Origin of the sequence: Streptomyces griseomycini, from assembly GCF_014203535.1 — a bacterium.
In the GTDB taxonomy this organism is placed as follows: domain Bacteria; phylum Actinomycetota; class Actinomycetes; order Streptomycetales; family Streptomycetaceae; genus Streptomyces; species Streptomyces griseomycini.
In genome coordinates, this window is sequence record NZ_JACHJI010000003.1 from 446,952 (window position 1) to 503,640 (window position 56,689).

51 protein-coding genes (2 of these 51 only partly in view) are annotated in these 56,689 nt (G+C 73.5%); 39 read left to right on the forward strand and 12 right to left on the reverse strand.

Annotation, left to right across the window (positions count from 1 at the left end; all coding sequences use genetic code 11):
• Positions 1 to 245 carry the 3' portion of a PIN-like domain-containing protein gene (locus FHS37_RS10900; RefSeq protein WP_184819527.1) on the forward strand. It extends 79 nt beyond the left edge of the window, so the window shows 245 of its 324 coding nt (coding positions 80-324); its start codon lies off the left edge, out of view; the stop codon is at positions 243 to 245.
• 104 nt (positions 246 to 349) lie between these two features.
• Here the strand turns inward: FHS37_RS10900 and FHS37_RS10905 are convergent, their stop codons facing one another.
• Positions 350 to 1,543: a pyridoxal phosphate-dependent aminotransferase gene (locus FHS37_RS10905; RefSeq protein WP_184819529.1), complete on the reverse strand. Its 1,194-nt coding sequence runs from the start codon at positions 1,541 to 1,543 to the stop codon at positions 350 to 352.
• Positions 1,544 to 2,331: 788 nt separating this feature from the next.
• Between FHS37_RS10905 and FHS37_RS10910 the strand changes: the two genes are divergently transcribed.
• The 6 genes from FHS37_RS10910 to fbaA all read left to right on the forward strand — a co-directional run bounded on the left by FHS37_RS10910 (position 2,332) and on the right by fbaA (position 8,352).
• On the forward strand, positions 2,332 to 2,850 hold the full coding sequence (locus FHS37_RS10910) for a DUF2617 family protein (RefSeq protein WP_184819531.1): 519 nt from the start codon (positions 2,332 to 2,334) through the stop codon (positions 2,848 to 2,850).
• A gap of 132 nt (positions 2,851 to 2,982) precedes the next feature.
• Positions 2,983 to 4,659 (forward strand): polyamine aminopropyltransferase, encoded by a 1,677-nt coding sequence (locus tag FHS37_RS10915; RefSeq protein ID WP_184819533.1) that lies wholly within the window; start codon positions 2,983 to 2,985, stop codon positions 4,657 to 4,659.
• A gap of 86 nt (positions 4,660 to 4,745) precedes the next feature.
• Positions 4,746 to 5,747 (forward strand): SRPBCC family protein, encoded by a 1,002-nt coding sequence (locus FHS37_RS10920; RefSeq protein ID WP_184819535.1) that lies wholly within the window; start codon positions 4,746 to 4,748, stop codon positions 5,745 to 5,747.
• 63 nt (positions 5,748 to 5,810) lie between these two features.
• The gene (locus FHS37_RS10925) at positions 5,811 to 6,602 is read left to right on the forward strand and encodes an aldose epimerase family protein (RefSeq protein WP_184819536.1); all 792 of its coding nucleotides are present in this window, start codon (positions 5,811 to 5,813) and stop codon (positions 6,600 to 6,602) included.
• 9 nt (positions 6,603 to 6,611) lie between these two features.
• A complete protein-coding gene (gene pyrE, locus FHS37_RS10930) occupies positions 6,612 to 7,160 on the forward strand; it encodes an orotate phosphoribosyltransferase (RefSeq protein ID WP_184819538.1) in 549 nt (182 codons plus the stop codon).
• A gap of 169 nt (positions 7,161 to 7,329) precedes the next feature.
• Positions 7,330 to 8,352 carry a class II fructose-bisphosphate aldolase gene (fbaA, locus tag FHS37_RS10935; RefSeq protein ID WP_184819540.1) on the forward strand — a complete coding sequence of 341 codons (1,023 nt, stop codon included), beginning with the start codon at positions 7,330 to 7,332 and terminating at the stop codon, positions 8,350 to 8,352.
• A gap of 139 nt (positions 8,353 to 8,491) precedes the next feature.
• Here fbaA and FHS37_RS10940 read toward each other — a convergent pair whose 3' ends face one another.
• Positions 8,492 to 8,911, reverse strand: a complete 420-nt coding sequence (locus tag FHS37_RS10940; protein WP_184819542.1) for a DUF3151 domain-containing protein — start codon at positions 8,909 to 8,911, stop codon at positions 8,492 to 8,494.
• Between the two features lie 105 nt (positions 8,912 to 9,016).
• Here FHS37_RS10940 and FHS37_RS10945 point away from each other — a divergent pair, with 105 nt between their 5' ends.
• From FHS37_RS10945 to FHS37_RS11015, 15 genes are all read left to right on the forward strand, one after another.
• A complete protein-coding gene (locus tag FHS37_RS10945; RefSeq protein ID WP_184819544.1) occupies positions 9,017 to 11,641 on the forward strand; it encodes a Pls/PosA family non-ribosomal peptide synthetase in 2,625 nt (874 codons plus the stop codon).
• A 46-nt stretch (positions 11,642 to 11,687) separates the two neighbouring features.
• Positions 11,688 to 14,972: a non-ribosomal peptide synthetase gene (locus tag FHS37_RS10950; RefSeq protein WP_184819546.1), complete on the forward strand. Its 3,285-nt coding sequence runs from the start codon at positions 11,688 to 11,690 to the stop codon at positions 14,970 to 14,972.
• Between the two features lie 35 nt (positions 14,973 to 15,007).
• The gene (locus tag FHS37_RS10955) at positions 15,008 to 16,015 is read left to right on the forward strand and encodes a TauD/TfdA family dioxygenase (RefSeq protein ID WP_184819548.1); all 1,008 of its coding nucleotides are present in this window, start codon (positions 15,008 to 15,010) and stop codon (positions 16,013 to 16,015) included.
• Entirely contained in the window at positions 16,012 to 17,079 is a 1,068-nt protein-coding gene (gene sbnB, locus FHS37_RS10960; protein ID WP_184819550.1) for a 2,3-diaminopropionate biosynthesis protein SbnB, read from the forward strand. The genes FHS37_RS10955 and sbnB overlap by 4 nt, the downstream gene beginning before the upstream one ends.
• A gap of 42 nt (positions 17,080 to 17,121) precedes the next feature.
• Complete coding sequence (gene sbnA, locus FHS37_RS10965; RefSeq protein WP_184819552.1) at positions 17,122 to 18,162, forward strand: 2,3-diaminopropionate biosynthesis protein SbnA; 1,041 nt, start codon at positions 17,122 to 17,124, stop codon at positions 18,160 to 18,162.
• A 236-nt stretch (positions 18,163 to 18,398) separates the two neighbouring features.
• Positions 18,399 to 19,229 (forward strand): tryptophan 2,3-dioxygenase family protein, encoded by an 831-nt coding sequence (locus FHS37_RS10970; RefSeq protein WP_184819554.1) that lies wholly within the window; start codon positions 18,399 to 18,401, stop codon positions 19,227 to 19,229.
• Positions 19,222 to 20,430, forward strand: a complete 1,209-nt coding sequence (kynU, locus tag FHS37_RS10975; protein ID WP_184819556.1) for a kynureninase — start codon at positions 19,222 to 19,224, stop codon at positions 20,428 to 20,430. Before FHS37_RS10970 ends, kynU begins: the two co-directional genes overlap by 8 nt.
• A 200-nt stretch (positions 20,431 to 20,630) precedes the next feature.
• Positions 20,631 to 21,509 carry an alpha/beta hydrolase gene (locus FHS37_RS10980; protein ID WP_184819558.1) on the forward strand — a complete coding sequence of 293 codons (879 nt, stop codon included), beginning with the start codon at positions 20,631 to 20,633 and terminating at the stop codon, positions 21,507 to 21,509.
• Between the two features lie 162 nt (positions 21,510 to 21,671).
• Positions 21,672 to 22,898 carry an alpha/beta hydrolase gene (locus FHS37_RS10985; RefSeq protein ID WP_184819560.1) on the forward strand — a complete coding sequence of 409 codons (1,227 nt, stop codon included), beginning with the start codon at positions 21,672 to 21,674 and terminating at the stop codon, positions 22,896 to 22,898.
• Positions 22,899 to 22,902: 4 nt separating this feature from the next.
• Positions 22,903 to 24,126 (forward strand): acyltransferase family protein, encoded by a 1,224-nt coding sequence (locus FHS37_RS10990; RefSeq protein WP_375372300.1) that lies wholly within the window; start codon positions 22,903 to 22,905, stop codon positions 24,124 to 24,126.
• Complete coding sequence (locus FHS37_RS10995; RefSeq protein ID WP_184819562.1) at positions 24,119 to 25,486, forward strand: sensor histidine kinase; 1,368 nt, start codon at positions 24,119 to 24,121, stop codon at positions 25,484 to 25,486. The genes FHS37_RS10990 and FHS37_RS10995 overlap by 8 nt, the downstream gene beginning before the upstream one ends.
• Positions 25,483 to 26,145, forward strand: coding sequence for a response regulator (locus tag FHS37_RS11000; RefSeq protein WP_184819564.1), 663 nt, complete (start codon positions 25,483 to 25,485; stop codon positions 26,143 to 26,145). The genes FHS37_RS10995 and FHS37_RS11000 overlap by 4 nt, the downstream gene beginning before the upstream one ends.
• A 158-nt stretch (positions 26,146 to 26,303) precedes the next feature.
• Positions 26,304 to 27,695, forward strand: coding sequence for a sensor histidine kinase (locus tag FHS37_RS11005; RefSeq protein WP_375372297.1), 1,392 nt, complete (start codon positions 26,304 to 26,306; stop codon positions 27,693 to 27,695).
• Positions 27,692 to 28,357, forward strand: a complete 666-nt coding sequence (locus FHS37_RS11010) for a response regulator (protein WP_184819568.1) — start codon at positions 27,692 to 27,694, stop codon at positions 28,355 to 28,357. Before FHS37_RS11005 ends, FHS37_RS11010 begins: the two co-directional genes overlap by 4 nt.
• Positions 28,358 to 28,396: 39 nt before the next feature.
• Positions 28,397 to 29,620, forward strand: a complete 1,224-nt coding sequence (locus tag FHS37_RS11015; protein ID WP_184819570.1) for a cytochrome P450 — start codon at positions 28,397 to 28,399, stop codon at positions 29,618 to 29,620.
• 194 nt (positions 29,621 to 29,814) lie between these two features.
• Here FHS37_RS11015 and FHS37_RS11020 read toward each other — a convergent pair whose 3' ends face one another.
• Together FHS37_RS11020 and FHS37_RS11025 are read right to left on the reverse strand one after the other, a co-directional pair.
• The gene (locus tag FHS37_RS11020) at positions 29,815 to 31,419 is read right to left on the reverse strand and encodes an ABC transporter permease (protein WP_184819572.1); all 1,605 of its coding nucleotides are present in this window, start codon (positions 31,417 to 31,419) and stop codon (positions 29,815 to 29,817) included.
• Positions 31,416 to 32,327: an ABC transporter ATP-binding protein gene (locus FHS37_RS11025; protein ID WP_184819575.1), complete on the reverse strand. Its 912-nt coding sequence runs from the start codon at positions 32,325 to 32,327 to the stop codon at positions 31,416 to 31,418. Before FHS37_RS11025 ends, FHS37_RS11020 begins: the two co-directional genes overlap by 4 nt.
• Before the next feature lie 104 nt (positions 32,328 to 32,431).
• Between FHS37_RS11025 and FHS37_RS11030 the strand changes: the two genes are divergently transcribed.
• Positions 32,432 to 32,929 (forward strand): GbsR/MarR family transcriptional regulator, encoded by a 498-nt coding sequence (locus tag FHS37_RS11030; RefSeq protein ID WP_184819577.1) that lies wholly within the window; start codon positions 32,432 to 32,434, stop codon positions 32,927 to 32,929.
• A 193-nt stretch (positions 32,930 to 33,122) separates the two neighbouring features.
• Here the strand turns inward: FHS37_RS11030 and FHS37_RS11035 are convergent, their stop codons facing one another.
• Positions 33,123 to 33,971, reverse strand: coding sequence for a diacylglycerol kinase (locus FHS37_RS11035; protein ID WP_184819579.1), 849 nt, complete (start codon positions 33,969 to 33,971; stop codon positions 33,123 to 33,125).
• Positions 33,972 to 34,156: 185 nt separating this feature from the next.
• On the opposite strand from FHS37_RS11035, the gene FHS37_RS11040 reads away from it, so the two are divergent.
• A complete protein-coding gene (locus FHS37_RS11040; protein WP_184819580.1) occupies positions 34,157 to 35,440 on the forward strand; it encodes an adenylosuccinate synthase in 1,284 nt (427 codons plus the stop codon).
• Between the two features lie 242 nt (positions 35,441 to 35,682).
• On the opposite strand, the gene FHS37_RS11045 is transcribed toward FHS37_RS11040, so the two are convergent.
• Positions 35,683 to 36,639 carry a DMT family transporter gene (locus FHS37_RS11045; RefSeq protein ID WP_184819582.1) on the reverse strand — a complete coding sequence of 319 codons (957 nt, stop codon included), beginning with the start codon at positions 36,637 to 36,639 and terminating at the stop codon, positions 35,683 to 35,685.
• Positions 36,640 to 36,721: 82 nt separating this feature from the next.
• Between FHS37_RS11045 and FHS37_RS11050 the strand changes: the two genes are divergently transcribed.
• Positions 36,722 to 37,330, forward strand: coding sequence for a TetR/AcrR family transcriptional regulator (locus tag FHS37_RS11050; RefSeq protein ID WP_184819584.1), 609 nt, complete (start codon positions 36,722 to 36,724; stop codon positions 37,328 to 37,330).
• Between the two features lie 15 nt (positions 37,331 to 37,345).
• Here the strand turns inward: FHS37_RS11050 and FHS37_RS11055 are convergent, their stop codons facing one another.
• The 3 genes from FHS37_RS11055 to FHS37_RS11065 form a co-directional block, all read right to left on the reverse strand.
• A complete protein-coding gene (locus FHS37_RS11055) occupies positions 37,346 to 37,996 on the reverse strand; it encodes a putative DNA-mimic protein (protein ID WP_184819586.1) in 651 nt (216 codons plus the stop codon).
• Positions 37,997 to 38,109: 113 nt separating this feature from the next.
• The gene (locus FHS37_RS11060) at positions 38,110 to 38,826 is read right to left on the reverse strand and encodes a GntR family transcriptional regulator (RefSeq protein WP_184819588.1); all 717 of its coding nucleotides are present in this window, start codon (positions 38,824 to 38,826) and stop codon (positions 38,110 to 38,112) included.
• A 160-nt stretch (positions 38,827 to 38,986) separates the two neighbouring features.
• Positions 38,987 to 40,342: an aspartate aminotransferase family protein gene (locus FHS37_RS11065; RefSeq protein WP_184819590.1), complete on the reverse strand. Its 1,356-nt coding sequence runs from the start codon at positions 40,340 to 40,342 to the stop codon at positions 38,987 to 38,989.
• Positions 40,343 to 40,509: 167 nt separating this feature from the next.
• Here FHS37_RS11065 and FHS37_RS11070 point away from each other — a divergent pair, with 167 nt between their 5' ends.
• The 4 genes from FHS37_RS11070 (at position 40,510) to FHS37_RS11085 (ending at position 45,268) form a co-directional block, all read left to right on the forward strand.
• The gene (locus FHS37_RS11070) at positions 40,510 to 41,124 is read left to right on the forward strand and encodes a type 1 glutamine amidotransferase family protein (RefSeq protein ID WP_184819592.1); all 615 of its coding nucleotides are present in this window, start codon (positions 40,510 to 40,512) and stop codon (positions 41,122 to 41,124) included.
• On the forward strand, positions 41,121 to 41,579 hold the full coding sequence (locus tag FHS37_RS11075; protein WP_184819594.1) for a MarR family winged helix-turn-helix transcriptional regulator: 459 nt from the start codon (positions 41,121 to 41,123) through the stop codon (positions 41,577 to 41,579). The genes FHS37_RS11070 and FHS37_RS11075 overlap by 4 nt, the downstream gene beginning before the upstream one ends.
• Before the next feature lie 78 nt (positions 41,580 to 41,657).
• Positions 41,658 to 43,568 (forward strand): serine/threonine-protein kinase, encoded by a 1,911-nt coding sequence (locus tag FHS37_RS11080; RefSeq protein WP_184819596.1) that lies wholly within the window; start codon positions 41,658 to 41,660, stop codon positions 43,566 to 43,568.
• 155 nt (positions 43,569 to 43,723) lie between these two features.
• Positions 43,724 to 45,268 (forward strand): substrate-binding domain-containing protein, encoded by a 1,545-nt coding sequence (locus tag FHS37_RS11085; RefSeq protein ID WP_184819598.1) that lies wholly within the window; start codon positions 43,724 to 43,726, stop codon positions 45,266 to 45,268.
• Positions 45,269 to 45,281: 13 nt separating this feature from the next.
• On the opposite strand, the gene FHS37_RS11090 is transcribed toward FHS37_RS11085, so the two are convergent.
• Positions 45,282 to 46,028 (reverse strand): SLATT domain-containing protein, encoded by a 747-nt coding sequence (locus tag FHS37_RS11090; protein WP_184819600.1) that lies wholly within the window; start codon positions 46,026 to 46,028, stop codon positions 45,282 to 45,284.
• Positions 46,029 to 46,336: 308 nt separating this feature from the next.
• Here FHS37_RS11090 and FHS37_RS11095 point away from each other — a divergent pair, with 308 nt between their 5' ends.
• The 3 genes from FHS37_RS11095 (at position 46,337) to FHS37_RS11105 (ending at position 48,001) form a co-directional block, all read left to right on the forward strand.
• A complete protein-coding gene (locus FHS37_RS11095) occupies positions 46,337 to 46,678 on the forward strand; it encodes a YbaB/EbfC family nucleoid-associated protein (protein ID WP_184819602.1) in 342 nt (113 codons plus the stop codon).
• Positions 46,679 to 46,746: 68 nt separating this feature from the next.
• Positions 46,747 to 47,346, forward strand: coding sequence for a recombination mediator RecR (gene recR, locus FHS37_RS11100; RefSeq protein ID WP_184819604.1), 600 nt, complete (start codon positions 46,747 to 46,749; stop codon positions 47,344 to 47,346).
• Positions 47,339 to 48,001, forward strand: a complete 663-nt coding sequence (locus FHS37_RS11105; protein WP_184819606.1) for a DUF5063 domain-containing protein — start codon at positions 47,339 to 47,341, stop codon at positions 47,999 to 48,001. The genes recR and FHS37_RS11105 overlap by 8 nt, the downstream gene beginning before the upstream one ends.
• Positions 48,002 to 48,061: 60 nt before the next feature.
• Here the strand turns inward: FHS37_RS11105 and FHS37_RS11110 are convergent, their stop codons facing one another.
• Positions 48,062 to 48,490, reverse strand: a complete 429-nt coding sequence (locus FHS37_RS11110) for a hypothetical protein (RefSeq protein WP_184819608.1) — start codon at positions 48,488 to 48,490, stop codon at positions 48,062 to 48,064.
• Positions 48,491 to 48,569: 79 nt separating this feature from the next.
• Here FHS37_RS11110 and FHS37_RS11115 point away from each other — a divergent pair, with 79 nt between their 5' ends.
• From FHS37_RS11115 to FHS37_RS11145, 7 genes are all read left to right on the forward strand, one after another.
• Positions 48,570 to 49,379 carry a helix-turn-helix domain-containing protein gene (locus FHS37_RS11115; protein ID WP_311136963.1) on the forward strand — a complete coding sequence of 270 codons (810 nt, stop codon included), beginning with the start codon at positions 48,570 to 48,572 and terminating at the stop codon, positions 49,377 to 49,379.
• Entirely contained in the window at positions 49,376 to 49,561 is a 186-nt protein-coding gene (locus FHS37_RS11120) for a DUF397 domain-containing protein (RefSeq protein WP_184819610.1), read from the forward strand. Before FHS37_RS11115 ends, FHS37_RS11120 begins: the two co-directional genes overlap by 4 nt.
• Positions 49,562 to 49,844: 283 nt before the next feature.
• The gene (locus FHS37_RS11125; protein WP_184820028.1) at positions 49,845 to 50,873 is read left to right on the forward strand and encodes a hypothetical protein; all 1,029 of its coding nucleotides are present in this window, start codon (positions 49,845 to 49,847) and stop codon (positions 50,871 to 50,873) included.
• Between the two features lie 313 nt (positions 50,874 to 51,186).
• Positions 51,187 to 52,464, forward strand: coding sequence for an aspartate kinase (locus FHS37_RS11130; protein WP_184819613.1), 1,278 nt, complete (start codon positions 51,187 to 51,189; stop codon positions 52,462 to 52,464).
• Positions 52,464 to 53,537 carry an aspartate-semialdehyde dehydrogenase gene (locus FHS37_RS11135; RefSeq protein WP_184819615.1) on the forward strand — a complete coding sequence of 358 codons (1,074 nt, stop codon included), beginning with the start codon at positions 52,464 to 52,466 and terminating at the stop codon, positions 53,535 to 53,537. The genes FHS37_RS11130 and FHS37_RS11135 overlap by 1 nt, the downstream gene beginning before the upstream one ends.
• A 387-nt stretch (positions 53,538 to 53,924) precedes the next feature.
• Positions 53,925 to 54,596 carry a SigE family RNA polymerase sigma factor gene (locus tag FHS37_RS11140; RefSeq protein ID WP_184819617.1) on the forward strand — a complete coding sequence of 224 codons (672 nt, stop codon included), beginning with the start codon at positions 53,925 to 53,927 and terminating at the stop codon, positions 54,594 to 54,596.
• Positions 54,593 to 55,933, forward strand: a complete 1,341-nt coding sequence (locus tag FHS37_RS11145; protein ID WP_184819619.1) for a hypothetical protein — start codon at positions 54,593 to 54,595, stop codon at positions 55,931 to 55,933. Before FHS37_RS11140 ends, FHS37_RS11145 begins: the two co-directional genes overlap by 4 nt.
• 58 nt (positions 55,934 to 55,991) lie before the next feature.
• On the opposite strand, the gene FHS37_RS11150 is transcribed toward FHS37_RS11145, so the two are convergent.
• Positions 55,992 to 56,689, reverse strand: the 3' portion of a protein-coding gene (locus tag FHS37_RS11150) for an SURF1 family protein (protein ID WP_184819621.1). The gene runs 127 nt beyond the window's last position; only the last 698 of its 825 coding nucleotides appear in the window; its start codon lies beyond the right edge, outside the window; it ends in the stop codon at positions 55,992 to 55,994.

The following is a 56,689-nucleotide window of genomic DNA, read 5'->3' on the forward strand; positions in this document are numbered from 1 at the left end:
ACGGTCTCGGCCAGTCATGGGTACCGGTCTCGAAGGACGGCCGGATCAGGAGCAGGGACCTGGAGATCCAGCCGGTGCTGGAGCGGGAAGCAGTGCTCTTCCACCTCGACGACCAGCAGCTGCGCAGTGCCGAGGTGGCCGGACGGCTCGACGCGCACCGTGAGGTGATCCACCGGGCCGTGAGCCGGGGCGGTCCTGCGGCCTACGCGGTGCGACGCGACCGCATCGAGCGGTCCTGGCCGTGACGTGCGTGACGGCCAGGACCGTCACGCACGCGGCTCGGCACACAGGGGCTCGCGACCGGTCGGCAAAGGGGTTCTTCCGGATGCCCTCCACCAGGGCCCCGCGTTCAATGGCCCCCCGCGCCCTTGAGCCGCCGCGCCGCCTCCTCCAGTACCGGCCGCTGCTTGCAGAACGCGAACCGCACGAAGGGGGCGCCCGCCTCCCGGTGGTCGTAGAAGACCGCGGCGGGGATGGCGACGACGCCCGCGCGTTCCGGCAGGGCGCGGCAGAAGGCGACGCCGTCGCTCTCGCCGAGGGGGCGGATGTCGGCGGTGACGAAGTAGGTGCCCGCCGGGCGGAAGACCGCCAGGCCCGCCTGCTCCAGGCCCGCCGCCAGCAGGTCCCGCTTGGCCCGCAGGTCGTCCCGGAGCCCGGTGTAGTACGACTCGGGCAGCGCGAGGGCCTCGGCGACCGCGTACTGGAACGGGCCCGCGGAGACGTACGTCAGGTACTGCTTGGCCGAGCGGACCGCCGTCACCAGCTCCGGCGCGGCCGTCACCCAGCCGACCTTCCAGCCGGTGAAGGAGTACGTCTTGCCGGCGCTGGAGATGGTCACCGTGCGCTCCCGCATCCCCGGGAAGGTCGCCAGCGGCACGTGCTCGGCGTCGTCGTAGACCAGGTGCTCGTACACCTCGTCCGTCACCACCAGCAGGTCGCGCTCCACGGCCAGCTCGGCGACCGCCGCCAGCTCCTCGCGGGTCAGGACGGTGCCGGTCGGGTTGTGCGGGGTGTTGATCAGCAGCAGGCGGGTGCGGTCGGTGACGGCGTCGCGCAGCTCGTCCAGGTCGAGCCGGAAGCGGCCCTCCCGGGGGCGGAGCGTGACGGGGACGCGCCGGCCGCCCGCCATGGCGACGCAGGCCGCGTAGGAGTCGTAGTACGGCTCGAGGGCGACCACCTCGTCGCCGGGCTCCACCAGGGCGAGCAGGGCGGCGGCGATCGCCTCGGTGGCGCCCGCGGTGACCAGGACCTCGGTGTCGGGGTCGTACGACAGGCCGTAGCGGCGCCGCTGGTGCGCGGCGACGGCGGTGCGCAGCTCGGGGACGCCCGGGCCCGGCGGGTACTGGTTGCCGCGGCCGTCGCGCAGGGCCCGTACGGCCGCCTCCCTGACCTCCTCGGGGCCGTCGGTGTCGGGGAAGCCCTGGCCGAGATTGATGGAGCCGGTCCGCAGGGCGAGGGCGGACATCTCGGCGAAGATCGTCGTCCCGAACTCGGCGAGCCGGCGGTTCAGCAGGGGGCGCGGGCTGGAGGTCATGGCGGCCATCCTGCGCCGAAGCTCTGGACTTCCTCAACTCTGCTTTGGGCCGCGCGGGCGGTGGGCATCTCCCGGTCACGCACGTGAGCGAGGCACCCACGGGGGGCTGCTTCGGGGGATCACGGGGGCGGAAAGGGGGACGACGCCATGGTCGTCGGCATCGTCGTGGTTCTGGTCTTCGCACTGTTCGCCGTACTGGCCGTGGCCGCCGCGCGCCGGGCGGCGGGCCGTACCCGGGTGACGGGTGTCCGTTCCGGATCGTCCAGGAGCCGCCGCAACAACGACGGCGGCTGGTGGGCGGGCGGCGGTGGCGGCGGGGGGTCCTGCGGAGGTGGCTCGTCCTGCGGAGGCGGGTCGTCCTGCGGGGGCGGCGGATGCGGCGGAGGCGGCTGACACGGGGCAGCCCGCCTCCCCTTCGGGGGATGACGCATCCGCGACAGCGGGGTCCGCGCCTGGGGCGGGCCCCGCTGTGCCGTCGAGCGGTGGGCGGCGGTCCGGTTCCGGTCCGAGCGTGCGCCGACGCGGTGCACGGGCGCACGCCGTCATCGGGGAGCGCACGTCGGCGTTGAACAGATGAGCTGAGGAGCCCTCTAGGGGATGGAAAGCGCACGAAGTTGGGTAAAAACGCTGTGACGGCACCACAGTTCATGATTCCCTCTCATCACCGACGCAGCCCTCGGACTCCCTGCGGACACTTCTTCCGGCCGGCCGACCGGGCTGACGGGCCTGATTCCCCGGTGCGGCCGGGGTGTGCGGACCCACATCTCCCTCTCCTTGTGTGCTTGCGGAGCCGATCCATGCTCACGACCCTGAACACCGCCTACACCGACTCGCGCGCGGCCGACCTCGCCTGGGCCCTGGGACGCGAGCCGCTTCCCGCGCTGGCCACCCTCGACCTCGACATGCCCGGGGCGAAGCTCCAGTTGAGGCTCCTCGGCGCGTCCCACCAAGTGCTGCTGGAAGAGGAGCGCGGTCTGTGCTCGGAGACGGTGGCGTGCATTCCGGGCAGCAGCACACCCCTTCCGCTGGGCGTGGCCAAGCGGGTGGACGACTGGGAGTACGAGTTCGCCGCCCGGGTGGAGGTCCTCTCCCCGGGCTCCTTCGCGGGCCGTGCCCAGGAGTTGCTCGCGCTGGTCTCCGACCATCCGCAGGGCCTCGCCGGGGTCTTCCCCGGCAGCCCGCACGCGTTCACCGCGATGCTCGCCCAGCGCCACGGGGGCCAGGTCCACTGGCGGACCTGGCACGCCTATCCGCAGGACGGGCAGCTGGTGACGACCCGGACGAAGGTGGGGGCGCGGGCGGCGGCGGTGCTGTGAGGGGCCGGCGCGCGGAGCCCGGAGGCTCGTGCCCCTGTGGATCCCCCGCCCGTACCGGTGCGGGGCGGGCGTAAACAAAAACCACACGTGTGGGTGACGATCCGCGCCCGATGCGTGACGTAACGTCACAGGGTGATCGAACCGCAGGCCCCCGCCCCGCCCGGATCCCCGCAGCCCGGGAACGGGCCGGGCGGCCCCGGCGGCGGCCCCGGAAGCGGCTCCGGCGGCGGTCCCGGCGGCCTCGTGCGGCTGCCCGTGCGGCAGGGCACCGGACGGTTCCTGGTCCTCGCGGGCGTGTTCGTCTGTGCGGCCTGCGGACTCGTGTACGAGCTCGAACTCGTCGCGCTGGCCACGTACTTGATGGGGGACTCGGTCACCCAGGCGTCCGTCGTGCTGTCCGTGATGGTCTTCGCGATGGGCATCGGATCCCTGGCCGCGAAACGGCTGCGCCGCCACGCGGCGGCCGGTTTCGGCGCCGTCGAGGCCGCGCTCGCCCTCGTCGGCGGGTGCAGCGCGATGGCCCTGTACGCCGTCTTCGCCTGGACCGGCGACTGGGGCGGCCCCTGGGCGAGCGGACCGCGCGTCCTCCTGGTCGTCTTCTCCCTCGCCACCGGGCTGCTGATCGGCGCCGAGGTCCCGCTGCTGATGGAGCTGATCCAGCGGATCCGCCGGCAGGACGCGGGCGGCGCGGTGGCCGACCTGTTCGCCGCGGACTACGTCGGCGCGCTCGTCGGCGGCCTCGCCTTCCCCTTCCTCCTCCTGCCGTTCCTCGGCCAGCTGACCGGCGCGCTGATCACCGGCGCCGTCAACGCGGTCGTCGGCGGCGCGCTGGTGCTCGGCCTCTTCCGGCAGGACCTCACCCGTCGCGCCCGCCTGCTGCTGGTGGTCGCCAACGCCTGCGTGCTCGCGGTCCTCGCCTCGGCCGCCGTCCTCGTCGACGACTTCGAGCACGCCGCCCGGCACGCCCTGTACGGCCCGGACGTGCGCGTGGCCCTGCGGACCGAGGTCCAGGAGGTCGTGCTCACCGGCGGCCGGGACGGCCGGCCGCTGGGCCTGTACCTCGACGGGCGGCTGCGGGTCAGCGGCCGGGACGAACGGCGCTACCACGAGGCGCTGGTGCACCCCGCGATGACCGGGCCGCACGCCCGCGTGCTGGTCCTCGGCGGCGGGAACGGGCTGGCCGTCCGCGAGGTGCTGCGCCACCCCGGGGTGCACCGGGTCGACGTCGTCGGACTCGACGCGGGCGTGGTGCGGCTGGCCCGCCGCGACCCGGCGCTGTCCGCGCTGAACGAGCACGCCCTCGACGACCCGCGCGTGCGCGTGACCACCGGGGACGCCTTCGACTGGCTGCGCGGGGCGCCGGCGGCGGCGTACGACGTGGTGGTCTCGGACCTGCCGCACCCCGGGGCCACCGCGAGCACCAAGCTGTACTCGCAGGAGTTCTACGGCCTGGCCCGGCGCGTCCTGGGACCCGGCGGGCGGCTCGTGGTGCACGGCGGCCCGGTGGCGTCCCGCCCCCACGACTTCTGGACGGTGGAGGCGACCCTGCGCGCGGCCGGCCTGCGCACCGCCCCGTTCCGCACGCGCGGCCGGCTCGCCGACGTCGCCGCCGGGCCCGGCCGCGCCCCCCGCGACTGGGGGTTCGTCCTGGCCGCCCGCACGGGCCCCGCACTGCGCCTCGACCCGTCCGGGCCGCGTCCGCGCACGCTCACCGACGCCTCCCTCGCGGCGGACGCCCGCGCCGCCGCGCGCACCCGCGTGCCCGGGCTGCCGCCGTCCACGCTGGTGCACCCCCGGTACGCCGGGTGAGCCCCGCACCGCGTCCGGCACCGACGCGCCGCGACTTCGCGCGGACAGGGGTACAGCCCGGCGTCGCCTGGGTAGGCTCCGCAGACATGGAGCACGAGGTGTTCGTTCCGGTCGAGGTGGAGCGGCTCAGGGAGGTGCTGGACGACCCCGCGCGGGTCGCCCGGGCGGTGCCCGGGCTCCAGCACGACGCCGGTGCCCCCGATCCCGTCGCCGGCCGGCTGAAGATCCGCGTCGGCGGCCACTCCGTCACCTACCGGGGCGCCCTGCGGGTGTCCGGGCGGGACGACGGCTCCTACGCCGTCGAGGGCGACGCGGCGGAGACCCGCGGCACCGGTTCGGTGAAGCTGGCGCTGCGGCTGCGCCTGCGGGAGGCGGAGGGTGGCGTCACCCTCACGGCCGACGGCACGGCGACGGCCGACGGCCGGATCACGGACCTCCCGGCGGACGCGGTGGCCTCGGCGGTGACCCGCCTGCTGAGCCGTTTCGCGGAGAACCTGGCCACGGTGGCGGCGGAACCGGCGGGCACGGCGGCGGAACCGGCCGGCCCGCCGCCCGCCCCGGAGCCGTCCGGACCGGGCCCCGGCCCCGAGTCGCCGGAGCTCCTGGCGACGGGGGACTTCGAGCCCCGGGCCACCACCGACTTCGAGACCACCCCGGACGCGGACGACACCCCGCCCCCGCCCCCGTCCCCCGCACCCGGACCCGCGGAAGCCGTCGAGCCCGTCGAGCCCGCGGAGCCCGAGGAAGCCGCCCCCGAGCCCCCGGGACCCGCCGGGGCCGCCGAGGGGGCCGTTCCGGAGGTCCCCTCCGTCTTCGACGTGGAGGTTCCTCCCCCCTCCCTCGGCCCCGCCGGCGAGGACGAGGAGGACGAGGAGGACGTCGTCGCCGAGGCGGCCCACGCCCGGCGGACGATGATCGGCCGCAGCGCCGAGGAGGTGGACCACGCCCCGCCCCGCGGCCGGTACGCCCCCGTCCCCGCCCCCCAGACGGTCTCGCCCCGCAACCCCCTGCGCTGGGCGGCCCCGGCGGCGGCGCTCGCGGTGGCCTCGGCCGTCGTCGCGGTCAGGGCGCTGCGCAGACGGCACTGAGCGGCGCGGACCGCCGGCCGGACGGACCCCGCGCCCCCTTGATCGTCCCAGTAGGGTCGTCACGTGAGTAACGAAGACATCACGCTGACCGCGGGCGACGCGGAGGTGACCGTGCTGCCGGGCAACGGCGGCCGGGTCGGGGGGCTGCGGCTCGGGGGCGTCGAACTGCTGCGGCAGGGCGAGAGGTACGGCTGCTTCCCGATGGTCCCCTGGTGCGGGCGGATCCGCGACGGTCTCTTCCGGGACGGCGCCGCCGTGCACCACATGCCGCTCAACGCCCCGCCGCACGCCATCCACGGCACCGCCCGCGACGCCGCCTGGCGCACCGCCCGCAGGAGCACCGACGAGGCCGTGCTCACGTACGACCTCGCCGAACCGTGGCCCTACTCGGGCCGCGTCACCCAGCAGATCGCGCTCACCGAGGACTCCCTGACGCTGGCCATGAGCGTGGAGACCTACGAGTCGTCCTTCCCGGCCCAGATCGGCTGGCACCCCTGGTTCAACCGCTCCCTCGGCGGCGGCGAGGACGTGCGGATCGACTTCACGCCCGCCTGGCAGGAGGAGCGCGGCGAGGACCACCTGCCCACCGGCCACCGGACCGACCCGAAGCCGGGCCCCTGGGACGACTGCTTCGGCATGCCCGGCGGCGTCGACGTCACCCTCACCTGGCCGGGGCGGCTGGAACTGAGGGTGACCAGCCGCGAGGAGTGGGTCGTGGTCTACGACGAGCAGCGGGAGGCCGTGTGCGTGGAGCCGCAGACCGGCCCGCCCAACGGGCTGAACACCCACCCGCGGCTGGTCACCCCGCTGGAGCCGCTGGAGGCCTCGACGACCTGGACCTGGACCCGCCTCTAAGCTGGCGGCATGAGCGAAGTACGCGGCGCGCTGCTGCAGCAGATCAAGGACAAGGCCGTGGTGCACGGCAAGGTGACCCTCTCCTCCGGTCTGGAGGCCGACTACTACGTCGACCTGCGCCGCATCACCCTCGACGGCGAGGCCGCCCCGCTGGTCGGCCAGGTGCTGCTCGACCTGACCTCCGACCTCGACTTCGACGCGGTGGGCGGCCTGACCATGGGCGCCGACCCGGTCGCCGCCGCCATGCTGCACGCCGCCGCCGCGCGCGGCCGCAGGCTGGACGCCTTCGTGGTCCGCAAGGCCGCCAAGGCGCACGGCCTGCAGCGCCGCGTGGAGGGCCCGGACATCAAGGGCCGCCGGGTCCTGGTCGTCGAGGACACCTCCACCACCGGCGGCTCCCCGCTCACCGCGGTCGAGGCCGTGCGCGAGGCCGGCGCCGAGGTCGTGGCCGTCGCGACCATCGTCGACCGGGCCACCGGCGCCGCCGAGAAGATCCGGGAGGGCGCCGGGGTGCCGTACCTGTTCGCCTACTCCAAGGACGAGCTCGGCCTCGACTGACCCGTCCGGCCGCGCCGGTCCGACATCACCGGCATAACGACTTGACCTGCCCCGTCGACCGGCGGCCCGCGTCTGGGAAGATGGGGCCGACAATGACGTCGCAGCCAAGGTTCCAGGTCAGGGCCGACAGTACGCAGTACGCCACACCGCACGCATAAGGAGCGGACAGATGCCCATCGCAACCCCCGAGGTCTACAACGAGATGCTGGACCGGGCGAAGGCAGGGAAGTTCGCCTACCCGGCCATCAACGTCACCTCGTCCCAGACCCTGCACGCGGCACTGCGCGGCTTCGCCGAGGCGGAGAGCGACGGCATCGTCCAGATCTCGACGGGCGGCGCCGAGTTCCTGGGCGGCCAGCACAACAAGGACATGGTGACCGGCGCGGTCGCCCTGGCCGAGTTCGCGCACATCGTCGCCGAGAAGTACGACGTCAACATCGCCCTGCACACGGACCACTGCCCGAAGGACAAGCTCGACGGGTACGTGCGTCCGCTGCTGGCGGTCTCCGAGGAGCGCGTCAAGGCCGGCCGCAACCCGCTGTTCCAGTCCCACATGTGGGACGGCTCCGCGGAGACCCTCGCCGACAACCTCTCCATCGCCCAGGAGCTGCTCGAGCGCACCCGCGCCGCGAAGATCATCCTCGAGGTCGAGATCACCCCGACCGGCGGTGAGGAGGACGGCGTCTCGCACGAGATCAACGACTCCCTCTACACCACGGTCGACGACGCGATCCGCACGGCCGAGGCGCTGGGCCTGGGCGAGAAGGGCCGCTACCTGCTGGCCGCGTCCTTCGGCAACGTGCACGGCGTGTACAAGCCGGGCAACGTCGTGCTCCGCCCCGAGCTGCTGAAGGAGCTGAACGAGGGCGTCGCCGCCAAGTTCGGCAAGGCGTCCCCGTTCGACTTCGTCTTCCACGGCGGCTCCGGCTCCACCGAGCAGGAGATCCTCACCGCGCTGGAGAACGGCGTCGTGAAGATGAACATCGACACCGACACCCAGTACGCCTTCACGCGTCCGGTCGCCGACCACATGTTCCGCAACTACGACGGCGTCCTGAAGGTCGACGGCGAGGTCGGCGACAAGAAGACCTACGACCCGCGCACCTGGGGCAAGCTGGCCGAGGCGTCGATGTCCGCCCGCGTCGTCGAGGCCTGCCGCAACCTGCGCTCCACGGGCACCAGGATCAAGTAGGCCTCCGCACCGAGGAGGCCTCCTCGCAGGCGGCGAGAGCCCGGCACCCGTCCGCGGTGCCGGGCTCCTCGTGTCTCCTCCGGTGCTTCCCCGGGCTCTTCCCCCGCCCGGCGGCCGGGCGGGGGTCCGGCCGCGGTGACTACCGCTTCAGCTCGGTGTACGCCTCGGCGCTGCTGTCCTTGAGGAACTGCCAGCAACGCTCCGTCTCGTCCTGCTCGTGGATCTCTTCCGCGGCACGGGCGAGGGCGGCGAGGCAGCGCAGGAACCCGCGGTTGGCCCGGTGCTCCCAGGGGATGGGGCCGTGTCCCTTCCACCCGGCCCGGCGCAGCGCGTCCAGGCCGCGGTGGTAGCCGGTACGGGCGTACGCGTACGACTCGACCACCCGCCCCGCCTCGAAGGCGTCGTCGGCGAGCATCGCCCAGGCGAGCGAGAACGTCGGGTGCTTCGCCGCGACCTCGGCCGGCGTCAGGGACTCCTCGCCCAGCTGGCGGTACGCCTCTTCGTTCTCCGGCAGGTAGGTCGGCTCCGGACCGCCGAGCAGGTTCTTGTGCGTCGTCATGAAGGCAGTCTGCCACTTCCGCCACCGTGATTGAGCCGAGTGGCGCACCCTCGGTGGACGGCGGAGACTGGGACGTGGTAATTCCGTGAGGCTCGAGGAGCTTGCATGCTGGAGCAGCCTGCCGAGTCCCTGACGACCGTGCCGAGTGAATCTGGAGCCGCTGAACACAGGACGCACGGCCTGCCGGAAGAAAACAGCCCGTCGACAGACACGGAAAAGAACCTCGCCGAGGTCCTCGCCGGTGTCGTGCGCGTCGAGCAGGTGCCGGTCGACGGTAATTTCTTCGACGACCTCGGCGCTAATTCGCTGGTGATGGCGCAATTCTGTGCGCGCGTCCGGAAACGGCCGGATCTGCCGTCGGTCTCGATAAAGGACATCTACCGTTGTCCGACGATCCGCAGCCTGGCGGCGGCGGTCACCGATACCGGCGCCGGTATCGCGGGGGGATCCGGTGCCGAAGCCGCACCCGCCCCCGTCGGTTCGCCGGACACGGCACCGTCGGATGCAGTGACCCCTTCAGTGACCCCGGTCGGCACACTGCAGTACACCCTCTGCGGAGCACTGCAGTTGCTGATTCTCCTGGGATATCCCTCCCTCGCCGCAGTCCTCGCCGCGCACGGTTATGCGTGGATATCCGAAGGCTCGGGTGCGGTGGACGTCTACCTGCGATCGGTCGTCTTCGGCGGGATCGTCTTCGTCGGCGTGTGCGCTTTCCCGATCGTGGCCAAATGGGTCCTCGTCGGCCGGTGGAAGGAAAGCGAGTTCCCGGTCTGGGGGCTGACCTACCTGCGCTTCTGGATCGTCAAGGTCCTGCTCCACGCCAACCCGATGGTCCTCTTCGCCGGCAACCCCCTGTACGTGCTCTACCTGCGGGCGCTCGGCGCGCGCATCGGCCCGGGCGTCACGATCCTCTCGCGCCACGTCCCGGTCTGCACCGACCTGCTCACGATCGGCGCCGGCACGGTGATCCGCAAGGACGCGTTCCTCCTCTGCTACCGGGCGCACGCCGGCCGCATCCAGACGGGTCCGGTCGCCCTCGGCCGGAACGTGTTCGTCGGTGAGAAGGCCGTGCTCGACATCGCCACGTCGATGGGCGACGGGGCGCAGCTCGGTCACACGTCGTCGCTGCACAGGGGCCAGGCGGTCCCCGGCGACCAGCGGTGGCACGGGTCTCCGGCGCAGCGCACGGAGCTCGACTACGTGCGGGTCCCGCCCGCCAGGTGCGGGACCCTGCGCCGGGCCGGCTTCGGCCTCGCCACGGCGGGGCAGCTGTTCCTCCTCACCATGCCGTTGTCCGTCGGGGGCCTGTACCTGCTGCTGACGGGGACTCCGGCGCTGGGCGACCGGCCGGGACCGGGTGCGGCGGGACTCGCGTCGTCCGGGCTCTACGCCGATGCGCTGGTCCTGTCCTGCGTCCTGTTCTTCGGCCTCGTCGTCGCGGGCCTCGTCGTTCTGTTCACCGTGCCGCGCCTGCAGAACCTGCTCGTCAAACCGGGCAGGACATATCCCCTGTACGGCCTTCATTACTCGACGCACCGACTGGTCGCGCGCATCACCAACGTGAAGTTCTTCACCTGGCTCTTCGGTGACAGTTCCTGCATCGTCCACTATCTGCGCGGCCTCGGATACCACCTGACCCCGGTGGAGCAGACCGGGTCGAATTTCGGCACGGAGGTGAAGCACGAGACCCCGTACCTGTGCTCTGTCGGCACCGGCACGATGGTTGCCGACGGCCTGTCGATCGTCAATGCCGACTTCTCGAGCACGTCTTTCCGGGTGTCCCGTGCGTCGATCGGTCGGAACAATTTCCTCGGGAACCACATCGCGTACCCGTCCGGGGCGAAGACGGGCGACAACTGTCTCCTCGCGACGAAGGTGATGGTTCCCCTCGACGGCGAGGTGCGCGAGGGCGTCGGTCTGCTCGGTTCGCCGTGCTTCGAGATTCCCCGGTCGGTGGAGCGCGACCAGCGGTTCGACCACATGCGGACCGGGGCCGAGTTGCGGCGCAACCTCGCTGCCAAGAACCGCTACAACGGCCGGACGATGGCCCTCTTCCTGCTCGTGCGGTGGTTCTTCTTCTTCGTCCTCACGGTGTTCGCCCTCGCGGATGTCGCATTGTACGGATCCATCGGGTACGCGGCGGTCGCGGTATTCCTGGTGTTCACCCTCGTATTCACCCCCCTCTATTTCATAGCGGTGGAGCGCGCCCTCGTGGCTTTCCGCGGACTGCGACCGCGGTTGTGCTCCATCTACGACCCGTACTTCTGGTGGCACGAGCGTCTGTGGAAGGTTCCCGACCAGTACCTCGCCACCTTCAACGGCACCCCCTTCAAGAACGTGATCTGGCGGCTCCTCGGTGTCCGGATCGGCAGCAGGGTCTTCGACGACGGCTGCCACCTGTCGGAGCGGATGCTCACCACCATCGGGAGCGGCTGCACCCTCAACGCGGGGAGCAGGATCCAGTGCCACTCGCAGGAGGACGGCACCTTCAAGTCCGACCGCAGCACGATCGGGGACGGAAGCACCCTCGGTGTCGGTGCCCTCGTCCACTACGGCGTGACGATGGGCGACGGCTCCGTGCTCGCACCCGACTCCTTCCTCATGAAGGGCGAGGAGGTCCCGCGGCACGCGCGGTGGGGCGGAAACCCGGCCACGGAGACGAGCGGTGCCCCCGGTCGGCCGCGGACGGCGACCACGACGGCGACGACGGCGGGGGAGACGGCCTGGTAGACGGCGACGGACGGGGCGGCCACGGCGAGCGGAGAGGGACTGATCGATGGCGACGCGAGAGGCGGACCGGGAGTTCTGGCGCGGGGTGCTCGGCGCCGGCGGATCCACCACGGTCCCCCGGTGGACGCTCCGTCCGACGGCGGGCGTCGACGAGCACGAGGCCACGATCCCGGACGACGTCGTGAACGCCGTGCGCCGGCTGGCGCAGGACCTCGCGGTGCCCCTCGACTCCGTGCTGCTGGCCGCGCACGCCAAGGTGCTCGCCGCGTTGTCGGGCGAGCGCGACGTCACGACCGGCTACGTCGTGGAGGAGGGCGGCCGGCCGTTGCCCTGCCGGCTGACGACCGCACCCGCTTCATGGCGGGCGCTCCTGGCGGAGACCCATCGCGCCGCGTCGGAACTGCTGGCGCACAAGGACTTCCCGGTCGACGAGCTCAGGCGCGAGCCGGACCTCACCGGACCGTCGTACGAGACCGTCCTCTGCCCGGACGCGGCCCTCGGCCCCGGTCCGGCGGACGTCCCCGCCGACCTCGCCGGAGGCACCGTGCTGTGGACGGCGTTCTCGGAGCAGGGGGGCCGGCCCGCGCTGCGGCTGCGGTACCGGACCGACGCGGTCGACGCGGACCACGCCGCCAGGATCGCCGGTTACCACCTCACCGCGCTCGCACGCGCCGCGGCGGACCCGGACGCGGACCACGCACGGCAGAGCCTGCTCTCCGACGAGGAACTCCGGTTCCAGACCGAGGGGCTGTCCGGACCGCGCCGCACCCTGCCGGACGCCCGGATGCACGAGCTGTTCGAGCAGCGGGTGAGGCTGCACCCGGACGCCGTCGCGGCCGTGCACGGCGACCGGGAGTGGACGTACCGGGAGCTCGACGCCCGCGCCAACCGGCTGGGGCGGGCGCTGCTGGCGCGGGGGCTGCGACGCGAAGGCGTCGTCGCGGTGGTGACCGGGAGGAACCTGGACTGGCTGGCCGCCGTCCTCGCGGTCTTCAAGGCCGGAGGCGTGTACCTGCCCGTCGAGCCGGGGTTCCCGGCCGATCGCATCGCGGCCATGCTCGCCCGCGCCGGGTGCGGGCTCGTGCTCACCGAGCCCGGGAGCACCGACTCGCTCGACCGGGCACTGGACTCGCTGCCGGGAGTCCGCAAGCTCCTCATCGGCACGGCGTACCAGGAGGGCGGCCGCGACGACGACCTGGGCGTCGCCGTCGCGCCGGACCAGCTCGCCTACGTCTACTTCACCTCCGGTTCCACCGGAGAGCCCAAGGGTGCCATGTGCGAGCACGCGGGGATGCTCAACCACCTCCGCGCCAAGATCGAGGACCTGGAGATCGGCGAGGGGCGGGTGGTCGCGCAGACCGCGCCCCAGTGCTTCGACATCTCGCTGTGGCAACTGGTCTGCGCTCTGCTCGTCGGCGGGCGGACGCTGCTGGTCGAGCAGGAGGTGATCCTCGACGTCGAGCGGTTCGTCGACCGGATCGTCCGCGGCCGGGTCGCCGTCCTGCAGGTCGTGCCCTCCTACCTGGAGGTCGTCCTGACGTACCTGGAGCAGCACCCGCGGGAGCTGCCCGACCTGCGGTACGTGTCGGTGACCGGCGAGGCGCTGAAGAAGGAACTCGCCCAGCGCTGGTTCGCCGCCGAGCCCGGCATCAGGCTGGTCAACGCCTACGGCCTGACCGAGACCTCCGACGACACCAACCACGAGGTCATGGACCGCGCGCCGGAGGGCGACCGGGTCCCGCTCGGCCGGCCGGTCGGCAACGTGCACCTCTACGTCGTCGACGAGCACCTGAACCCGGTGCCGCTCGGCGCGCCGGGCGAGATCGCCTTCTCCGGGGTCTGCGTCGGCCGCGGCTACGTCAACGACCCCGACCGCACCGAGCGGGCCTTCCTGCCCGATCCGCACCGCGCGGGGGCCCGGCTCTACCGCAGCGGCGACCGGGGACGCTGGCTGCCCGACGGCAAGCTGGAGTTCCTCGGCCGCCGCGACACCCAGGTCAAGATCCGCGGGTTCAGGATCGAGGTCGGGGAGATCGAGAACACCCTGCTGCAGGTGCCCGGCGTCCGCGACACCGCCGTGGTGGTCGTCGAGCGGCCCGACCGGAGCAAGCACCTCGTGGCCTTCTGCTCCGGCCCGAGGCCGCTCCCCGTCGAGGAGCTGCGGGACCGGCTGGGCGGGTCGCTGCCGGAGTACATGGTGCCGTCGGCCTTCCACTGGCGGGAAAGGCTGCCGCTGACCGCCAACGGAAAGATCGACAAGAGGGCACTGGCGGCGCTCGTGGAGGAACCGGACGCCGTCGAGGACGACGAGAAGGGCCCCCGTGCGCCGGGCACGCCGACCGAGCGGCGGCTGGCGGCCGCCTGGGCGGAGGTGCTCGGCATCCCGCTGGACCGGATCGGACGCCACGACCACTTCTTCGACCGGGGCGGCACCTCGCTGTCGGCCGTACGGCTGGCGATCACCCTGGACCGCACGGTGTCGCTCAAGGACGTGACCCGGCACCCGGTCCTCGCCGACCTGGCCGCGCTGGTCGACGGCAGGTCCGAGCGGCGTTCCGGGCTGCTGCAGCCGCTGTGCGCACCGGACGGTGCGCCGGCCGCTGCCCTGGTGTGCTTCCCCCACGCCGGCGGCAACGCGGTGAACTTCCAGCCGATGGCCAGGGCGCTGCAGGGCACGGGGATCGCGGTCCACGCCGTCGAGCTGCCCGGTCACGACGTGGCCGTCGAGAGCGAGCCCTTCGCGTCGGTGGCGGACGTGGTCGCCCGGGTCGTCGCCGAGATCGTCGAACGCGGCCTGTCCGGAGTCCTGCTGTGGGGCCACTCCTCGGGCGCGGCCTTCGCCGTGGAGACGGCCAGGCAGCTGGACGAGCGCGGGGTGGACGTCCGACGGGTCTTCATCGGCGCGCAGTTGCCCGGCGACGCCGCCGACCGGCGGGACGCCGTCACCGAGCTGACCGGGCTGAGCGACGCCGAGATCGCCGCGAGGCTGAGCGCGGACAGCGGCTACGCCGAGCTCCGCGAGCTGGACGCGCGGCGCGCCGGGCGCATCGCCGCGGCCTACCGGCACGACTGCGTGTCCGCACACCGCTATTTCGCGGACCTCCTCGACACTCCCGCGGTGACGAGGCTGGCCGTGCCGGTCACCGTGGTCGTCGCCGCCGACGACCCGGTCACGGCCGGCCACCCGCGGCGCCACCGCGACTGGGAGCTCCTGGCGGACCACGTCGACCTGCACGAACTCGCCGACGGCGGCCACTACTTCCCACGCAGCCGTCCGGCCGAGGCGGCGCGGGCCGTGCTGCGCACCGTCGAACCACTGCCTTCTTCCTGAGCGGCACACACGCATGCCACGGAAAGGAAAACAGGATGTCCTCCATATCCCCGGCGTCGCTGCTGGAAGAGGTCGAACTCCGGCCCGGCCGGCCCCCGGTGCTACGGGCCGGGACCACCGGTGACGCTCCGCGCTGGGCGGCCGAGCACCGGGAGGCGCTGCGCGCCGTCGTCGCCGAGCACGGCTGCGTCCTGGTCCGCGGCCTCGGGCTGCGCGACGTGGCCGGGGCCGGTGCCGTCTTCGAGCGGCTGAGCACCGGGCTGATGGCCGAGAGGGAGACCTTCGCGCCCCGGCGGACCCACGCCGACGGCGTGTACTCCTCGACCCCGTGGCCGCCGAACCAACCGATGTGCATGCACCACGAACAGAGTTACGCGCTCGAGTTCCCCGGCCTGATGCTGTTCGCCTGCCTCACCGCGCCCCACCGGGGCGGGGCGACCGGAGTGGCCGACGCGGCGACCGTGCTCGAGGCACTGCCCACCGCGTTGACCGAGCGGTTCGAGCGGGAGGGCTGGCTGCTCACCCGGAGCTACAACGACGAGATCGGGTCGTCCCTCGCCGAGGCCTTCGGCACCGACGAGCGGGGCGCCGTCGAGGACTACTGCCGCGCCAACGCGATCGAGTGCGCGTGGCAGCCCGACGGGACCCTGCGCACCCGCCAGCGCCGCAGCGCCGTGCTGCGCCATCCGGCCGACGGGCGGCGCTGCTGGTTCAACCAGGTCGCGTTCCTCAACGAGTGGACCCTGGCCCCCGAGGTCCGCGAGTACCTCGTCGACGTCTACGGCGCCGACGGGCTGCCGTTCAACACCCGTTTCGGGAACGGCGACCCGATCGGTGAGGACGTGGTGCAGCTGCTCAACGAGGTCTACGAGAACCACACCGCGCGCGAGCCGTGGCAGGCCGGCGACCTGATGATCGTCGACAACGTACGCACCGCGCACAGCCGGGAGCCCTTCGAGGGACCACGCGACGTGCTCGTCGCGATGGCCGACCCGGTGCGGCTGTCCGACTGCGAGACGGCCTCCGAGGTGACCGTCCGATGACCGGCGTCCCCGGCGTGCCGACGTCCGCCACGGGCGAACCGCACACCGTGCGCCCCTTCGCGGTGATCTCCGGTGCCCAGGTCCAGCGGGTGCTGGAGGGGCGCGAGAAGCAGGTCGTCGAGTTGACCGAGGCCGCCTACCGGCTGCACGGCGCCGGTGACTCGGTGAACCCGCCGTCGTACTTCCTGCGCTTCCCCGACCGTCCGACCTCACGGATCATCGCGCTGCCGGCCTCGCTCGGCGGGCACGTACGGGTGGACGGGGTGAAGTGGATCTCCAGCTTCCCGGAGAACGTCCGGGCCGGCCTCCCGAGGGCGTCCGCCGTGCTGATCCTCAACGACCAGGACACCGGCTACCCGTTCGCCTGCCTGGAGAGTTCCGTCATCAGCGCCACCAGGACGGCCGCGTCCGCGGCGCTGGCCGCGGACCGGCTCAGCCGGGACCGGCCACGGCCCACGCGGGTCGGGTTCTGCGGGACGGGCCTGATCGCCCGCTACATCCACACGTTCCTGGCCGGCAACGGCTGGTCGTTCGAGGAGACGGGGGTGTACGACCTGGCCGCCGACAGCACGGCCGGGTTCCGCCGCTACCTCGAGCAGTCGGGCGCCACCGGCCGGATCACGGTGCACCACAGCGCCGAGGAGCTGATCCGCGGCAGCGACCTGGTGGTCTTCGCCACCGTCGCCGGTGAACCGCACGTCGGCGACCCCACGTGGTTCTCGCACCACCCCGTGGTCCTGCACGTGTCCCTGCGCGACCTCGCGCCGGAGGTCATCCTCGCCTCGACCAACATCGTGGACGACGTCGAGCACTGCCTGAAGGCCGACACCTCGCCCCACCTGGCCGAGCAGCTCACGGGCAACCGGGACTTCCTGCACGGAACGCTGGACGACGTGATGACCGGGCGGGTGACGGTGCCGGCGGGCCGGCCGGTGGTGTTCTCGCCCTTCGGCCTCGGGGTGCTCGACCTCGCGGTCGGGAAGTACGTCTACGACGAGGTGGCCCGCTCCGGGGAGCTGCACGTCATCGACGACTTCTTCCACGAACTGCGCCGTTACGGATGACCGTCCCAGAGCGCACCTGCCGCACACGAGAAGAAGAAAGTCATGCCCGTCATCACCGCTCCCCACGCCTTCAACGAGTCCCAGCTCTACGTCGACCTCGAACCCGTCCTCGGGTGCCCCCTGCTCCTGAAGTGCGAGGGCTTCAACTTCGCCGGCTCGATCAAGCTGAAGGCCGCGACCGAAATGGTGGAGGCCGCCGAGCGGGACGGACGCCTCAAGCCGGGGTCGATCCTGGTCGAGTCCTCGTCCGGCAACCTCGGCATAGCGCTGAGCATGATCGCGGCGAGCAAGGACTACCGCTTCCTGTGCGTGACGGACTCCCGCTGCAACCTGTCGACCAGGCTCCTGATGGAGGCCCTGGGCAGCCGGGTGCACACCATCACCAGTCCGAACGCCGAAGGCGGCTTCCTGGGCGCGCGGATCGACTACGTCCGTGCGCTGTGCGATTCCGACGACCGGTACGTGTGGCTCAGCCAGTACACCAACCCGAGCAACTGGAAGGCGCACTACCGCAAGACGGCGCCGGAGATCGCCCAGTACTTCCCGCGCCTGGGCGTGCTGTTCGTCGGCGCCGGCACCACCGGGACCCTGATGGGCTGCGCACGCTACTTCCGCCAGTGGCACCGGCCGGTGCGGATCGTCGCGGTGGACAGCGTCGGTTCGGTGTCCTTCGGCGGTCCGCCGGGCCGCCGCATGATCCCCGGGCTCGGCATGAGCATGCCGCCACCGCTCCTGGACGAGTCCTACGTGGACGAGGTGGTGCGCGTCGAGGAGACGGACACCATCCGCGTGTGCCACCGCCTGGCCAGGCGCGGGTTCCTCTTCGGCGGCTCCACCGGCACGGTCGTCAGCGGCGCGATGCGCTGGCTGGACGCCCACGACACGCGTGAGATCACCGCGGTGGCCATCGCCCCGGACCTCGGCGAGCGCTATCTCGACACCATCTACCAGTCCAACTGGCTGTACGACCTCTACGGCGAGGACCTGCTCGACCCCGAGGAGGCGGTCGGCGGTCCCCGGGAGGCCGGCCCCGTGCCCGCGTTCCCGGAGAGCCGCCAGCCGCCCCCGCCCGAGGACCGGTGACGGTGCCGACGGTGACGGACACCGTCGGCACCGTCGGTACCGGGGCCGAACGGCGCCGGAGGCAGCGGCCCGGACCCTCCGGCCGGGACGTGGCGCTTCCGCGAGGCCCGCCCGTGACCAGGCGGGCCTTGCGGCTGTGGGGGAGGATTGCGGAGGATGCCCCGTGGGGACCGGGGCCCCCGTGCCGGTAACGGCAGGGGCGGACCGCTACCCGGAGTACACAGCAGGAGACAGCGATGTCCCACGAGGCTCACGAGCCCGAGACCCCGCATCTCGACTTCAGGGGAACGACCCCTTACGAGGACTACGTCAAGGCCGACGTCCTCACCCACCTCCAGCACCCCCTCTCCGACGATCCCGGAGAGATGGTCTTCCTGGTCACCACCCAGGTGATGGAGCTGTGGTTCACCGTCATCGTCCACGAGTGGGAGACGGCGGCGAAGGCGCTGCGCGAGGACGACGTGCCGACCGCGGTCGACGCGCTGAAGCGGTCCGTGCGGGAGCTGGAGGCGCTGAACGCCTCCTGGAAGCCGCTGAGCGGCCTCACCCCCGCGCAGTTCAACGCCTACCGCGGCGCCCTCGGCGAGGGCTCCGGCTTCCAGTCGGCGATGTACCGGCGCCTGGAGTTCCTGCTCGGCGACAAGTCCGCGTCCATGCTGGTCCCGCACCGGGGCGCACCGCGCGCGCACGCCGAGCTGGAGAAGGCGCTGCACGAGCCGAGCCTCTACGACGAGGTGCTGCGGTTCCTCGCGCGGCGCGGGCACGCGATCCCCCAGGACGTGCTGCGGCGCGACGTGTCGCAGCGGTACGAGCCGTCGCCCGCGGTGGAGGCGGTCTGGACGGCCGTCTACTCGGGTGACGAGCGGGACGAGGTCGCCCGCCTGGGCGAGGCGCTGACCGACGTCGCCGAGCTGGTGTGGCGCTGGCGCAACGACCACCTGGTCGCCACTCGCCGCGCGATGGGCGCCAAGGCCGGCACGGGCGGCTCGGCCGGCGTGGCCTGGCTGGAGAAGCGGGCCCGCAAGAACGTGTTCCCCGAGCTGTGGACGGCGCGGTCCTATGTCTGAGCTGCTGGCCGCCAAGGCCGAGAAACTGGACGGGGCCGACGAGCTGGCCGGCAAGCGCGCCGAGTTCGTCCTGGACGACGTGGTCTACCTCGACGGCAACTCGCTGGGCGCCCTGCCCGCCGCCGTCCCCGGCCGGATCGAGGACGTGGTCCGTCGGCAGTGGGGCGAACTGCGCATCCGGTCCTGGACGGAGGGCGGCTGGTGGACGGCGCCGGAGCGGATCGGCGACCGGATCGCCCCGCTGGTCGGCGCCGCGGCCGGGCAGATCGTGGTCGGCGACTCGACCAGCGTCAACGTGTTCAAGGCGCTGGTGGGCGCGGTGCGGCTGGCGCGGTCGGCCGGTGCCGGGCGGGACGAGATCGTGGTCGACGCGACCACGTTCCCCACGGACGGCTACATCGCCGCCTCAGCGGCCCGGATGACCGGCTGCGCCCTGCGTCCGGTGCCCCCGTCCGAGGTCCCGGGCGTGCTCGGCGACCGTACGGCGGCGGTGCTGCTCAACCACGTCGACTACCGCACCGGCCGGCTGCACGACCTGCCGTCGCTCACGGCCGCCGTGCACGCGGCGGGGGCGTACGCCGTCTGGGACCTGTGCCACAGCGCGGGCGCGCTGCCGGTCGGGCTGGACGAGCACGGCGTGGACCTGGCGGTCGGGTGCACCTACAAGTACCTGAACGGCGGCCCCGGTTCACCGGCGTTCCTCTACGTGCGCGCGGACCTGCAGGACCGCTTCGACTCCCCGCTGCCCGGCTGGAACTCCCACGCCGAGCCCTTCGGGATGCGCCCGGACTACGAGCCGGCGGCGGGCGCGGTGCGCGGGCGGGTCGGCACCCCGGACATCCTCTCCCTGCTCGCCCTGGAGGCGGCGCTGGAGGTCTGGGACGGCGTGACGGTCGACGCGGTGCGGGCCAAGTCCCTCGCGCTGACGGACTTCTTCCTGGAGTGCGTCGAGGCCTACGTCCCCGAGGGCCGGGTCGCCTGCGTGACCCCGCGGGCGCACGGGGAGCGGGGCAGCCAGGTCGCGCTGCGCTGCCCGGACGCCGGTGACGTGATGGAGCGGCTGATCGGGCGCGGGGTGGTCGGCGACTTCCGCCACCCCGACGTGCTCCGCTTCGGCTTCACCCCGCTGTACGTCGGCTTCGCGGACGTGGAGCGGGCGGCGCGGGTGCTGGCGGAGGGCCTGGCGGAGGCCGGTGGCTGAGGGGCCGCCGCAGGACCGGTGACGTGCGTCCCGGCCCGCGCCGCGTCCGCCGCGGCGCGGGCCGGGACGTCGTTCGGGGGAGACGTTCACCGAGCGTGATATCCCCATGTCCACGCCGGTCACCGTCCTGGTACCGTCCCGGCCAACGGCCGAATTCTTCTCTGGTCCGCCAAATACGTTTCATCGCTGAGAGGTTGAGCATGACGGACGACGTCGCAGCCGCCCGGGCCGCCGCCGAGGAGGAGTCGGCCTTCTCCCACCCGCCGGTCGACCCCGACGCGACCGCGGCCTACGGCGACGACCCGGACCAGCTGATCGACTTCTACGCCCCGCGCGGCACCGGCGGCCCCGGTGGACCCGCGCCCGTGGTGGCCGTCCTGCACGGCGGCGCCTGGCGCGCCTCCCACGACCGGCGCCACATCAGCCCGTTCGCCGCGTTCCTGGCCCGTAGGGGCTTCGCCGTGGCCAGCGTCGAGTACCGGCGCGGCGCGGGGGAGGCGGGCGGCGGCGACCCGGTCGCGGGGCGCTGGCCCGACACCTTCGACGACGTCGCCGCCGCCCTGGACGCCCTGCCCGAGCTGGTCCGGAGCCACCTTCCGCAGGCCGACCCGCGCCGCACGGTCGTCACCGGGCACTCCGCCGGCGGTCACCTGGCGCTGTGGAACGCCGCCCGGCACCTCCTGCCCGCCGACGCCCCCTGGCGCACGGACCGTCCCGCGCCCCTGCGGGGCGTGGTCGCCCTCGCCCCGATCGCCGACCTCGCGGTCGCCGACAAGCTGGACGTGTGCGACGGCGCGGCACGCCAACTGCTGGGCGGCGACGACGGGTTCGCCGAGCGCCGGCCGTACGCCGACCCCGCGCTGCTGCTGCCCACCGGTATCGCCACCACCCTCGTCCAGGGCCGCGCCGACCTCGACGTCCCGCTGCCGGTGGCCGAGGCGTACGCGGACGCGGCGGCGAAGGCCGGCGAGGTGGTGGGGCTGACGCTGCTGGAGGACGTCGGCCACTTCCCGCTGATCGACCCGGCGGCGGACGCCTGCGCGGTGGTGGCGGAGGAGATCGCCCAGCTCGCCTGGTGACGCCCCTCCCCGGGCCTCCCCGGGATCGCCCCGGTCAGACCCGTAGTACCTGAGAGCTACCCCGCGGGTGAGTCCCCCGGCGGGACGCGGGTTACGCGCGCCGCTCCGTAACTTCCCTTCTCGAACAGCCCGGTGACCGGGCGGAGGGGAGGAGGGACGGCCATGGGGACGCGGTACGGGACGGGCACGGGCGCGGCGGGGCACGGCGGGGTCGGGGCCGGTGCGTCCGCGGCCACCACGGGGAGCGGCCCGGCGGAACGGTCCCGGGCACGCGGCCGGTCCGGGGGCCGGGCGGGCGGGTGGTCCGGGCGGCGCGCCACCGCCGGGACCGGCACCCCGCCGGCGGCGCCGGACACCCCGCCGGCCGGGCGCCCGGCGCGGGAACGCAGGCCGGGCCGGCGGCGGATCGCCCGGTGGCGGCGCACCGGCCTCGCCGTGCTCGTCGCCTCGGCCGTGGCCGTGCCCGTGGCCGGAGCGGCCCGGCCGCGCACCCCCGCCCCGGCACCGGCCGTGCTCGCCCCGCCGACCGCGGCCACCCTCGACGCCGCCTACGCGGCCCACCGCGCAGGCGCCGGGGAGGCGGCCCGGATGGCCGCCGCCCACGGGGACCGGCGGCGGGCGGCGGCCGACCGCGCGCTGGCCGCCCCCTCCCGGCAGCTGCTGGCCTTCGACGGCCGCGGCCCCGGACGGGTCACCGAAGTCCTCGGCGACCTCGCCCGCGCCGACCGCGTCGCCGTCCTGGTCCCCGGCTCCGACACCGGCCTCGACACCTACGGCCGGTTCCGCGCCGCCGCCCGCGCCCTGCACGAACGCCTCACCGTCCCCCACTCCCGATCGAGCGGGGGGACCCCCGTGGCCCCGGCGGGCACCCGGACGGCGGTGGTCGCCTGGCTGGGCTACGAGACCCCCGGCACGATCAGCACCGCGGTCCTCACCACCGACCGGGCGGAGCGCGCGGCACCCGGACTGCGGGAGCTCGTGCGGGACCTGCGCACCGTCACGGGACAGCGGTCCCGCGTCTCCCTCCTCTGTCACTCCTACGGCTCCGTGGTCTGCGCCCGTGCCGCCGCCGGTCTGGACGTCGACGACATCGTCCTCCTCGGCAGCCCCGGCACCGGCGCCGACACCGCCGCCGGCCTGCGCACCCGCGCCCGGGTCTGGGCGGCCCGGGGCGCCGACGACTGGGTGGAGCACGTCCCGCACCTCAGCGCCGGCCTCTTCGGCACCACGGTCGGCTTCGGCACCGACCCCGTCTCCCCGGACTTCGGCGCCCGCGTCTTCGCGGCCGGAGACGGCGGCCACAGCGACTACTTCGCCCCCGGCTCCCCCTCCCTCACCAACCTGGCCCGGATCGTCCTGGGCGAGACCGGGGCGGTGACCCGTGACTGACCCGATCCTCCGGCGTCCCACCCGCGGCCTGAAGGCGGTCCTGCGGGACGGCGTGCGGCGCGGCGCCGAGCGCGTCGACGCGGCCACCCCGGACCACCGCGACCGCGCCGTGGACGCCCTGCGCGCCGTCGCCGTCCTCGGGGTCGTCCTGGGCCACTGGCTGGTCACCGCGCTGGTCGCGGACGGCCGCACCCTGCGCACGGCCAGCCCGCTCCAGCACCTGCCCTGGCTGGCCCCCGTCTCCTGGCTGTTCCAGACCCTCGCCGTGTTCTTCCTGGTCGGCGGACACGTGGCGACCCGCTCGTACGCCTCGGCCCGCGCCCGCGGCGTCCCCTACCGCCACTGGCTGCGCGGCCGGCTCGCCCGGCTGTTCGGTCCGGTCGTCGCCGTCCTCACCCTGTGGACGGTGGTCACGGTCGCGCTGCTGCTCTCCGGCGCCGAGTACGCGACCGTCCGCACGCTGGCCAAGCTGGCCCTGTCCCCGCTGTGGTTCCTGCTGGTCTTCGCCGTCCTCACGGCCGCGACCCCGCTGCTGGCCCGGCTGCACCCGCTGTGGCCGCTGGCCGTCGTCCTCCACGTGGACCTGCTGCGCTTCGGCCTCGGCGCCCCCGCCTGGCTCGGCTGGCTGAACCTGGCGGCCGGCTGGCTGGTGCCGTACGCCCTGGGCGCGGCCTGGACCCGGGGCGAGCTGGAGCGCCGCCGCCCGGCCTGGATCCTGCTCCTCGGCGGTACGGCGGCCACGGCCGTGCTCGTCGCCCTGGCCGGCTACCCGGCCTCCATGGTCGGCGTCCCCGGCGCCGAGGTGTCCAACCTCAACCCGCCGACGCTGGCCGCCGTCACCTTCGGCCTCGCCCAGTGCGGGCTCGCGCTGCTGCTGCGGGAGCGGCTGCGGGGCGCGATGCGCCGGCCGGTCGCGTGGGCGGCGGTGGCGCTGGTCAACCTCTCCGCGATGACGGTCTTCCTCTGGCACCAGACGGCCCTCATGGCGACCACCGCCACCGGTCTGCTCGCCGGCCGCCTGCCCGGCCTGCACACCGTTCCCGACGACCTCGGCTGGGTCGCCGCCCGGCTGGCCTGGCTGCCGGTGCTCGCCCTCGCCCTCGCGGTGTGCCGGGCGGCGTTCCGGTCCTGGGAACGCGGTGGCGGGCGCGGGGAACGGTCCCGGGTGGTGCGGGCGCACCGGCCGGCGGCGGACCGGGGGTCGGCGGAGGGAGCACGGCATGTCTAGGCTGACCCCCGTGGCGGACAAGGGGGTGGAACTCGTCCTGCGGTGGCTGCGGGTGCTGCGGGACGACCTGTGGACCTGGCGGGTGGACCCGTTGCCGCCGTCGGTGTGGCTGCGCTGGGTGCCGCACGGGTTCGTGTACCTGATCGCGTTCGGCATCCTCCTCGGCGACCTGGACCAGCTCCTGGGGGAGGGAAGGCTCCCCCACACCGGCTCCGCGCTGGTCGCGGCCGGGCAGAGCGGCGCGGCCGTCCTCGCGCTGCGGCGGCCGGTCCCGGCACTGTGGTTGTCGCTCACCGCCACGCTGACGGGAGCCGTCCTGCTGCGCCGCATGCTGATGGCCGGCCAGATCGACGGCTTTTCGTGGCCCTGGACGCCCTGGGGGATCGCGGCCCACCTGCTCGTCCTGCTGCTGCTCGCCCTGCGCGTGCCCACCCGCGTCTCCGTCGAGGCGCTGGCCGTGACGGCCCTGCTCACCTATGTCCTCCAGGGCCTCTGGGGCGCGTGGAACCACTCGTCCACCGGCCAGACCGCCCTCGTCCTGTTCGCCGTCGCCGTCGTCCTCGGCACCGCCCTGCGCGGCCGCCGCGAGGCCCGCGCCGAACTGGTGCAGCAGACCACGCTCACCGCCGAGGAGCGGGCCCGGCGCACCCTGCTGGAGGAACGCAGCCGCATCGCACGGGAGTTGCACGACGTGGTCGCCCACCACATGTCGGTCATCTCCATCCAGGCCCAGGTCGCCCCGCACCTGGTGCCGGACCCGACGGACGAGCTCAAGGAGAACCTGGCCGGCATCCGGCAGAACGCGGTCGAGGCGCTGACCGAACTGCGCCGCGTGCTGGACGTCCTGCGCTCCGAGCACCCCGCCCCCGTCGTCGATGCCGCCGCCGACGGCCACGAGGGCGGCTCCGGCACCGCCCCGCACGCGCCCCAGCCCACCCTGGACCGGCTCCGGGCGCTGGTGGAGAACACCCGGGCCGCCGGACTGACCGTGACCACCGAGATCACCGGCGAGCGGCGGCCCCTGCCGCCCGGCGTGGAGCTGTCGGCGTACCGGATCGTGCAGGAGGCGCTGAGCAACGTGCTGCGCCACGCCCCCGGCGCCACCGCCCACGTCGCCCTCGACTACCGCCCGCACGAGCTGCGCGTGGAGGTGACCAACACCCGGCCCGAGCGCGAGGCGCCGCCGTCCCAGGGCGCCGGGCACGGGCTGCTCGGCATGCGGGAGCGGGCCGCGATGCTCGGCGGCGGCCTCACCGCCCGCCCCTGGGCCGGCGGGGGTTACAAGGTCTCCGCCCGCCTCCCGGTCGGCCCTCCCGCCTCCGCCGGTCCCACCTCCCACCACAAGGACGCCACCGCATGATCCGCGTACTGATCGCCGACGACCAGCAGATGGTCCGGCAGGGCTTCACCGTGCTGCTGAACACGCAGCCCGACATCGAGGTGGTCGGCCAGGCGGTGGACGGACTCGACGCGGTCGCGCAGGTCGCCGGACTCGACCCGGACGTCGTCCTGATGGACATCCGCATGCCCGAGCTCGGCGGCATCGAGGCCACCCGCCGCATCACCGCCGCCACCCCGCACATCAGGGTGCTGGTGCTCACCACCTTCGACCTCGACGAGTACGTGTACGAGGCGCTGCGCGCCGGCGCCTCCGGCTTCCTGCTGAAGGACGCCTCCGCGGAACAGCTCGCCGAGGCGGTCCGGGTGGTGGCCGCCGGGGACGCGCTGCTGGCGCCCGGGATCACCCGGCGGCTGATCGCCGAGTTCTCCCGGCTGGACCCGGCGCCCCGCACCCCGCCGAAGGAACGCGTCGGCGGCCTCACCGAGCGCGAGACGGAGGTGCTCGCGCTGATCGCGCAGGGCCTGTCGAACGCGGAGATCGCGGTGCGGCTGGTGGTGGCCGAGCAGACCGTGAAGACGCACGTCGGCCGGATCCTGGTGAAGCTGGGCCTGCGGGACCGGACCCAGGCGGCGGTGTTCGCGTACGAGTCGGGACTGGTCCGCCCCTCCGGGTACTGACCGCCGGACACTGCTCCGCCCTCGGGGCGCCGGGGGGCGACCCGGGTACCGTCCCCGGGTACGGAGGGGTGACCCGGCGGGCCCGCGTAGTACCTGAGACGGACGCCCGGGAACCCGTCTCGGCGGGGACGACCGCCGCCACCCGGTCGGCCTACCGTGTGAGCGTGACCGAGACGACCCACCCGCAGTCGCCGCCCCCGCCGTCCGGCGGCGGGGCCCGGACCTCCCGCAGCCCGGAGTACCGGCTGGCCCAGAACGCCCTGCGCGGGCTGCGCCAGGACCTGTTCCACGACGCCTTCGCCTACCGCCCGCTGCCGCGCCGGCGCACGGACGGCCCGTTCGTCCGCCGGCTGCCCGGCCGGCTGCGGTCCTCGGCGGATCACCTCCCGCACGCGGTGGTGGGGCTGGCCGCGCTGCTGGCCCTGTGGGCCGGCTCGGTGGGCAGCGGCGCCTCCGACGGCCTGCCGGCCCTGCTGGCCGGCCTGGTCTGCGCGGTCCCCGTGCTCGCCACCCTGGTCCGGCCGGTCGGCGCGTTCTGGCTGTCGGTGGCGGCGGCCCCCGTGGCCGCGGTGCTCGACGGCAGCTGGGGCGAGTGGCCGTGGATGCCCGGCGCGTTCCTCTGCCACCTGACGGTGCTGGTCGTCGTGGCGGCCCGCACCCGCCCCCGCACCGCCGCCTGGATGTGGGTCCTGACGGCCCTGTACGGCTTCCTGGCGGACATCCTGTTCGGTGGCTCGTACTACTACACCAACAGCGCGCCCATGATGGTGACCTCCGCCCTCGCCCTGCTCGTGGTCGCCGTCTGGCACATCCGCCGCACCGCCGAGCAGGAGGTGACCGCCCAGCAGACGGTCACCGCGCACGAGCGCTCCCGGCGCACCCTGCTGGAGGAACGCACCACCATCGCCCGCGAGCTGCACGACGTGGTCGCCCACCACATGTCGGTCGTCGCCATCCAGGCCGAGGCCGCCCCCTACCGGGTGGAGAACCCGCCGCCGGAGCTGGAGCGCGCCTTCGCCACCATCCGGGAGAACGCGGTGGCCGCCCTCACCGAGCTGCGCCGGATCCTCGGCGTGGTCCGCGCCGAGGACTACGAGGCCCCGGACGCCCCGCAGCCGACCCTCGCCGACCTGGACGCGCTGCTCGTCAACGTGCGCGGCACCGGGCTGGAGGTGGAGAAGGTGACGACCGGCGCGGTGCGCGAGCTGCCGCCCGGCGTGGAGCTGTCGGCGTACCGGATCGTGCAGGAGGCGCTGAGCAACAGCCTCCGGCACGCGCCCGGCGCGACCGCCCGCGTCGAGGTCTCCTACGTGCTGGGCGGTCTGGGCCTGCGGATCGTCAACGGCCCGCCGCCGCAGCCGTCCCTCGTCAAGCCCTCGCCCGGTGCCGGACACGGCATCACCGGCATGCGCGAGCGGGTCACCATGCTGGACGGCGAGATGACGGCCGGCCCGACCGACGACGGCGGCTACGAGGTCGCGGTGTTCCTGCCGGTCACCGCGGTGGGCGACGCGAACGAGGGAACCGAGGGAAACGAGGCGGGGGCATGACCATCCGCGTCCTGATCGCGGACGACCAGATGATGGTGCGCGAGGGCTTCTCGGTCCTGCTCAACGCGATGCCGGACATCGAGGTCGTCGGCGAGGCGGTCAACGGCCGGGAGGCGGTGCGGCGGGTCCGCGAACTCGCCCCCGACGTGGTCCTGATGGACATCCGCATGCCCGAGCTGAACGGCATCGAGGCGACCCGGGAGATCGTCGCCGCCGACGGCACGGCGAAGGTGCTGGTGCTGACCACCTTCGACCTCGACGAGTACGTCTACCAGGCGCTGCGCGCCGGCGCCTCCGGCTTCCTGCTCAAGGACGCCTCGGCCCGTCAGCTCGCCGACGGGGTGCGGGTCGTCGCCGCCGGGGAGGCGCTGCTCGCCCCGTCGGTGACCAGGCGGCTGATCACCGAGTTCTCCAAGCTGTCCGAGGCCCCGCGCCTGATGCCGTCCGCGCAGGCGGCGTACGGCGACCTCACCGAGCGGGAGACGGAGGTGCTGGTGCTGATCGCGCAGGGCCTGTCCAACGCGGAGATCGCCGGACGGCTGGTGGTCGCCGAGTCGACCATCAAGACCCACGTCAGCCGCGTCCTGGTGAAGCTGGGCCTGCGCGACCGGACCCAGGCGGCGGTGTTCGCGTACGAGGCGCGGCTGGTGACCCCGGGCTGACCCTGGTCAGCGGGCCGGGTGCCGGGCTACCGTCCGTCCATGGCAGCCCCCACCGACCTCGCCTTCGACCCGTGGGACCCGGCGTTCGTCGCCGATCCGTACCCCGCCTACGCCGAGCTGCGGGAACGGGGCCGGGTGCACTTCTTCGAGCCGACGAACCAGTGGCTGGTCCCGCACCACGCCGACGTCTCGGCGCTGCTGCGCGACCGCCGCCTGGGCCGGACGTACCTGCACCGCTTCAGCCACGAGGAGTTCGGCCGGACGGCCCCGCCGCCGGAGCACGAGCCGTTCCACACCCTCAACGACCACGGCATGCTCGACCTGGAGCCGCCGGACCACACCCGGATCCGCCGCCTGGTGTCGAAGGCGTTCACCCCGCGCACGGTGGAGCGCCTCAAGCCGTACGTCCGGGGGCTGGCGGGGGACCTGGTGGCCGCGCTCGTCGAGGCGGGCGGCGGCGACCTGCTGCGGGACGTGGCCGAACCGCTGCCGGTCGCGGTGATCGCCGAGATGCTGGGCATCCCCGAGTCCGACCGGGCCCCGCTGCGCCCCTGGTCGGCGGACATCTGCGGGATGTACGAGCTGAACCCGTCCGAGGAGGCGGCGGCGAGGGCGGTCCGGGCGTCGGTGGAGTTCTCCGACTACCTCCGCGAGCTGATCGCCCGGCGCCGCAAGGCGCCCGGCGACGACCTGGTCTCGGGTCTGATCGCCGCCCACGACGAGGACGACGACCGGCTCACCGAACAGGAGATGATCTCCACCTGCGTCCTGCTGCTGAACGCGGGCCACGAGGCGACCGTGAACGCCACGGTCAACGGCTGGTGGGCCCTGTTCCGCAACCCGGACCAGCTGGCGGCCCTGCGCGCCGACCCCTCCCTGGTCCCGTCCGCCGTCGAGGAGCTGATGCGGTACGACACCCCGCTCCAGCTCTTCGAGCGCTGGGTCCTGGACGAGATCGAGATCGACGGGAGAGTCATCCCCCGCGGTGCGGAGATCGCGATGCTGTTCGGCTCCGCCAACCACGACCCGGCGGTCTTCACCGACCCCGCCCGCCTGGACCTCACCCGCCGCGACAACCCCCACATCTCCTTCAGCGCCGGCGTCCACTACTGCATCGGCGCCCCGCTGGCCCGCATCGAGCTGGCGGCCTCGATGACGGCGCTGCTGGAGAAGGCGCCGACGCTGCGGCTCGCGGCGGAGCCGAAGCGGAAGCCGAACTTCGTGATCAGGGGCCTGGAAGGGCTGGCCGTGGAACTGGGGTGATCACCCGTTCGACTGATCGTGCCGCAGTTCGGCCCAGGCGCTCGTCCGTGGCCCGGCAGGCTGGTGAGCGCCTGCGAAGGGGGGCACCGTGACGGTCATGACGCAGCACATGGCTCAGATGTCCGTGGAGGAGTTCGAGGAGCTCGCTGCCCACGTGGCGAAGGAGCTCAAGGGGTACGCGGACCGACGGCCCGTCACGTCGTCATGTCCCTCCGCCGCAGCCCCGCCAGCCCCGCCGCGACCAGCCCCGCCGCGAGCGCCGTGAGGACCAGCACCGGCGCCCACTCCATCCCCCCGCCCGGCAGCTTCGGCAGGTGACCGAAGGGCGACAGGTCCAGCACCGCCCGCGGTACGTCCAGCGCCGGGCCCACCCAGCCGATCAGCAGCACCGCACCGGCCGCGCCCCACGCCGCCACCGCCGCCCCGGGCGCCAGCCCGTACAGCAGGACCGCGATCCCGCCGATCACCCACACCGCCGGTACCTGCACCAGGCACGCGCCCAGGAGCGCGCCCGCCCGCTCGCCGTGGCCGAGGGCGAGCCCCGCCCCCGCGAGCAGCATCAGCAGCACCACCCCGCCGAACGCCACCGCCAGGTGCCCGGCCGCCCAGCGCAGCCGTCCGACCGCCCCCGCGAGGACCGGTTCGGCCCGCCCCGAGGTCTCCTCGCCGTGCAGCCGCAGCACCGACGCCACGACGTACAGGGCGGCCACCAGCCCGAGGATGCCGACCATCGCCGCGAGGAACGCGTCCGTCAGCCCGGACTGCCCGCCCATCCGCCGGAAGACCTCCCGGGCGCTCTCGTTGTCGCCGACGAGGTCGGCCGCCCCCTCGGCCATCCCGCCGTACACCAGCCCCGCCAGCAGGAACCCGGTGCCCCACCCCAGCACACCGCCCCGCTGCAGCCGCCAGGCCAGCGCTCCCGCCCCGCCCAGCCGCCCCGCGGCCGGTCCGGGCCGGCTCGGCAGGAAGCTCATGCCGAGGTCCCGGCGTCCGGCGAGCGCGTACGCCACCGCCCCCTGGACCAGCACCGCACCCGCGAACAGCCCCAGCACCCACCACCGTTCGCCGGCGAACGCCCGCAGGTTCGTCAGCCAGCCGAGCGGTGACGCCCAGGTCAGCGGGGACGAGCCGTCGTCCGCCCCCGAGTCGCCCGCCGCCCGCAGCACGAACGCCGCCCCGAGCACCGCCGCCGTCAGCCCCCGCGCGAGCCGGGCACTCTCCGTCAGCTGCGCCACGATCGCCGCCATGGTCGCGAAGACCATGCCCACGCCCGCGACGCCGAGCCCGAACGCGAGCGCGCCCGCCGCGCCCTGCCCGGCCAGTCCGGCCGTCACCAGCAGCGCCAGTGCCCCGTTCGCGACGGCCGCCGCGAGCAGCGCCGCCGTCAGCGGGGCCCTGCGCCCGACCGCCCCGGACGCCACCAGCTCCTGGCGGCCGCTCTCCTCCTCGTCCCGGGTGTGCCGTACGACCACCAGCAGACCGGTCGCGGCGGCCAGCGCGCCCGCGTACACCCCGACCCGCCAGGCGGTCAGCGCGCCGAGGGAGTCGCCGAGGACGGGGCCGACCATGGCCCGCAGGGAGGAGTTGCCGGCCATCCGGGCGACCAGGTCGGCGCGTTCGGCGGGAGTGCCGTACAGCCCCTTGAGCGTGTGCGGCATGGACAGCACCATCAGCGCGTTCACCGCGACCCAGACCGGGATCATCACCCGGTCGCGGCGCAGCGCGAGACGCAGCAGGGTGCCGGTGCCCGCGAGCTCGCGGGAGCCCGCGGGACGCACCGCGAGGGCGGCGGCGCTCATCGGACGGTCACCCCGCTCCCGGTGGCCTCGTCCTGGTAGTGCCGCAGGAAGAGTTCCTCCAGCGTCGGCGGGGTGGACGTCAGCGACCGCACGCCCGACTCGCTCAGCGAGCGCAGCACCGCGTCCAGCTTGTCGGTGTCGACCTGGAACCGCACCCGCCGTCCCCGCACGTCGAGGTCGTGCACGCCGGGCAGTCCGGCGAGCCCGTTCGGCGGCCCGACGAGTTCGGCGCTCACGCTCGTCCGGGTCAGGTGCCGCAGCTCGGCGAGCGAACCGCTCTCCACGGTCCGCCCCCTGCGGATGATGCTGACCCGGTCGCACAGCTCCTCCACCTCGCTGAGGATGTGCGAGGACAGCAGCACGGTCCGCCCGCGCTCCCGCTCCTCGGCGACACAGCGCTGGAAGACCTCCTCCATCAGCGGGTCCAGGCCGGACGTCGGCTCGTCCAGGATCAGCAGGTCGACGTCGGAGGCGAACGCGGCGACCAGGGCGACCTTCTGCCGGTTGCCCTTGGAGTACGTGCGGCCCTTCTTCGCCGGGTCCAGCTCGAACCGCTCGACCAGCTCGGCGCGGCGCCGCGGGTCCAGGCCGCCGCGCAGCCTCCCGTACAGGTCGATGACCTCGCCCCCGGAGAGGTTGCGCCACAGCGTCACGTCACCGGGGACGTAGGCGATGCGGCGGTGGATCTCCACGGCGTCCGTCCACGGGTCCCGGCCGAGCACACGGGCGGCACCGGAGTCGGCGCGCAGCAGGCCGAGCAGGACGCGGAGGGTGGTGGACTTCCCGGAACCGTTGGGCCCGAGGAAGCCGTGGACCTCGCCGGTCTCGACGTCCAGGTCGAGGCCGTCGAGCGCGTGCGTGCGACCGAACGACTTGTGGAGGCCGGAGACGCTGATTGCCTTCGTCATGGTTCGGAACGTACGCTTCTTTCAGAAATTTGTGAAGTTAAGGAAGCGTATAAATCGATGGTTAGACTGGGGGACGGTGTCTGAGCAGGGGAGACGAGCGGACGATGGCGGAACCGACCGGGGCGGCCCGGGACCCGGAGGCGGTCTCGCGGTTCGTGGAGCACTTCGCGGCGCAGCTGGTGGAGGCCGGACTGCCGCGGATGCCCGCCCGGGTCTTCGCCGCCCTGCTCGCCTCCGACACGGGCGTGCTGACCTCCGCCGAGCTGGGCGAGCGGCTCAGGATCTCGCCGGCCGCGGTCTCCGGCGCGGTGCGCTACCTGGCGCAGCAGCACATGGTCTCCCGTGAGCGGGAGCCCGGCTCGCGCCGGGAGCGGTACCGGGTCCACGGCGACCAGTGGTACGAGGCCCTCACCAACCGCGAGGCCGTCATCCGGCGCTGGGAGGACGCCCTGCGCGAGGGCGTCGTCAGCCTGGGCTCGGACACCCCGGCGGGCCGCCGGCTGGCGGAGACGCTGGCCTTCTTCGAGTTCGTCGAGAAGGAGGTCGAGGCGATGATGGACCGCTGGCGGGCGCACCGGGAGGAGCGGTTCGGCCGGGGGTGATCCCCGCGGGCGTCCCCGTCCGCCTCCTCCTCGGCACGCGGGGCGAGGAGGCCACTGTCCGTCCGGCCCCGTCGCCCCGGATCGGACACGGGGAGAGCCTCACCGGGCCGTTCGGCGAGAGGCTGCCGGTCCCGGACCCGTCCGACTGCACGCCGGAGACCTCCGGCTTCGGGGCTCCCCGACGCGACGCCCGCTACCTCGTCGGCAGCACCAGCCCCAGGGCCGCCTCCTGCACCGTCCACGTCCGCGTCCGCACCGGCCCCGACACCACCGCGTCCGCCCGGTAGCGGAAGTGCGCGCCCGACACGGTCACCGCGCGGCCCTCGGCCGCCAGCGGGGACGCCTCCGCCCCCACCGACGCCGGCCGCACCTCGACCCGGGCCGTCCCGCGGGCGCCGGGGGCGACCGACACCGCCCGCACCGGCTGGTGCAGGTCGACGAGCGTCTCCCCGTCGACCTCCACCCGCAGCCGCGCGGGCCCCGACCCGGGAGCGACGGCGGTCCCGGACGGCCGGGGCGGCACCAGGGTCCGCACGAGGGACCGGCACGTCCGCAGCCAGGGGTGCCCCACCGCGGCCTCCCGCACCGGCGCCGCCCCGAGCGGCGGGATCCGCACCGCGCCGAGCACCACGCCGTCGCTGTCGTCCACCATCAGGTCCATCCACCGCTCGGCCCCGTCCAGCACGGCCCGCGCCGCGGCCACCGCCCCCATCGGCACCCCCAGCGACCGGGCGAGGTTCAGCGCGCCCCCGACCGGCACGAGCGACAGGGCGCAGGCGGCCAGTTCCCGCCGGCGGTGCAGCAGCCCGACCGCCCGCACCAGCGCGCGGTCGTCCCCGATCACCACCGGCCGCCGCGACCCGCGCCGGGCCAGCGCCCGGGCGAACTCCTCCGGTCCGTCCGGCAGGCACAGCTTCGTCGGCGCGCCCGCGCTGAGCACGTCCTTCGCGATGCGCACGGACTCGCCGTCCCTGCGACGTGCGACCGGATCGATGACCACCAGGAGCTGATCGGACGTCGTGGAAGTCGCCACCTCGGCCATGCCTCGCTTCCTCGGGTAGCATCTTTGTGCAAGAGCCCCTTGCGCTATTGCGCCAGGGGCTTCGTCTATTCCGGGGCATCCGGTCCGACGGTTGGCGGCCAACGGTGGTCGCGGTGCACGCGGCGGTGATCCTCCGCGTACGCCCCTGACCTTGGACATGCCCCGCCCGGAAGGGGTGTACGCGCGTGCCCGCACTTGTGCTGCTCGGTGCTCAGTGGGGTGACGAAGGCAAGGGAAAGGCGACGGACCTGCTCGGTGGTTCCGTCGACTACGTGGTGCGTTACCAGGGCGGCAACAACGCCGGCCACACGGTAGTCGTGGGCGACCAGAAGTACGCCCTCCACCTGCTCCCTTCCGGAATCCTGTCCCCCGGCTGCACGCCGGTCATCGGCAACGGCGTCGTCGTCGACCCCTCGGTCCTGCTCTCCGAGCTGAGCGGGCTCAACGAGCGCGGCGTCGACACGTCCAAGCTCCTGATCAGCGGCAACGCGCACATCATCACGCCGTACAACGTGACGGTGGACAAGGTGACCGAGCGCTTCCTCGGCAAGCGGAAGATCGGCACCACCGGCCGCGGCATCGGCCCGACCTACGCCGACAAGATCAACCGCGTCGGCATCCGCGTGCAGGACCTGTACGACGAGTCGATCCTCACCCAGAAGGTCGAGGCGGCCCTCGACGTCAAGAACCAGATCCTCACCAAGCTCTACAACCGCCGCGCCATCGCGGTGAACCAGGTGGTCGAGGAGCTGCTGGGCTACGCCGAGAAGATCGAGCCCTACGTCGCCGACACGGTGCTGGTCCTCAACGAGGCGCTGGAGCAGGACAAGGTGGTCCTCTTCGAGGGCGGCCAGGGCACCCTGCTCGACATCGACCACGGCACGTACCCCTTCGTCACCTCGTCCAACCCGACCGCGGGCGGCGCCTGCACGGGCGCGGGCGTGGGCCCGACGAAGATCAGCCGCGTCATCGGCATCCTGAAGGCGTACACGACCCGCGTCGGCGCCGGCCCGTTCCCGACGGAGCTCTTCGACGAGGACGGCGAGGCCCTGCGCCGCATCGGCGGCGAGCGCGGTGTGACCACCGGCCGCGACCGCCGCTGCGGCTGGTTCGACGCGGTCATCGCCCGCTACGCGACCCGCGTGAACGGCCTGACCGACTTCTTCCTCACCAAGCTCGACGTCCTCACCGGCTGGGAGCAGATCCCGGTCTGCGTGGCGTACGAGATCGACGGCAGGCGCGTCGAGGAACTCCCGTACTCCCAGACGGACTTCCACCACGCGAAGCCGGTCTACGAGATGCTGCCGGGCTGGAGCGAGGACATCAGCAAGGCGAAGACCTTCTCCGACCTGCCGAAGAACGCCCAGGCGTACGTCAAGGCCCTGGAGGAGATGTCCGGCGCCCCGATCTCCGCGATCGGCGTGGGCCCGGGCCGCGACGAGACGATCGAGATCAACTCGTTCCTCTGAGCGGTCCTTCCGGAGGCTCCGGAGATCCGACGGGACGGCCGGCGCGGTGAATCCGCCCGGCCGTCCCCCTTCTCCGCGTCGAGCGGGCCATGGCACGCGAGGCGGGACCCCCCGGGCTCCCCGACGGCCGGCGGCTCCCCGTCCCCACCGTTCCCACCGCCTCTCCCTCCCGCCGGCCCCGGGCGGCGGGCGGCTGCTGCACCCGGGCCGGATCCGGCTCACCGGGAAGGACGAGCGCGGTGTCACGAGCCCGGCCCCGGTCGCCGGCACGGGACCCCCGCCCCGCGGTCGCCGGCGGTCCGCCGGGTGCTCCCACCGGCGTCCGGGGCGGCGGACGGGGCGCCCCCGCGGTGGACGACGACCACCGCCGCGAGGCAGACGGCCAGGCCGAGGACGGTCTGCGGGCCGAACGGCTCGCCGAACATGAGGGCCCCCCAGACCGCGGTGACCGGGGCCATGAGGAACATGAGCGTGTTGACCTCGGTGACCCCGCAGCGCCGCAGGATGAGCCAGTACAGCCCGTACCCGCCGAAGGTCGGCAGGACCACGAGCCAGGCGACCGAGACCCAGAAGGAGAGCCCGGCGGGCGGCGCGGCGGCCCCGGCGGCCGCGGCGAGCGCCGTGAAGACGACGGCGCTGGTGGCGCAGTGGACGGTCAGCGCCACCGCGGGCGCCACCCGCACGCGGGAGCGGCTCTCCAGGAAGGTGGCCGCCACCAGCGAGGCCATCCCGAGGAAGGGGACGAGGTAGGCCCACCAGGCCGCCCCGGTGCCGGCCGCGGCGTCGGCCAGGGTGACGAGGGCGACGCCGCCCGCCCCCAGGCCCAGGCCGAGCCACTGCCCGCGCGAGACGTACTGGTGCAGCAGCGGCCCGGCGAGCGCTCCGGCGACGAGGGGCTGGACGCCGTCGATCAGGGCCGTGGTGCCGCTGGAGACCCCGAGCTGGATCGCGTGGTAGACGGTGAGCAGGTAGCCGCTCTGCGACAGCGCGCCGATCACGGCCTGCCGGGCCACGTCCCGTGCCGACAGGCCCCGCCACGCCGTCCTGGAGAAGGCGGCGACGGCGGCCAGGACGACGGCCGGCGGCAGGAACCGCCACATCAGGACCGTGACCGCGGACGCGCTGTCCGCGCCGAGCTTGGCCCCGATGAACCCGGAGCTCCAGCAGAGCACGAAGGCGGTCGAGAGCAGGAGGTGCATGCCGTTCCCTCCGGTCGTCCTCCTCGAGTAAACAGACCGGTATATCCGGTGCCCACTATACAGATCGGTATACTTCGGGAGCATGGACACTTCCGGGGAACCGCGGCGGATCGCGCTGACGCCCGCCGCACGGCGCGTCCTGGAGGCCGCCGGGAGGCTCTTCTACGAGCGCGGCATCCACGCCGTCGGGGTGGACCTGATCGCCGCCGAGGCCGGGGTGACGAAGAAGACCCTCTACGACCGGTTCGGCTCCAAGGAGCAGATCGTCGTGGAGTACCTCGCGGCCCGCGACGAGCGCTGGCGGGCCTTCCTCGCCCCGTACCTCGACGCCGCGGGGCCGGAGCCGGCGGCGCGCGTCCTGGCCGTCTTCGACGCCTCGCGCGCGTGGGCGGAGGAGCACGGCTCCAAGGGGTGCAGCATGGTCAACGCCCACGCCGAGATCAGCGACCCGGCCCACCCGGCCCACCCGGTCATCACCGGGCAGAAGCAGTGGATGCTCGCCCTGTTCACCGGCCTCGCCGGGGAGATCGCCCCGGACGGGGCCGGCCGGCTGGGCCGGGCGCTCATGCTGCTGCACGAAGGGGCGCTGGTCGCCCACGGCCTGGGCGTCTTCGCGGACCCCGTCGGCCGGGCGCGCGAAGAGGCGCGGGCGCTCCTCACCGCCGCCGAGGGGGCCGCGGCGCGGCGCTGAGCCGGATCCGGCGGCTCAGCTGAAGACGATCATCGACCCCTGGGCCAGGCTCCGCGTCGCCGCCGCGTGCAGGCCCAGCCAGACGTGGCGTTCGCGGGCGAAGGGGCTGGGGTCGTACGGGGCGGGGACGGCCGGCTCCTCCAGTTCGGTCGGGCCGTGCGGGGGCTCGGGGGCCGCCGGGGGGTTCGCCGGATCGATGCCGATGGACGGGGCGACGAACTCCAGCTCCCGCAGCAGGGCGTGGGAGGAGCCCAGCGGGCCGCCGCCCGCGAGGAGCGCGTCGTCGGACAGCGGGTGCGGGAAGTCGACGGGGACGTAGGCGCCGGCGTGGTCGTAGTGCCAGACCAGGTGGGACTGCTGGGCCGTCGTCTCGAACATCTCCAGCAACTGCTCGTAGTCACCGCCCAGTTCGTCCACCGGCGTGACCGCGAGGCCGCACGCCTGGAGCAGGTACGCGCGCCGCAGGAAGTGCAGCGCGTCGTAGTCGAAACCCGCGACCGGGGCGACCTCGCCGGACAGCCCCGGCATGTACTGGTACACCGGCACCGGCGGCAGCCCGGCCTCGGCGAGCACCGTGTTGTACTGCGCGAGTTCCTCGGCGAAGGGATTGTCGGGCGCGTGGCACAACACGTCGACGAGCGGTACCAGCCACAGGTCACAGGCCAAAGAGGGCTCCTCACACAGCACGGTGGTCAGGGAAGGGTATCGGCGCCGGGCGAGGGCGGCTCCCCTCGTGCAGGTCCCTTACCCACACGGACACGGACGACGCCGGGGGCGGCTCACTCGGTACTCGTGCGTTCGGCGCTCATGCGGTCGACGAGTGCGAGCGCGTGCGCGTCGTACGACTCGAGGACCGCGCGGGCGGAGTCGGTGTCGAGGCGCGACAGGGCGTCGACCAGACCGGTGTGTCCGGCCCACAGCCGGCCCCGCAGGTCGGGCAGCCGCCGCAGCTGCTGCACCACGCACACCCACGTCTGCACGCGGAGCCGGTGCAGGAAGTCGGTGAGGTACGGGTTGCCGAAGACGGACCCGAGTTCGCGCCAGAAGCGCAGGTCGTAGCCGATCAGGACGGTCAGGTCCCCGGCGAGGGCCGCGCGCTGCGCCTCCTCGCCGCGCCGCCGGACCCCCGTGAGGGCGGCGGCGACGCGGGGGTCGTCCGGCCGCAGGTGCGCCAGGTGGCCGTCGGTCAGCGCGTGGAGCATCCCGTCGGTCACCAGGGTGCGGGCCTCGATCATCCCGCGGAAGTCGGCGACGGAGTACTCGTGCACCCGGAACCCCCGGTGCTGGTCCGCGTCGAGCAGTCCCTGCGCCGACAGGTCGACCAGCGCCTCCCGGACCGGGGTCGCGGACACCCCGTACTGCTCGGCGATCTCCTTGACGGTGAACTCCTGCCCCGGCTGGAGACGCCCGGCGAGCACCTCGTCACGGAGCGCGTCGGCGATCTGCTGCCGCAGGGTGCTGCGGGTCACGGCACCGGTGCCGCTGATGCCGGGCATGGTCCTGCGTCTCCCTCGTCGCGTTCGAACGGCGTGCGCGTACACGTCCACGGGCACGCCACCTTACGCGGTCGGGCGGGGCCCGGCGTGTTCGATCGGGTGCCGGGCGGACGCCGCCGTGCGCCCGCCCGGCACCCGGTCACGCGGGCTCCCCGGACGGTTACCCGACGTAGCCGTCCGCCACCGACAGCGCCGCGTCCAGCACCGCCAGCCCCTCCTTCAGCTCGGCCTCGCTCGCGTTGCACGGCGGCACCACGTGCGTCCGGTTCATGTTCACGAAGGGCCAGACCCCGCCCTCCTTCGCGGCGGCGGCGAAGGCGGCCATCGGGGCGTTCGCCTCACCGGCCGCGTTGTACGGCACCAGCGGCTCCCGGGTCTCCCGGTCGCGCACCAGCTCCAGCGCCCAGAACATGCCGACCCCGCGCACGTCGCCGACGCAGGGGTGCCGCTCCGCCAGTTCCCGCAGGCCGGGGCCGACCACGGACTCGCCGAGCCGGGCGGCGTTCTCGACGACGCCCTCCTCGGCCATCACGTCGATCGTGGCGACGGCCGCCGCGCAGGCCAGCGGGTGCCCGGAGTACGTCAGGCCGCCCGGGTAGGGCCGCTTGCCGAACGTCTCGGCGATCGCGCCCGAGATGGCCACGCCGCCCAGCGGCACGTACCCGGAGTTCACGCCCTTGGCGAAGGTCATCAGGTCGGGCACCACGTCGTACAGGTCCGCCGCGAACCACTTGCCGGTCCGCCCGAACCCGGCCATGACCTCGTCCAGGACGAAGACGATCCCGTACGTGTCGCACAGCTCCCGCACGCCCGCCAGGTAACCGGCCGGCGGCGTCATGATGCCCGCGGTGCCCGGGATGGTCTCCAGGATGATCGCGGCGATGGTCGACGGCCCCTCGAAGGCGATCGTCGTCTCCAGGTGCTCCAGCGCCCGCGCGCACTCCTGCTCCTCGGTCTCGGCGTAGAAGCGGGAGCGGTACGGGAAGGGCGCCCAGAAGTGCACGACCCCGGCCGTGCCGCTGTCGGAGGCCCAGCGGCGCGGGTCGCCGGTGATGTTCACGGCCTGCTGGGTGCCGCCGTGGTACGAGCGGTAGGCGGAGAGCACCTTCGGCCGCCCGGTGTGCAGCCGGGCCATCCGCACGGCGTGCTCGACGGCGTCGGCGCCGCCGTTGGTGAAGAAGATCTTGTCCAGGTCGCCCGGCGTGCGCTCGGCGATCAGCCGCGCCGCCTCCGACCGCGCCTCCACGGCGAACGCGGGCGCGAACGTCGTCATCCGCGCCGCCTGCTCCTGGATCGCGGCGACGACCTTCGGGTGCTGGTAGCCGATGTTCGTGTAGACGAGGCCGCTGGTGAAGTCGAGGTAGCGCCGGCCGTCGTAGTCCCAGAAGTACGAGCCCTCCGCCCCGGCGACGGCGAGCGGGTCGATGAGCTCCTGCGCGGACCAGGAGTGGAACACATGCGCACGGTCGGCGGCCTTCACGGCGGCCCCGACCTCGGGGTTCGGCTGAGGGGTCATGCGCCCGAGGGTAGGTCCCGGCGGCGGGTGCGCGACATCGGCGGCCTGTCTGCGGTCGTCCGCTTTCCGCGACAGGTTGTCGACGGGGGAGACCCCGGAGGATTGACAGCATACTGCGTTGATGTCAGGATGCTGTCATCCAATCGTGTGCGACCCAGGGAGCGGTCATGACCCGCACGTCCCGCAAGCCCGTCCACCTCGCCGTCTACGACACCTTCGCCGACTGGGAGACCGGTCACACCACCGCGCACCTCGCGCGCGCCGGGTACGAGGTCCGCACCGTCGCCCTCGCCGGGGAGCCCGTCACCAGCATCGGCGGGCTGCGCGTCCTGCCCGACCTCGCGCTCGACGGCCTGCGGCCCGAGGACAGCGCGCTGCTGGTCCTCCCCGGGGCCGACCTCTGGGACGCCGGGGACGCGCTCGCGCCCTTCGCCCGCACCGCCCGGGCCTTCCTCGACGCCGGGGTGCCCGTCGCCGCGATCTGCGGGGCCACCGCCGGGCTCGCCCGCGAGGGGCTGCTCGACGAGCGCGCGCACACCGGTGCCGCCCCCTTCTACCTCGCCGCGACCGGCTACGCGGGCGCGGAGCGGTACGTCGAGGCCGACGCCGTCACCGACGGCCCGCTCGTCACCGCCGGGCCGACCGAACCCGTCGCCTTCGCCCGCGAGGTCTTCCGGCTGCTCGGCGCCTACGACGAGCCCGTCGTCGACGCCTGGTACCGGCTGTTCCACGACTCCGACGCACAGGCGTACGCCGAGCTCGAGAAGGCCCTGGCGCGGTGAGCCGGGAGCACCAGGACCTGCTCAGCCGCGGCGCGCTCGGGGTCTTCCGGCTCAACGGCCAGTTCCTCGCCGTCGCCGAGGAACTGGCCCGCCCCGCCGGGCTCACCGCCGCCTGGTGGCAGGTGCTCGGCGCGGTCCTCCCCGAACCCCTGCCCGTCTCCGGCATCGCGCGGACCATGGGCATCACCCGGCAGAGCGTGCAGCGCGTCGCCGACCTGCTGGTGGAGCGCGGCCTCGCCGAGTACCGGCCCAACCCGGCCCACCGCCGCGCCAAGCTCCTCGCGCCGACCGGGGAGGGGCGCGCGGCGGTCGACCGCATCGGCCCCGGTCACGCCGCCTTCGCCGAGCGGCTGGCCCTGGCGTACGGGGAGGACGAACTCGCCCGGGCGGTCCAGGTGCTCGAGCGCCTCTCCCGGGTGCTCGACGAGCTCGGCCCGCCTGTTACGGAACCGTAGACGACGCCCGGCTCGCCGGGCACCGGCCCCGCACTATCCTCGACCTGTTGCTCACTGCGGGGGGAAGGCGGCGCAACGATGGAGATGCTCGGACCGGGGGATCCGCAGAGCATTGGGGCGTACCGGCTGCTCGCGCGGCTCGGGGCCGGCGGCATGGGGCACGTCTACCTCGCCCGCTCCGACCGGGGACGCACCGTCGCCGTGAAGCTGGTGCGCGAGGAGCTGGCCCGGCAGGAGGAGTTCCGGGCGCGCTTCCGCCAGGAGGTGCGCGCCGCGCGGCAGGTCGGCGGCGACTGGACGGCGCCGGTGCTGGACGCGGACACCGAGGCGCCCGTGCCCTGGGTCGCCACCGGGTACGTGGCCGGGCCCAGCCTCCAGCAGGTGGTCGGGCACGACCACGGCGCGCTGCCCGAGCGTTCGGTCCGCATCCTCGCCGCCGGTCTCGCGCACGCCCTGAAGGACATCCACGCCGCGGGCATCGTCCACCGGGACCTCAAGCCGTCCAACGTGCTGGTCACCATCGACGGCCCCCGCGTCATCGACTTCGGCATCGCGCGGGCGCTGCAGACGGTGACCGACGGCGGGCTCACCCGCACCGGCGCGCTCGTCGGCTCGCCCGGCTTCATGGCGCCCGAGCAGGTGCGCGGCGACCGCGTCACCGCCGCCTGCGACGTCTTCTGCCTCGGCTCGGTGCTCGCCTACGCCGCCACCGGCGCGCTGCCCTTCGGCACCGCCGACAGCGGGGTGCACGCGCTGATGTTCCGCATCGCCCAGGAGGAACCCGACCTGGAACGGGTGCCCGAGGGCCTCGCCGACCTCGTGCGCGACTGCCTGGAGAAGGACCCCGCCGCGCGGCCCACGCTCGACCAGGTGCTGCAGCGCACCGGCGCGGAGGACACGGTCGTCGACGGCCGTTCCCGCGACCCCTGGCTGCCGGGCTCCCTGGTCGCCCAACTCGGCCGGCACGCGGTGCGGTTGCTGGACGCGGAGGACCCCCAGATCCCGTCGCGGCCCACGCCCACCGGGGTGGCGCAGCAGCCCCCGGCCGCCGCCGCGCGGCCGGGACCGGCCGGTCCCGCCCCCGCCGCCACCCCCGAACACGCCCCCGCCGCCGACGACTCCGCCGCGGCGCCCTCCGGCACCCCCGCCCCGCCCCCACCGGGCCGGCCGGGCGGCAGCCCGCCGCTCGACCACCTCCCCACCCTGGTCGCCGGCCGGAACACCCCCGGCCCGCCCCCGAGTCCGGCCCCGGGCACCCCGGCCGGGTACGGGCATCCCCAGCAGCACCCCCAGCCCCCCGCGTACGGCTACCCCCACCACGGCCACGGCGCCGGCCACACCCCGCCGTACGGACCGCCGCCCTTCGGCCCGAACCCGGCGTACGGACCGGCGTCCGCACCACGGAGGGACGGCCGTTCCACCGCACTGCTCGTGGTGATCGCGCTGGTCGTCGCGGTCGCCGCGGGCGGCACGGTGTACGCCCTGATGAGCGGCGGCGCCACCGGCGACCGCGCCGACGGCGACCCCACCACGCCCCCGCCGGCGAGCAGCGCGCCCCAGAACACCGGGCCCGCCGTCCCCGACACGGGGCAGCCGACCGGGACGGAGCCGCCGAGCACCCGGCCTCCGGCGGACGGGGCGATCCCGACGGCGTACCTGGGCAGCTGGTCCACCACCATCGACAACGCGAGCGGGCAGCACAGCCGCCGGCTGACCATCCGGCAGGGCGAGGTGGGCGACACGGTCATGTCCCTCGTCGCCGACGGACCCACCGGGAACGGCACCTACCACTGCGTCTTCGAGGCCAGGCTCTCCGCCGTCCCCGGATCCGGCGGCCGGCTGGAGATCGGCCCGTCCTCCGTGACGGCCGGTCAGCCGCGCAGCGCCTGCACCCCGGGCGCCGCCACCGAGATCACCCTGCTGTCCGACGGCTCCCTGCAGCGCGTGAACACCGGCAACGGCGAGCAGCTCACCTACGCGCGGGACTGACGCGGGCCGAGTCCCCTCCCCCGGGAGGCGGTTGAACGTTCGGCGAACGCCGGTGAACTTCGTCGGACGAACGCCGCGCGCCCCTCCGCGCGGCCGTACGGTGGCCACCCGGTCCAGCGGGCGGACGGCGGGCGGGCAGCGGCGGGGGCGGCGTGATGGAGTTGCTGAGCGCGGAGAACCTGGTGGCCGTGGCGACGGCGGTCCTCGGCATCGTCGCCTCGGCGGTGATGGTCTGGTACGAGCGCAGGGTGCCGCGCCGCAAGCGCATCGGCTACCGCGTGCAGCTGGACACGCCGATCGGCGACGACGGGCGGTCGCGCCGCACGAACCGCCGGGTGGGCTGGTTCGACACGGCGACGGGGATGACCCACGCCAGCATGGTGCTGCTGCGCATCGAGAACGACGGCTCGCAGAGCATCGCCCGCGACGACTACGAGAGCCCGGGGATCCACGGACTGACCGTGGAGTTCGGCCGGCGCACCGTCCTCGGGGTCGCGGTCACCCAGCCGTCGGAGACGAGCCACGTCCTCGACAACTTCACCGAGCGGCTCGGCTTCGGCTACCAGGGCAGCACCCTGAGCATCCCCCGCGTCCCGCTGAACCGGGGCGCCTACTACAAGCTGCTGGTGCTGCTCTCCGGCGGCCGGGTGGGCGACGACATCCAGGTCAGCGGCGACCTGAAGGACGGCGACGTCCACCGCAACCGCAGTGCCACCCCGGACGAGAAGGCCCCGCTGTTCAGCCGGGCCGCCCGGCTGATCACCATCACGCTCACGCTGTGCGTGGTCGCCCTGGCGGTGGTCGTCGTGGCCCGGGACGAGGACCCGGCCCCCATGGGCTGCGCGGGCGGCACCCTCACGCTCACCGGCTCCACCGCCTTCAGGCCCGTCCTGGACGAGGTGGCGGACAAGTACGAGCGGGAGTGCGCGGACGACGAGGTCCGCATCGAGGTGCGGACCCACGGATCGGCGGCGGGCATCCGCGCCCTGGTGACGGCCGGGACGGAGGCGGAGCGGGGTTCGCCGCCGGTGGTGGCCCTGTCGGACGGCCCGAAGCCGGGCGGACTGTCCGGGCTGCGCGAGAACCAGGTGGCGGTGTCGGTGTTCGCGCTCGTGGTGAACGAGGGGGTGGGAGTGCGGAACCTGTCGACGGCGGACGTGCGGCGGCTGTACCGCGGCGAGATCACGAACTGGCGCCAGCTCGGCGGCGCGGACCTCCCGGTCCACCTCGTCAGCCGGGACGCCAACTCGGGGACGCGACAGGTGCTCCAGCGCCGGGTGCTGGGCCGCGGCGAGATCGCCCACTCCTCGGTCGACTGCCTGCACAAGGACGACCCGACGGCGCCCGTCCTCCGCTGCGAGCTGGACTCGACGGAACTGGTGCTGAGGACCGTCGCCGACGTCCCCGGCGCGATCGGCTACAGCGAGCACGGCCGCGCCACCCGCGCGAAGGGACTGCGCCTGCTGCGACTCGACGGCGAACCCGCGTCCGTCGACGCCATCGAGGACGGCACGAGCTCCTACCCCTACCGGGAGATCGAGTACGCCTACACCTACGGACGGCCCCCGGCGGACTCGCTGGTGTCGAGCTTCCTGACCTACCTGACCCGCGGCAACGGCCAGGACGTGGTCCGCACCCACGGCCACCTGCCGTGCTGGAGCCCGAAGGGCATGGAACTGTGCGCGAGGACCGCGCCCTGACCCGTCGGGCTCCTCACCTCGGCTCGGGCGGACGCTGCCGCGGCATGTTCGGGCGGGCCGGCCCCGGCGGGGAGGGGAAGCGGCCGTGCGGGAGAGCGCCCTCCGCACGGCCCGCGCCCGCCACCGCCGCCTGGACGCCCAGCGGCACGCCCCCGGTGCGGAACTCCACCATCCACTCGGCCGTCTCGACCCGCACCAGCTCCGCCACGTCCTCCGAGAACCGCCGCAGCACCGACAGGCACCGCTCGGCCGCCTCGCTCGCCGTGCCCTCCGCCGGGCCCAGCACCTCGCGGACGCACTCCGAGGCCCAGTCGAACTGGAGGGCCTGCAGGCGCCGTTGCACGGCCTGCGCCGTCGCCACGTCCCGCATCCAGCCGGACGTCATCCCGAAGAACCGGTCCCCGGCCACGCAGGCCACCCCCAGCAGGAACGCCACGTACCCCCAGGGCGCGGCCCCGTCCGCCGCACCGGTCAGATCGAGCAGCGGCAACGCGGCCCCGGTCACCGCCCCCACCGCCGCCCCGGCCCGCAGCACCCGCGCGCACCGCCGCTTCCACATCCGCTCCGCGAGGTACCAGGCGGCCGTGTCCAGGGCCCCGCGCTCCACCCACCGGTACAGCTCGTCCAGCCGGGCCGCCGGCTCCCCCCAGTCCCCGAGCGGGAACACCCTCCCGCCCGGCTCGCCCGGCCGCAGCCCGGCCGCCCCCTCGCCCCGCCCGTCCTGAGGCCGACCCTCGGGCTGCATCTCCGGCTGACCCACCCGGTACTCCCTACTGACCCCTGCTGACCCCGACTGATCCCCGACTGAACCCAGGCCGTCCCCCGGTCGGCCACGTACCGTGTGCGAACTGTGACGCGCCGTGTCCACGCGCCGGACCCTTCCTACCTCCCAATGGGTGGCGGCGCCGGGGGTTCGCGCCTTTTTCCGCCCGGAAGAGGGCCTTGATCAGGTATAGGGCCCGCGCGGGACTCACTCGAAAGAGTGCCGGGGCGTCGGCCGCGCCGACCACGTAGGCTCGTGCCGAACGGGAAAACCCGCTACGGACCGACCGACCAAGGAGCTGAATCGTGATCCCCGGTGGTGGCCAGCCCAACATGCAGCAGCTGCTCCAGCAGGCCCAGAAGATGCAGCAGGACCTGGCGAAGGCGCAGGAGGAACTGGCCCGCACGGAGGTCGACGGCCAGGCGGGCGGCGGCCTGGTGAAGGCCACCGTCACCGGCTCCGGCGAACTGCGGGCCCTGAAGATCGACCCGAAGGCGGTGGACCCGGAGGACACCGAGACCCTCGCCGACCTGATCGTCGCGGCGGTCCAGGCGGCCAACGAGAACGCCCAGCACCTCCAGCAGCAGAAGCTCGGCCCGCTCGCCCAGGGACTGGGCGGCGGCGGGATCCCCGGCCTGCCTTTCTAGCCTTTCTAAGACGGCCCGCGGGCCTCTACCGTACGTACTGAAGGAACACCAGGAAGGACGGCAGTCCGTTGTACGAAGGCGTGGTCCAGGACCTCATCGACGAACTGGGGCGGCTGCCCGGCGTCGGTCCCAAGAGCGCGCAGCGGATCGCCTTCCACGTCCTCCAGGCGGAACCGGCCGACGTACGGCGTCTCGCGCACGCCCTCATGGAAGTGAAGGCGAAGGTCCGCTTCTGCGCGACCTGCGGCAACGTCGCGCAGGAGGAGCAGTGCGCCATCTGCCGCGACGCCCGTCGCGACCCCGCGGTGATCTGTGTCGTGGAGGAACCCAAGGACGTCGTGGCCATCGAGCGGACCCGGGAGTTCCGGGGCCGCTACCACGTCCTGGGCGGCGCGATCAGCCCCATCGACGGCGTCGGCCCCGACGACCTGCGCATCAGGGAGCTCCTGGCCCGGCTGGCCGACGGAACGGTCACCGAGCTCATCCTGGCCACGGACCCCAATCTCGAAGGCGAGGCCACGGCGACGTACCTCGCCCGCATGATCAAGCCCATGGGCCTGAAGGTCACCCGCCTGGCCAGCGGCCTCCCGGTGGGCGGCGACCTGGAATACGCGGACGAGGTCACCCTCGGCCGCGCCTTCGAGGGGAGACGACTCCTAGATGTCTGACGCCACGCTGCACGCGACGCACCAGAACCCCGACGACTTCGCGGTCCAGATCGCCGATCAGATCGAGAGCTTCCTGGTCGCGGTCACGGAGGTGGCGAAGGGAGACGAGCCGGACTCGGCGGTCCCCTTCCTCCTCCTGGAGGTCTCCCAGCTGCTGCTGGCCGGCGGCCGCCTGGGCGCCCACGAGGACATCGTCCCCGACGAGCGCTACGAGCCCGACCCGGGCCCGGAGCCCGACGTGGACGAACTCCGCGAGAACCTCGCCCGCATGCTGGAGCCGATCGACGTCTACTCCGAGGTCTTCGACCCCTACGAGCCCCGCAAGGCCCCCGTCCCGGCCCGCATCTCCGACGACCTCACCGACGTCATCACCGACCTGCGCCACGGCATGGTCCACTACAAGGCCGGCCGCACCACGGAGGCCCTGTGGTGGTGGCAGTTCTCCTACTTCTCCAACTGGGGCTCGACGGCGTCCGCCACCCTGCGCGCGTTGCAGTCGGTCGTGGCGCACGTGAGGCTGAACCAGCCGCTGGCCGAACTCGACGGCCTCGACACCGACGACCAGGGCATGGGCGACGACACCCTGGAGTTCGAGGCGGGCCAGGTCATGGCGGAGGAACTCGGGGAGTCGCTGGGGATGCGCCCGGTCACGTGACGGACCGAGCGGCTCCGGTCCGCTCCGGCGGGCGCGGACCGACCGGCTCGGCCCCTCTCCTCATCCGCCCGCAGGGGTGACCCCGCGCCCGAGCACCCGTGCCAGGGCCTCGGGCACGACGTGGGGTGCGGTGGGCGTCGGTTCGCTGTACCAGCGCAGCGGCCAGGTGTTGCCGTCGAGGGCGGGGACGCCGACGTAGGCGACCGTGAGGTCGCCCCGGCCGCCGAACCGCTGTGTCCCGGGCGGCCAGTCGTACCGCCGTACGGCTCCCGGCGGGAGCAGGAAGTACACCCAGCGGCCCCGGGCACGCGACGCCTCGCACACGATCGGACCCGCGTCCTCGTCCGTCGCCTCGATCAGGTGGTCGGCGACCAGCTCCCCGTGCAGGCCCTCGATCCGTACGGCGTCGAAGTGCACGCCGGCGACGTGCAGCCGGTGACCGAGGAGGGGGACCCAGGCGGGGCGGTGAATTGCACTCGTCATGGTCACACGATGGCGTCCGTGCCCCTACGCTCAGTAGTGACCGTGTGGATACACGCCGTGGTGTACCAGTCGGAGGTGCGTGCCCGTGTCCGGCAGCAACAACTCCCAGCCGCCCGTCGCCTGGCGCTACAGCGGCAACCAGATGAAGCGCTGGCGCACGAAGGCGAACATCAGCCGCGAACAGCTCGCCGAGGCCGCCAACTACTCGCCGGACACCATCAAGTCGATGGAGCAGGGGGTGCGCATGCCGACCCCGCGCGTGCTCGACGTCGCCGACGAACTGTGCCGCGCCGAGGGGCTGTTGAGCGCGGCGAAGGACTACCTGCAGCGGGAGAAGTTCCCGGCGCGGGCACAGGACTTCATGGAGCGGGAGAGGGAGGCGATCAGCCGCTGGTCGTACGAGGCCACGCTGGTTTCGGGTCTGTTGCAGACGGAGGCGTACGCGCGGACTCTGATCGAGAACCGCTACCCGCCTCTGGACGAGGAGCTTGTGGAGCAGCGGATCGCCGCCCGCATGGAACGGCAGTCCATCCTTACGAAGCGCAAGCCGCCGGTTGGGCTGAGCTTCGTCCTCTATGAGGCAGTCCTGCGCAGCCCGCAGGTGGATGCCGAGCAACTGCACCGCCTGCTGGAGGTGGCGAGTCTGCGGAACGTCGCCTTGCAGGTGCTCCCGTTCGAACGGGCCGTTCCCGCGGCTCTCATGGGGCCGATGGTGTTGTTGGAGACGCAGGCGCACGAGCGATTCGCCTTCACGGAAGGGCCGTTCGCGAGCGAGTTGTCGGCCGATCCAGGGGTTGTCAACCGTGTGACCGAGCGGCTTAGCATGATCCGCACGCAGGCTCTCAGCCCGGCTGAGTCGGCCCGCTTCATCGAGGGGATGGTGGATCGGCAATGAACGACCGGCTGACGTGGTTCAAGTCGAGCTACAGCGACGACGAGGGCGGCGATTGTGTCGAGGTCGCCGTGAACGGTGCCGTCCACGTCCGCGACTCCAAGACCGTCCCCTCGGGTCCCGAACTCCGCATCGCGACGTCCGCCTGGAGGGCGTTCGTTTCCGCAGTTCAGCCCGGAGCTTGAGCCCCGGGATCCGAGCTCTTCCCCTGGGTTCTCCGGTTTGGTTGAAATACCCGACCAACCAAGCTTGAACGTGAGTTGAGACGGCGTACCCCGTAAGGGTGACGTTGCGTGAGCGGCTTGCGTCGCTGTGTGAAGCGGCTCTAGGTTCGCGGCAAACGAGCACATGAGTCGGCCCCGGCGGTGCGCCAACACCAACTCCGGGGCCTGACCTACGGATCGAAGAAGAGGTTCGACCGTGGCTTACGCCCACCCTAGTCCCGCCCTGCCGTCCCCGTCCCACCCGATGGCCAATTCGGGCTACGGGAAGCGCCCCGCAGGTGACGAGGACCCGCACGCGGACGCGGACTTCGCACACCTGCTCCCGCGCGACGCCGAGGTCGCCGTCTTCATCGACCACCTCGACACCGGCCACGCGATGGGCCACAAGGTGCTCGCGGCGGAGCACCCGCGCTACGGCCAGCAGGCGATGCGCACCTCGCTGACCCGGATCACCGAGGCCGGCCACCTGCGCTGGATCAAGGAGCACATCACCGTCGAGGACAACACCATGCGGTGGGTCACGCGCACGTACTGGTCGCGTACCCGCAGGTCGGCGGAGTGGTGGGCGCGGTTCGCGCGGGAGCGGCACGGCAAGGACGTGACCCGGGACCACCTGCCGGGCCTGGCCCGGGTCGAGGAGCAGCCGGCCGCCGCGGAGGCCCCCGCCGAGCGGCCTGCCGTGCCGGACGCGCCCGAGCCCGAGCCGGAGAGCGCCGCGTACCGCGCCCTCAGCCGCCTGCGCACCGCCGACGTCCGGATGCCGCTCACCGAGAGCGACTGCCGCTCCCTCGCGCCCCTCGCCGAGGAGTGGCTGTCCCGCGGGGCGGCCCCCGAGGACATCACCCGAGCCCTGACCGAGGGGCTCCCGCCCACTGTCAGCAACCCGGGCGGACTCGCCCGCCGACGACTGGAGTCGAAGATGCCTCCGCAGAAGAGGGAACCGCGCGCGAGAGTGACCCGCGCGATCATGGCGTGCGCCACCTGTGACCAGGACGAACGCACGGTGAAGATCGACCGGGGCATCTGTGAGGACTGCCGCAGGGAGAACGAGGCCAACCCGGTGTCCGACGAGGACATCGTCAAGGGCTTCGAGGAGATCGCCCACCTGGGCACCGCGTCGGCGTACTTCCTGAGGAAGAAGCTGGAGCGGAGCACGGGCGGCCCCGTGCCCGACACCTTCCGCTCCGTCCCCATCGAGGACCGCGTCTTCTACCACTACCGCGACAACCGCGACCGCATCGCGAACGGCCTCCCGCCGAGGCGCTGGAAGTGAGCGTGCGGGGGATGCCGGCCGGGGCACCATGGTGCCGAGGAGGCGACGCCACGACCCCCACGGCCGAGCACCGGCCGCAGAGGTCCGTCGAGGAGTTCGAGGAGCTCGCCGGCTGAGCACGCGTGTGACGCAGGTCGCTTTTCCGAGTGGTACGCGCCCGGATGGGCATGAGCCCCCCTGCACGAGCGCCGGGGAATCTCACCATGCGGTATCACCGAGGGGATTTTCGGACGCTCGATAGACTGACAGCCGACCGCGGCCTGCACACATGTGTACGGACCGTGGAAAACGACGGACTGAGCGAGGAGCGCACGTGGGCCTTGTCGTGCAGAAGTACGGAGGCTCCTCCGTAGCCGATGCCGAGGGCATCAAGCGCGTCGCCAAGCGGATCGTGGAAGCCAAGAAGAACGGCCACCAGGTGGTCGCCGTGGTTTCCGCGATGGGCGACACGACGGACGAGCTGATCGATCTCGCCGAGCAGGTTTCCCCGATCCCTGCCGGGCGCGAGCTCGACATGCTGCTGACCGCCGGAGAGCGGATCTCCATGGCCCTGCTGGCCATGGCGATCAAGAACCTGGGCCACAACGCCCAGAGCTTCACCGGCAGCCAGGCAGGTGTCATCACCGACTCGGTCCACAACAAAGCCCGCATCATCGATGTCACGCCGGGCCGGATCAAGGCCTCGGTGGACGAGGGCAACATCGCCATCGTCGCCGGTTTCCAGGGCGTCAGCCAGGACACCAAGGACATCACCACGCTCGGCCGCGGCGGCTCCGACACCACCGCCGTCGCCCTCGCCGCCGCGCTCGACGCCGAGGTGTGCGAGATCTACACGGACGTCGACGGTGTCTTCACCGCCGACCCGCGCGTGGTGAAGAAGGCCCGGAAGATCGACTGGATCTCGTTCGAGGACATGCTCGAACTGGCGGCCTCCGGGTCCAAGGTGCTGCTCCACCGCTGTGTGGAGTACGCCCGCCGGTACAACATCCCGATCCACGTCCGTTCGTCCTTCAGCGGACTGCGGGGCACGTGGGTCAGCAGCGAGCCGATTCAGCAAGGGGACAAGCAGGTGGAGCAGGCTCTCATCTCCGGTGTCGCGCACGACACCTCCGAGGCCAAGGTCACGGTCGTCGGTGTGCCGGACAAGCCGGGCGAGGCGGCCTCGATCTTCCGCGCGATCGCCGACGCCGAGATCAACATCGACATGGTCGTGCAGAACGTGTCCGCCGCCTCCACCGGCCTGACGGACATCTCCTTCACCCTGCCCAAGGCCGAGGGCCGCAAGGCCATCGACGCCCTGGAGAAGGCGAAGTCCGCCATCGGCTTCGACTCCCTGCGCTACGACGACCAGATCGGCAAGATCTCCCTGGTCGGCGCCGGCATGAAGACCAACCCGGGCGTCACGGCCGACTTCTTCACGGCGCTCAGCGACGCCGGGGTGAACATCGAGCTGATCTCGACCTCCGAGATCCGCATCTCGGTCGTCACCCGCAAGGACGACGTGCCGGAGGCCGTCCGCGCCGTGCACTCCGCCTTCGGACTGGACTCCGACAGCGACGAGGCCGTCGTCTACGGAGGCACCGGCCGCTGATGTCCGGGACCGAGCGACCCGGGCGCTCCGGGCGGCCGACGCTCGCGGTCGTGGGAGCGACCGGGGCCGTCGGCACGGTCATGCTCCAGATCCTGTCCCAGCGGGCGGACGTCTGGGGCGAGATCCGACTGGTCGCCTCCCCGCGCTCGGCCGGCCGCAAGCTGGCCGTGCGCGGTGAGGAGGTCGAGGTCGTGGCGCTCACCGAGGAGGCCCTCGACGGGGTCGACGTCGCGATGTTCGACGTCCCCGACGAGGTCGCCGAGCAGTGGGCGCCCGTCGCCGCCGCGCGGGGCGCGGTGGTGGTCGACAACTCCGGCGCGTTCCGCATGGACCCGGAGGTGCCGCTCGTCGTCCCCGAGGTCAACCCGCACGCCGTGCGGATGCGGTCGCGCGGGATCGTCGCCAACCCGAACTGCACCACCCTGTCGATGATCGTCACGCTGGGCGCGCTGCACGCCGAGTTCGGCCTGCGCGAGCTGGTCGTCTCCTCGTACCAGGCGGTCAGCGGCGCCGGTCACGCGGGCGTGCGGACGCTGCGCGAGCAGCTGGCCCTGGTCGCCGGCACGGAGCTGGGGACCAGCCCCGGCGACGTACGGCGGGCCGTGGGGGACAACACCGGGCCGTTCCCGGAGCCGGTCGCGCTGAACGTCGTGCCGTGGGCCGGTTCGCTGCGGGAGGACGGCTGGTCGTCGGAGGAGATGAAGGTCCGGGACGAGACCCGGAAGATCCTCGGCCTGCCCGCACTGCCCGTGGCGGTCACCTGCGTGCGCGTCCCGGTGGTCACCGCGCACTCGCTCACCGTGCACGCCCGCTTCGAGGGCGAGGTCACCGTCGACGAGGCCCGCGAGATCCTCGCCACGGCACCCGGCGTCGTCCTGTTCGACGATCCGGCCGCCGGGGAGTTCCCCACCCCCGCCGATGTCGTCGGCACCGACCCGACCTGGGTCGGGCGGGTTCGGCGGGCCCTGGACGACCCCACGGCGCTGGAGCTCTTCGTGTGCGGGGACAACCTGCGCAAGGGAGCCGCGCTCAACAGCGCGCAGATCGCCGAGCTGGTGGCGGCCGGCTCGTGAGAAATCCTGGATCACGCATGATTCGTTTGTAGGATCTCTGGAAGTCCGGTGGGCCGGGTTCTTGGTCCGGACCACTTGAATCGGCCTGCCCGGCAGTCAAGGATTCATCTCCCCGCCCCCGCAACCGAGCGGAAGGCGGGGAGCGTCTTTGCGGTCACCCCCTTCGGGGCGTGGGGGCGCGTTCTTCCAGGCGTGGGGACGCCTGGTACCGGGCGTGGGGACGCCCGTTCACATGGAACACAGGGGAAGAGCGGGACGCATGAGGGCATTGGATGTGCGGTCGGTGGTGCTGCCTGACACGGGCGGCCGACCGGTGGCGGCACCGGTCGGCGCAAAAGCGACGCCCGACGCGTACAACCCTTACGGGAGGAAGCGCGTCCAACTGGCGTGGCTGAGGTACTCGACATCACAGCGCCGCGTGGCAGGGCCCTACGGCCTCCCCGCCAGGCCCTCCGACCCCGCATGCCCGGCGCGTCCGGCGGCATGCCGGTGATCGCGCCCATGCCCGCAGCGCGCCCCGCCCGCATACCCGGTCAGCGTGACGGCGCCGACGACGTCGTGGCGGCCGGCACCACCGTCGACCACCTCACCGAGACCTACCGCGCGCACTACCGTTCGCTGCTGGGCCTCGCGGCGCTCCTGCTCGACGACACCGCCTCCTGCGAGGACGTCGTGCAGGAGGCCTTCATCCGTGTGCACTCCGCACGCAAACGCGTCCGTGACCCCGAGAAGACCCTGGCGTACCTGCGGCAGACGGTCGTCAACCTCTCCCGCTCCGCGCTGCGCCGCCGCATCCTCGGCCTGAAGCTGCTGTCCAAGCCCATGCCCGACATGGCGAGCGCGGAGGAGGGTGCCTACGACCAGCTGGAGCGCGACTCCCTCATCAAGGCGATGAAGGGGCTGCAGCGCCGCCAGCGCGAGGTGCTGGTGCTGCGGTACTTCGCGGACATGACCGAGGCGCAGGTCGCCGAGACGCTCGGCATCTCGCTGGGCTCGGTGAAGGCGTACGGCTCGCGCGGCATCGCGGCGCTGCGGCTGGCCATGGAGGCGTCGGCATGAGCGACGGCAAGGACGCGCGGCGCGAGGAGCGCGAACCGGAGGGCACGCGCCCGTCGGCCGACGCCCGCGAGCCGGAGAGCCCGCCCGCGCCCGAACCCGAAGGCGTACGGGAACCCGGGGGCGCGGACGGGCCCGGGGGCGCGGACGGGCACGAGGAGGCGCCCGAGTCCGACGACCCGCACGGGCCCGGACCCGTGCCGCCGGAGGCGCCGACGTGGCTGCGCGGGCTCGGGGAGCCGCACGGACGAGAACCGAAGCAGCCGAAGCAATCGCACGCTGGGAACGGAACTGTGAATCACGGCCCCGACGACCAGGGCCCCGAGGGGCTCGACTCGGACGAGCTGGCACTGCGCACGATGCTGCACCAGGCGGTGCGGGAGGTGGAGCCGAGCGACGGCACGCTGGACTACCTGCGCCGGGCGGTCCCCGCCCGGCGGGCCCGCAAGCGGCAGGCCCTCGTCGGCGTGGCGGCCGCCGCGCTCTTCCTCGGCACCGCCGTCCCCGCCGCCGTCCACGTCTCGGGCTCGGCCGGCTCCGACGCCAACCCGTCCGCCATCGGCCACGCCTCGGAGGCGCAGGGCGGCACCGGCGACGGCAAGGGCCCGGGCGGCGGCGAGACCACCGCGGGCGGCACCTCGGACCGGGTCGCGGGGACCGGCGGGAGCGGCAAGAAGGACGAGGACGAGGGCGGCGCGACCACCGGCGCCGGCGAGGGCGCGACCGAGGGGGCCGACCCCTCGGCCGGCACCGAGGCCGGCGTGTCCGCCTGCACCGCCGCCCAGCTCGGCTCAGCGGTCCCGAGCAGCGCCGCCCCCGACTCCACGGGCGCGGTCTACGGCTCCTTCCGGATCACCAACGTCTCCGCCGAGAGCTGTACCGTCGACGGTCCCGGCAGCGTGAGCGCGACGCCGGCGGGCGCGGCCGACACCGCCAAGGTGACCTCGGCCCGGCACGTGGCGGGCGACGCGGCGGCCGGTCTGCCCGACCCCTCCACGGAGGCGACGAGCCTGGTGCTCAAGCCGGGGGAGGCGTACGAGGTGAAGTTCGCCTGGGTCCCCTCCGAGCCCTGCCCCACCACGGGCGGCGGTACGGGCGGCGGCGGCACCGGCGGTCCCTCGCCCGACCCGTCGCCCACCGAGAGCCCGACCACGACGAGCGGCGCGTCCACCGGTACCGAGACCGGGATGTCCACGCAGCTGCTCACGGAGGACGGCCCGGCCGACGGCAGCGTGACGGTGACGTACACGACGGCCACGGGCTCGGGCACGGGCGCCGTGACGGTGAGCAACGCCTGCGCGGGCACGGTCTACTGGACGGGCCTGCTGTCGGCGATGTGACACCGGGGGGTGCCGCGGCCCCCGTCGCCTCCGGCCCCGTCCCCGGGCCGGCCCGGCGTCACACCCTGGACGGACTCGACGGTTCCGACGCCGACGCCGGCTCCTGCCCCTGTCCCTGCTCCTCGTCCGGGACCAGGCCGAGTTCCGCGTCGCGGGCGAACTCCAGCTCGCGGCGCAGGAGGCGGAACCACATGAAGATCACGAAGCCCACGAAGGCGAACCACTCGGCGGTGTAGCCGAGGTTCTGGAACGCCTTCAGGTCGAGGCCCGTCCCGCCCGGCGCGGACGCGGGCACCGCCTTCATCCCGGAGTCCCCCCGGTTGAGCGTGACCCAGGCGTCGTACACCTCGTACGGCACCAGGTTCACCAGCGAGGCCGCGCTGATCGCCGCGGTCTGGCCGTCCGGCAGCCCGCCGCGGGCGCTGACGCCGTTGCTGCCCGGCGTCTCGGACGCCTGGAGCGCGCCGGTGACGGTGACCTCGCCGGCGGGCACCGGGGGCGCCTTCGCCGGGTCGGGGTCGCCGGGGAGCCAGCCCCGGACGACGGGCAGCGCCCTGCCGCTGTCGGTGCGCAGCAGCGTCAGGACGTAGTGGCCGTGCTCGCCGTCCAGCGTCCGGTCGGGCACGAGCAGCTGCTCGTCGTACCGGCCGGTCGCGGTGGTCTGCTTGCCGGAGGTCGCCTTGGTCACCGGCAGCAGCCGGTCCAGCGGCCTGGGCGCCTCCCGCTTGTCCGAGGCGACCCGCGCCTCGGCGTCGC

Bases quoted from the DNA above. Each gene is read 5' to 3' on its own strand.
- FHS37_RS10905 (WP_184819529.1), bottom strand. From the start codon at position 1,543: ATGGCCGCCATGACCTCCAGCCCGCGCCCCCTGCTGAACCGCCGGCTC.
- FHS37_RS10910 (WP_184819531.1), top strand. From the start codon at position 2,332: ATGCTCACGACCCTGAACACCGCCTACACCGACTCGCGCGCGGCCGAC.
- FHS37_RS10920 (WP_184819535.1), top strand. From the start codon at position 4,746: ATGGAGCACGAGGTGTTCGTTCCGGTCGAGGTGGAGCGGCTCAGGGAG.
- pyrE (WP_184819538.1), top strand. From the start codon at position 6,612: ATGAGCGAAGTACGCGGCGCGCTGCTGCAGCAGATCAAGGACAAGGCC.
- fbaA (WP_184819540.1), top strand. From the start codon at position 7,330: ATGCCCATCGCAACCCCCGAGGTCTACAACGAGATGCTGGACCGGGCG.
- FHS37_RS10940 (WP_184819542.1), bottom strand. From the start codon at position 8,911: ATGACGACGCACAAGAACCTGCTCGGCGGTCCGGAGCCGACCTACCTG.
- FHS37_RS10945 (WP_184819544.1), top strand. From the start codon at position 9,017: ATGCTGGAGCAGCCTGCCGAGTCCCTGACGACCGTGCCGAGTGAATCT.
- FHS37_RS10950 (WP_184819546.1), top strand. From the start codon at position 11,688: ATGGCGACGCGAGAGGCGGACCGGGAGTTCTGGCGCGGGGTGCTCGGC.
- FHS37_RS10955 (WP_184819548.1), top strand. From the start codon at position 15,008: ATGTCCTCCATATCCCCGGCGTCGCTGCTGGAAGAGGTCGAACTCCGG.
- sbnB (WP_184819550.1), top strand. From the start codon at position 16,012: ATGACCGGCGTCCCCGGCGTGCCGACGTCCGCCACGGGCGAACCGCAC.
- sbnA (WP_184819552.1), top strand. From the start codon at position 17,122: ATGCCCGTCATCACCGCTCCCCACGCCTTCAACGAGTCCCAGCTCTAC.
- FHS37_RS10970 (WP_184819554.1), top strand. From the start codon at position 18,399: ATGTCCCACGAGGCTCACGAGCCCGAGACCCCGCATCTCGACTTCAGG.
- kynU (WP_184819556.1), top strand. From the start codon at position 19,222: ATGTCTGAGCTGCTGGCCGCCAAGGCCGAGAAACTGGACGGGGCCGAC.
- FHS37_RS10980 (WP_184819558.1), top strand. From the start codon at position 20,631: ATGACGGACGACGTCGCAGCCGCCCGGGCCGCCGCCGAGGAGGAGTCG.
- FHS37_RS10985 (WP_184819560.1), top strand. From the start codon at position 21,672: ATGGGGACGCGGTACGGGACGGGCACGGGCGCGGCGGGGCACGGCGGG.
- FHS37_RS10995 (WP_184819562.1), top strand. From the start codon at position 24,119: ATGTCTAGGCTGACCCCCGTGGCGGACAAGGGGGTGGAACTCGTCCTG.
- FHS37_RS11000 (WP_184819564.1), top strand. From the start codon at position 25,483: ATGATCCGCGTACTGATCGCCGACGACCAGCAGATGGTCCGGCAGGGC.
- FHS37_RS11010 (WP_184819568.1), top strand. From the start codon at position 27,692: ATGACCATCCGCGTCCTGATCGCGGACGACCAGATGATGGTGCGCGAG.
- FHS37_RS11015 (WP_184819570.1), top strand. From the start codon at position 28,397: ATGGCAGCCCCCACCGACCTCGCCTTCGACCCGTGGGACCCGGCGTTC.
- FHS37_RS11020 (WP_184819572.1), bottom strand. From the start codon at position 31,419: ATGAGCGCCGCCGCCCTCGCGGTGCGTCCCGCGGGCTCCCGCGAGCTC.
- FHS37_RS11025 (WP_184819575.1), bottom strand. From the start codon at position 32,327: ATGACGAAGGCAATCAGCGTCTCCGGCCTCCACAAGTCGTTCGGTCGC.
- FHS37_RS11030 (WP_184819577.1), top strand. From the start codon at position 32,432: ATGGCGGAACCGACCGGGGCGGCCCGGGACCCGGAGGCGGTCTCGCGG.
- FHS37_RS11035 (WP_184819579.1), bottom strand. From the start codon at position 33,971: ATGGCCGAGGTGGCGACTTCCACGACGTCCGATCAGCTCCTGGTGGTC.
- FHS37_RS11045 (WP_184819582.1), bottom strand. From the start codon at position 36,639: ATGCACCTCCTGCTCTCGACCGCCTTCGTGCTCTGCTGGAGCTCCGGG.
- FHS37_RS11050 (WP_184819584.1), top strand. From the start codon at position 36,722: ATGGACACTTCCGGGGAACCGCGGCGGATCGCGCTGACGCCCGCCGCA.
- FHS37_RS11060 (WP_184819588.1), bottom strand. From the start codon at position 38,826: ATGCCCGGCATCAGCGGCACCGGTGCCGTGACCCGCAGCACCCTGCGG.
- FHS37_RS11065 (WP_184819590.1), bottom strand. From the start codon at position 40,342: ATGACCCCTCAGCCGAACCCCGAGGTCGGGGCCGCCGTGAAGGCCGCC.
- FHS37_RS11070 (WP_184819592.1), top strand. From the start codon at position 40,510: ATGACCCGCACGTCCCGCAAGCCCGTCCACCTCGCCGTCTACGACACC.
- FHS37_RS11080 (WP_184819596.1), top strand. From the start codon at position 41,658: ATGGAGATGCTCGGACCGGGGGATCCGCAGAGCATTGGGGCGTACCGG.
- FHS37_RS11085 (WP_184819598.1), top strand. From the start codon at position 43,724: ATGGAGTTGCTGAGCGCGGAGAACCTGGTGGCCGTGGCGACGGCGGTC.
- FHS37_RS11105 (WP_184819606.1), top strand. From the start codon at position 47,339: ATGTCTGACGCCACGCTGCACGCGACGCACCAGAACCCCGACGACTTC.
- FHS37_RS11120 (WP_184819610.1), top strand. From the start codon at position 49,376: ATGAACGACCGGCTGACGTGGTTCAAGTCGAGCTACAGCGACGACGAG.
- FHS37_RS11125 (WP_184820028.1), top strand. From the start codon at position 49,845: ATGGCCAATTCGGGCTACGGGAAGCGCCCCGCAGGTGACGAGGACCCG.
- FHS37_RS11135 (WP_184819615.1), top strand. From the start codon at position 52,464: ATGTCCGGGACCGAGCGACCCGGGCGCTCCGGGCGGCCGACGCTCGCG.
- FHS37_RS11145 (WP_184819619.1), top strand. From the start codon at position 54,593: ATGAGCGACGGCAAGGACGCGCGGCGCGAGGAGCGCGAACCGGAGGGC.